General features: G+C 65.7%; 55 protein-coding genes and 1 tRNA gene (1 of these 56 cut by a window edge). 30 read left to right on the forward strand and 26 right to left on the reverse strand.

Annotated elements, in window-relative coordinates; all coding sequences use genetic code 11:
* Positions 1-342: 342 nt before the first annotated feature.
* From IEW19_RS13015 to IEW19_RS13025, 3 genes are read right to left on the reverse strand one after another with little or no spacing between them, the layout of a single operon-like run.
* Entirely contained in the window at positions 343-4,032 is a 3,690-nt protein-coding gene (locus IEW19_RS13015) for a 1,4-alpha-glucan branching enzyme (protein ID WP_188572059.1), read from the reverse strand.
* Between the two features lies 1 nt (position 4,033).
* Positions 4,034-5,827 (reverse strand): maltose alpha-D-glucosyltransferase, encoded by a 1,794-nt coding sequence (gene treS, locus IEW19_RS13020; RefSeq protein WP_188572060.1) that lies wholly within the window; start codon positions 5,825-5,827, stop codon positions 4,034-4,036.
* Positions 5,824-7,866 (reverse strand): alpha-1,4-glucan--maltose-1-phosphate maltosyltransferase, encoded by a 2,043-nt coding sequence (locus IEW19_RS13025; protein ID WP_188572137.1) that lies wholly within the window; start codon positions 7,864-7,866, stop codon positions 5,824-5,826. The genes treS and IEW19_RS13025 overlap by 4 nt, the downstream gene beginning before the upstream one ends.
* A gap of 194 nt (positions 7,867-8,060) precedes the next feature.
* On the opposite strand from IEW19_RS13025, the gene glgP reads away from it, so the two are divergent.
* Both glgP and IEW19_RS13035 read left to right on the forward strand, forming a co-directional pair.
* Positions 8,061-10,679 carry an alpha-glucan family phosphorylase gene (glgP, locus tag IEW19_RS13030; protein ID WP_188572061.1) on the forward strand — a complete coding sequence of 873 codons (2,619 nt, stop codon included), beginning with the start codon at positions 8,061-8,063 and terminating at the stop codon, positions 10,677-10,679.
* Positions 10,680-10,744: 65 nt separating this feature from the next.
* Complete coding sequence (locus tag IEW19_RS13035) at positions 10,745-12,532, forward strand: thiamine pyrophosphate-requiring protein (protein ID WP_188572062.1); 1,788 nt, start codon at positions 10,745-10,747, stop codon at positions 12,530-12,532.
* Positions 12,533-12,552: 20 nt separating this feature from the next.
* Here IEW19_RS13035 and IEW19_RS13040 read toward each other — a convergent pair whose 3' ends face one another.
* From IEW19_RS13040 to IEW19_RS13075, 8 genes are all read right to left on the reverse strand, one after another.
* Positions 12,553-12,909, reverse strand: a complete 357-nt coding sequence (locus IEW19_RS13040) for a barstar family protein (protein ID WP_188572063.1) — start codon at positions 12,907-12,909, stop codon at positions 12,553-12,555.
* A 7-nt stretch (positions 12,910-12,916) separates the two neighbouring features.
* Complete coding sequence (locus IEW19_RS13045) at positions 12,917-13,405, reverse strand: guanyl-specific ribonuclease (protein WP_188572064.1); 489 nt, start codon at positions 13,403-13,405, stop codon at positions 12,917-12,919.
* Between the two features lie 15 nt (positions 13,406-13,420).
* Positions 13,421-15,526 (reverse strand): glycogen debranching protein GlgX, encoded by a 2,106-nt coding sequence (glgX, locus tag IEW19_RS13050; protein WP_188572138.1) that lies wholly within the window; start codon positions 15,524-15,526, stop codon positions 13,421-13,423.
* A 90-nt stretch (positions 15,527-15,616) separates the two neighbouring features.
* On the reverse strand, positions 15,617-16,606 hold the full coding sequence (gene rlmB, locus IEW19_RS13055) for a 23S rRNA (guanosine(2251)-2'-O)-methyltransferase RlmB (RefSeq protein ID WP_188572065.1): 990 nt from the start codon (positions 16,604-16,606) through the stop codon (positions 15,617-15,619).
* A gap of 119 nt (positions 16,607-16,725) precedes the next feature.
* Positions 16,726-18,192 (reverse strand): cysteine--tRNA ligase, encoded by a 1,467-nt coding sequence (gene cysS / locus IEW19_RS13060; protein WP_188572066.1) that lies wholly within the window; start codon positions 18,190-18,192, stop codon positions 16,726-16,728.
* 9 nt (positions 18,193-18,201) lie between these two features.
* The gene (gene ispF, locus IEW19_RS13065; RefSeq protein WP_373283609.1) at positions 18,202-18,702 is read right to left on the reverse strand and encodes a 2-C-methyl-D-erythritol 2,4-cyclodiphosphate synthase; all 501 of its coding nucleotides are present in this window, start codon (positions 18,700-18,702) and stop codon (positions 18,202-18,204) included.
* A 14-nt stretch (positions 18,703-18,716) separates the two neighbouring features.
* Positions 18,717-19,499 (reverse strand): 2-C-methyl-D-erythritol 4-phosphate cytidylyltransferase, encoded by a 783-nt coding sequence (ispD, locus tag IEW19_RS13070; RefSeq protein ID WP_188572068.1) that lies wholly within the window; start codon positions 19,497-19,499, stop codon positions 18,717-18,719.
* A gap of 106 nt (positions 19,500-19,605) precedes the next feature.
* A complete protein-coding gene (locus tag IEW19_RS13075; RefSeq protein ID WP_011690592.1) occupies positions 19,606-20,088 on the reverse strand; it encodes a CarD family transcriptional regulator in 483 nt (160 codons plus the stop codon).
* Between the two features lie 271 nt (positions 20,089-20,359).
* Between IEW19_RS13075 and IEW19_RS13080 the strand changes: the two genes are divergently transcribed.
* Positions 20,360-20,947: a hypothetical protein gene (locus IEW19_RS13080; protein ID WP_188572139.1), complete on the forward strand. Its 588-nt coding sequence runs from the start codon at positions 20,360-20,362 to the stop codon at positions 20,945-20,947.
* Positions 20,948-21,065: 118 nt separating this feature from the next.
* Here the strand turns inward: IEW19_RS13080 and IEW19_RS13085 are convergent, their stop codons facing one another.
* Together IEW19_RS13085 and IEW19_RS13090 are read right to left on the reverse strand one after the other, a co-directional pair.
* On the reverse strand, positions 21,066-21,746 hold the full coding sequence (locus IEW19_RS13085) for a response regulator (protein WP_188572069.1): 681 nt from the start codon (positions 21,744-21,746) through the stop codon (positions 21,066-21,068).
* Positions 21,743-22,990, reverse strand: a complete 1,248-nt coding sequence (locus IEW19_RS13090) for a sensor histidine kinase (RefSeq protein WP_188572140.1) — start codon at positions 22,988-22,990, stop codon at positions 21,743-21,745. The genes IEW19_RS13085 and IEW19_RS13090 overlap by 4 nt, the downstream gene beginning before the upstream one ends.
* A gap of 205 nt (positions 22,991-23,195) precedes the next feature.
* On the opposite strand from IEW19_RS13090, the gene phoU reads away from it, so the two are divergent.
* The gene (gene phoU / locus IEW19_RS13095; RefSeq protein ID WP_188572070.1) at positions 23,196-23,858 is read left to right on the forward strand and encodes a phosphate signaling complex protein PhoU; all 663 of its coding nucleotides are present in this window, start codon (positions 23,196-23,198) and stop codon (positions 23,856-23,858) included.
* A gap of 210 nt (positions 23,859-24,068) precedes the next feature.
* Here the strand turns inward: phoU and IEW19_RS13100 are convergent, their stop codons facing one another.
* Positions 24,069-24,815 carry a phosphoglyceromutase gene (locus tag IEW19_RS13100; RefSeq protein WP_188572071.1) on the reverse strand — a complete coding sequence of 249 codons (747 nt, stop codon included), beginning with the start codon at positions 24,813-24,815 and terminating at the stop codon, positions 24,069-24,071.
* Between the two features lie 90 nt (positions 24,816-24,905).
* Here IEW19_RS13100 and IEW19_RS13105 point away from each other — a divergent pair, with 90 nt between their 5' ends.
* Positions 24,906-25,769 carry a class I SAM-dependent methyltransferase gene (locus IEW19_RS13105; RefSeq protein ID WP_188572072.1) on the forward strand — a complete coding sequence of 288 codons (864 nt, stop codon included), beginning with the start codon at positions 24,906-24,908 and terminating at the stop codon, positions 25,767-25,769.
* Here the strand turns inward: IEW19_RS13105 and IEW19_RS13110 are convergent.
* Entirely contained in the window at positions 25,754-26,107 is a 354-nt protein-coding gene (locus tag IEW19_RS13110) for a DUF2516 family protein (protein WP_188572073.1), read from the reverse strand. The two genes, IEW19_RS13105 and IEW19_RS13110, sit on opposite strands and share 16 nt — an antisense overlap.
* A gap of 9 nt (positions 26,108-26,116) precedes the next feature.
* Positions 26,117-27,307: a trans-sulfuration enzyme family protein gene (locus IEW19_RS13115; protein WP_188572074.1), complete on the reverse strand. Its 1,191-nt coding sequence runs from the start codon at positions 27,305-27,307 to the stop codon at positions 26,117-26,119.
* Positions 27,308-27,442: 135 nt separating this feature from the next.
* On the opposite strand from IEW19_RS13115, the gene tmk reads away from it, so the two are divergent.
* The 13 genes from tmk to IEW19_RS13180 all read left to right on the forward strand — a co-directional run bounded on the left by tmk (position 27,443) and on the right by IEW19_RS13180 (position 38,440).
* Entirely contained in the window at positions 27,443-28,156 is a 714-nt protein-coding gene (gene tmk, locus IEW19_RS13120; RefSeq protein ID WP_188572075.1) for a dTMP kinase, read from the forward strand.
* Positions 28,153-29,316: a DNA polymerase III subunit delta' gene (locus IEW19_RS13125; protein WP_188572076.1), complete on the forward strand. Its 1,164-nt coding sequence runs from the start codon at positions 28,153-28,155 to the stop codon at positions 29,314-29,316. The genes tmk and IEW19_RS13125 overlap by 4 nt, the downstream gene beginning before the upstream one ends.
* Entirely contained in the window at positions 29,313-30,881 is a 1,569-nt protein-coding gene (locus IEW19_RS13130; RefSeq protein ID WP_188572077.1) for an alpha/beta hydrolase, read from the forward strand. The genes IEW19_RS13125 and IEW19_RS13130 overlap by 4 nt, the downstream gene beginning before the upstream one ends.
* A gap of 103 nt (positions 30,882-30,984) precedes the next feature.
* Positions 30,985-31,057, forward strand: a tRNA-Thr gene (locus IEW19_RS13135).
* Positions 31,058-31,712: 655 nt separating this feature from the next.
* Positions 31,713-32,108: an ArsR/SmtB family transcription factor gene (locus IEW19_RS13140; protein WP_229748464.1), complete on the forward strand. Its 396-nt coding sequence runs from the start codon at positions 31,713-31,715 to the stop codon at positions 32,106-32,108.
* Between the two features lies 1 nt (position 32,109).
* The gene (locus tag IEW19_RS13145) at positions 32,110-32,613 is read left to right on the forward strand and encodes an SRPBCC family protein (RefSeq protein WP_188572078.1); all 504 of its coding nucleotides are present in this window, start codon (positions 32,110-32,112) and stop codon (positions 32,611-32,613) included.
* Between the two features lie 219 nt (positions 32,614-32,832).
* Positions 32,833-33,336 carry a hypothetical protein gene (locus IEW19_RS13150; protein ID WP_188572079.1) on the forward strand — a complete coding sequence of 168 codons (504 nt, stop codon included), beginning with the start codon at positions 32,833-32,835 and terminating at the stop codon, positions 33,334-33,336.
* A gap of 339 nt (positions 33,337-33,675) precedes the next feature.
* Positions 33,676-33,915: a CPBP family intramembrane glutamic endopeptidase gene (locus tag IEW19_RS23535; RefSeq protein WP_229748465.1), complete on the forward strand. Its 240-nt coding sequence runs from the start codon at positions 33,676-33,678 to the stop codon at positions 33,913-33,915.
* A gap of 111 nt (positions 33,916-34,026) precedes the next feature.
* Positions 34,027-34,200: a CsbD family protein gene (locus IEW19_RS13160; protein WP_188572081.1), complete on the forward strand. Its 174-nt coding sequence runs from the start codon at positions 34,027-34,029 to the stop codon at positions 34,198-34,200.
* 201 nt (positions 34,201-34,401) lie between these two features.
* Positions 34,402-34,809 carry a nuclear transport factor 2 family protein gene (locus IEW19_RS13165; RefSeq protein ID WP_188572142.1) on the forward strand — a complete coding sequence of 136 codons (408 nt, stop codon included), beginning with the start codon at positions 34,402-34,404 and terminating at the stop codon, positions 34,807-34,809.
* Positions 34,810-34,902: 93 nt separating this feature from the next.
* The gene (locus IEW19_RS13170; protein WP_188572082.1) at positions 34,903-35,400 is read left to right on the forward strand and encodes a DUF1772 domain-containing protein; all 498 of its coding nucleotides are present in this window, start codon (positions 34,903-34,905) and stop codon (positions 35,398-35,400) included.
* 938 nt (positions 35,401-36,338) lie between these two features.
* Positions 36,339-38,015 (forward strand): YncE family protein, encoded by a 1,677-nt coding sequence (locus IEW19_RS24235; RefSeq protein WP_444541731.1) that lies wholly within the window; start codon positions 36,339-36,341, stop codon positions 38,013-38,015.
* The gene (locus tag IEW19_RS13180) at positions 37,910-38,440 is read left to right on the forward strand and encodes a hypothetical protein (protein WP_188572149.1); all 531 of its coding nucleotides are present in this window, start codon (positions 37,910-37,912) and stop codon (positions 38,438-38,440) included. Before IEW19_RS24235 ends, IEW19_RS13180 begins: the two co-directional genes overlap by 106 nt.
* A 201-nt stretch (positions 38,441-38,641) precedes the next feature.
* On the opposite strand, the gene IEW19_RS13185 is transcribed toward IEW19_RS13180, so the two are convergent.
* Together IEW19_RS13185 and IEW19_RS13190 are read right to left on the reverse strand one after the other, a co-directional pair.
* The gene (locus tag IEW19_RS13185; protein WP_188572084.1) at positions 38,642-38,953 is read right to left on the reverse strand and encodes a hypothetical protein; all 312 of its coding nucleotides are present in this window, start codon (positions 38,951-38,953) and stop codon (positions 38,642-38,644) included.
* Between the two features lie 205 nt (positions 38,954-39,158).
* Positions 39,159-40,679: a CehA/McbA family metallohydrolase gene (locus IEW19_RS13190; protein WP_188572143.1), complete on the reverse strand. Its 1,521-nt coding sequence runs from the start codon at positions 40,677-40,679 to the stop codon at positions 39,159-39,161.
* A 203-nt stretch (positions 40,680-40,882) separates the two neighbouring features.
* Here IEW19_RS13190 and IEW19_RS13195 point away from each other — a divergent pair, with 203 nt between their 5' ends.
* Complete coding sequence (locus IEW19_RS13195; RefSeq protein ID WP_188572085.1) at positions 40,883-41,059, forward strand: hypothetical protein; 177 nt, start codon at positions 40,883-40,885, stop codon at positions 41,057-41,059.
* Positions 41,060-41,132: 73 nt separating this feature from the next.
* Here the strand turns inward: IEW19_RS13195 and IEW19_RS13200 are convergent, their stop codons facing one another.
* A complete protein-coding gene (locus IEW19_RS13200; RefSeq protein WP_188572086.1) occupies positions 41,133-41,279 on the reverse strand; it encodes a lmo0937 family membrane protein in 147 nt (48 codons plus the stop codon).
* Positions 41,280-41,628: 349 nt separating this feature from the next.
* Between IEW19_RS13200 and IEW19_RS13205 the strand changes: the two genes are divergently transcribed.
* The 3 genes from IEW19_RS13205 to IEW19_RS13215 all read left to right on the forward strand — a co-directional run bounded on the left by IEW19_RS13205 (position 41,629) and on the right by IEW19_RS13215 (position 44,321).
* Positions 41,629-42,108, forward strand: coding sequence for a hypothetical protein (locus tag IEW19_RS13205; RefSeq protein WP_188572087.1), 480 nt, complete (start codon positions 41,629-41,631; stop codon positions 42,106-42,108).
* A 43-nt stretch (positions 42,109-42,151) separates the two neighbouring features.
* A complete protein-coding gene (locus IEW19_RS23545; protein WP_229748467.1) occupies positions 42,152-42,409 on the forward strand; it encodes a helix-turn-helix domain-containing protein in 258 nt (85 codons plus the stop codon).
* Positions 42,410-42,689: 280 nt separating this feature from the next.
* Positions 42,690-44,321 (forward strand): purple acid phosphatase family protein, encoded by a 1,632-nt coding sequence (locus tag IEW19_RS13215; RefSeq protein WP_188572088.1) that lies wholly within the window; start codon positions 42,690-42,692, stop codon positions 44,319-44,321.
* A gap of 290 nt (positions 44,322-44,611) precedes the next feature.
* Here the strand turns inward: IEW19_RS13215 and IEW19_RS13220 are convergent, their stop codons facing one another.
* Positions 44,612-44,812 carry a hypothetical protein gene (locus tag IEW19_RS13220; protein ID WP_188572089.1) on the reverse strand — a complete coding sequence of 67 codons (201 nt, stop codon included), beginning with the start codon at positions 44,810-44,812 and terminating at the stop codon, positions 44,612-44,614.
* 483 nt (positions 44,813-45,295) lie between these two features.
* Here IEW19_RS13220 and IEW19_RS13225 point away from each other — a divergent pair, with 483 nt between their 5' ends.
* Both IEW19_RS13225 and IEW19_RS13230 read left to right on the forward strand, forming a co-directional pair.
* A complete protein-coding gene (locus IEW19_RS13225) occupies positions 45,296-46,219 on the forward strand; it encodes a polysaccharide deacetylase family protein (protein ID WP_229748468.1) in 924 nt (307 codons plus the stop codon).
* Between the two features lie 116 nt (positions 46,220-46,335).
* On the forward strand, positions 46,336-46,974 hold the full coding sequence (locus IEW19_RS13230) for a hypothetical protein (protein ID WP_188572090.1): 639 nt from the start codon (positions 46,336-46,338) through the stop codon (positions 46,972-46,974).
* Positions 46,975-47,255: 281 nt separating this feature from the next.
* On the opposite strand, the gene IEW19_RS13235 is transcribed toward IEW19_RS13230, so the two are convergent.
* Entirely contained in the window at positions 47,256-48,497 is a 1,242-nt protein-coding gene (locus tag IEW19_RS13235; protein WP_188572091.1) for an NAD(P)/FAD-dependent oxidoreductase, read from the reverse strand.
* A gap of 133 nt (positions 48,498-48,630) precedes the next feature.
* Between IEW19_RS13235 and IEW19_RS13240 the strand changes: the two genes are divergently transcribed.
* From IEW19_RS13240 to IEW19_RS13260, 6 genes are all read left to right on the forward strand, one after another.
* Complete coding sequence (locus IEW19_RS13240) at positions 48,631-49,665, forward strand: hypothetical protein (protein ID WP_188572092.1); 1,035 nt, start codon at positions 48,631-48,633, stop codon at positions 49,663-49,665.
* Between the two features lie 72 nt (positions 49,666-49,737).
* Positions 49,738-50,832, forward strand: coding sequence for a hypothetical protein (locus tag IEW19_RS13245; RefSeq protein ID WP_188572093.1), 1,095 nt, complete (start codon positions 49,738-49,740; stop codon positions 50,830-50,832).
* 200 nt (positions 50,833-51,032) lie between these two features.
* Positions 51,033-51,554, forward strand: coding sequence for a hypothetical protein (locus IEW19_RS23550; RefSeq protein ID WP_229748469.1), 522 nt, complete (start codon positions 51,033-51,035; stop codon positions 51,552-51,554).
* Positions 51,551-52,732 (forward strand): phosphodiester glycosidase family protein, encoded by a 1,182-nt coding sequence (locus IEW19_RS13250; RefSeq protein WP_229748470.1) that lies wholly within the window; start codon positions 51,551-51,553, stop codon positions 52,730-52,732. The genes IEW19_RS23550 and IEW19_RS13250 overlap by 4 nt, the downstream gene beginning before the upstream one ends.
* 162 nt (positions 52,733-52,894) lie before the next feature.
* Positions 52,895-53,230, forward strand: coding sequence for a glycerophosphodiester phosphodiesterase (locus tag IEW19_RS13255; RefSeq protein ID WP_229748471.1), 336 nt, complete (start codon positions 52,895-52,897; stop codon positions 53,228-53,230).
* 178 nt (positions 53,231-53,408) lie between these two features.
* A complete protein-coding gene (locus tag IEW19_RS13260) occupies positions 53,409-53,594 on the forward strand; it encodes a hypothetical protein (RefSeq protein ID WP_188572094.1) in 186 nt (61 codons plus the stop codon).
* Positions 53,595-53,750: 156 nt separating this feature from the next.
* Here the strand turns inward: IEW19_RS13260 and IEW19_RS13265 are convergent, their stop codons facing one another.
* The 5 genes from IEW19_RS13265 to IEW19_RS13285 all read right to left on the reverse strand — a co-directional run.
* Positions 53,751-54,596: an aldo/keto reductase gene (locus tag IEW19_RS13265; RefSeq protein WP_188572095.1), complete on the reverse strand. Its 846-nt coding sequence runs from the start codon at positions 54,594-54,596 to the stop codon at positions 53,751-53,753.
* A gap of 118 nt (positions 54,597-54,714) precedes the next feature.
* On the reverse strand, positions 54,715-55,158 hold the full coding sequence (locus tag IEW19_RS13270; protein ID WP_188572096.1) for a hypothetical protein: 444 nt from the start codon (positions 55,156-55,158) through the stop codon (positions 54,715-54,717).
* A gap of 7 nt (positions 55,159-55,165) precedes the next feature.
* Entirely contained in the window at positions 55,166-55,792 is a 627-nt protein-coding gene (locus IEW19_RS13275) for a bacterial proteasome activator family protein (protein WP_188572097.1), read from the reverse strand.
* A gap of 78 nt (positions 55,793-55,870) precedes the next feature.
* Positions 55,871-56,074, reverse strand: coding sequence for a YbdD/YjiX family protein (locus IEW19_RS13280; RefSeq protein ID WP_188572098.1), 204 nt, complete (start codon positions 56,072-56,074; stop codon positions 55,871-55,873).
* On the reverse strand, positions 56,074-56,317 hold the final stretch of the coding sequence (locus tag IEW19_RS13285; RefSeq protein ID WP_188572099.1) for a carbon starvation CstA family protein. It continues 2,054 nt past the right edge of the window; 244 of the gene's 2,298 nt are visible here — the last part of the coding sequence; the start codon falls outside the window, past its right edge; it ends in the stop codon at positions 56,074-56,076. The genes IEW19_RS13280 and IEW19_RS13285 overlap by 1 nt, the downstream gene beginning before the upstream one ends.

The following is a 56,317-nucleotide window of genomic DNA, read 5'->3' on the forward strand; positions in this document are numbered from 1 at the left end:
TCACATAACATAATCGGTATCAACAAACTTGGCACACTATTGAGTTCTCAAACAACAGACACACCCAGCACCACCCAAACCCACAAGGATCCAGGATCGCTCCGGAGCAACTTTCCAAACTTACCCGCTGACTTCCTGCGTGTCAAACCGGCGTTCGCGACCATCCTCAGCATATGCTTGGGGGATCGGTTTTCCGTCTGACTCCGTGGAGCAGCGCGGAAATAAACGGTACCACCACTCCTGTTGGTTCGCCAGTCCGCCCCCGAAGGGCACTCTGCCGGCAGCCGAAAGGCCCGGAATCACGCGGATTCCGGGCCTTTCGTGGACCAACCGCGAGCTGGCTCAGCCGGCTGATTTAGCTCCCGGCTTGAAGTAGGACGCCCCGAGCGGGGGCAGCGTGACAGTCAGCGTCGCCGGCTGTCCGTCCTGTGCTTCGTCGGTGGCCTCCAGCTCGCCGGTGTTGAGGACACCGGATCCGCCGTAGGTGGTGTGGTCAGTGTTCAGGACCTCTGTCCATGCCCCGGCCGAGGGGACTCCCAGGGTGTAGCCGACATGGGGGCCGCCGGAGAAGTTGATGGCACACACGATCGGGTTGCCGTCGGTGTCCCACCTGATGAACGACAAGACGTTGCGGTCCGCGTCTCCCCCGTTGATCCACTGGAAGCCGGCAGGAACGTTGTCCTGCGTGTAGAGGGCCGGAGTGGATGCATAAAGCTCGTTGAGGTCCTTGGTCAGCAGCTGTAGTCCCCTGTGGGCAGGGATGTCCGCGAGCCACCAGTCCAGGCCGTGCTGTTCGGACCACTCTGCTTCCTGGCCAAACTCGGTCCCCATGAAGATGAGCTGCTTGCCGGGGTGCGCCCACTGGTAGGCAAAGAAGGCGCGGAGGTTCGCCAACTGCTGCCAGCGGTCGCCCGGCATCTTGCGAAGCATGGAGCCTTTGCCATGGACAACCTCGTCGTGGCTGATTGGCAGCAGGAAGTTCTCCGTGAAGGCGTAGACCAGGGAGAACGTCACCGTTCCGTGGTGCCATCTGCGGTTGTAGGGGTCCTCGGAAATGTACTTGAGGGAGTCGTGCATCCAGCCCATGTTCCACTTGAGGCCAAAGCCCAGGCCGCCGTGGCTGGTGGGGGCGGTCACACCAGGGAACGCCGTTGATTCCTCAGCGATCATGACAGCGCCGGGGTGGGTCTTGTAAACGGTGGCGTTGACTTCCTGCAGGAACGAAATAGCTTCGAGGTTCTCCCTGCCGCCGAAGCGGTTGGGCCGCCACTGGCCGTCCTGCCGCGAGTAGTCGAGGTAGAGCATGGAAGCAACCGCGTCCACGCGCAGGCCGTCGATGTGGAACTCATCCAGCCAGTACAGGGCGTTCGCCACCAGGAAGTTCCGGACCTCGGTGCGGCCGAAATCGAAGATGAGGGTACCCCAGTCCGGGTGTTCGCCGAGGGCCGGGTCCGAGTGTTCGTAGAGGGGCTCGCCGTCGAACCGGGCGAGCGCCCATGCATCCTTCGGAAAGTGTGCCGGCACCCAGTCCAGCAGGACGCCGATGCCCGCCTGGTGGAGGGAATCCACCAGGTAGCGGAATTCGTCGGGGTGGCCGAACCGGGATGTGGGTGCAAAGTAGGACGTGACCTGGTAGCCCCAGGAACCGCCGAACGGGTGCTCGGCCACCGGCATGAATTCAACGTGCGTGAACCCGAGCCACTTGACGTAGTCCACAAGTTCCTTGGCGAGTTCCCGGTACCCAAGCCCAAGGCGCCAGGAGCCCAAGTGCACTTCGTAGACGCTCATGGCTGAGTTGTGCGGGTCGTGCTTGGCCCGCGCTTCCATCCATTCGTCGTCCTTGAAGGAGTAAGAGGGTTCCACCACCCGGGAGGCAGTCAACGGGGGCACCTCGGTGCCGAATGCCAGGGGATCTGCCTTTTCGACCCAGTAGCCGCCCCGCGTGAGGATCTCGTACTTGTAGCAGGCTCCGGCAGCGACACCCGGGATGAAGACTTCCCAGACACCGGAAGAACCCAGCGAGCGCATGGAGTTTTCGCGGCCGTCCCAGGCGTTGAAGTCCCCCTTGACGCGGACGGCCTGGGCGTTGGGAGCCCACACGGCAAAGGAGACACCGTTGACGTCCCCCAGCGATGATTTGTAGTGCTGGACGTGGGCGCCAAGCACCTGCCACAGTTTCTCGTGCCGGCCTTCGCCGATGAGGTGCAGGTCCACTTCGCCTACTGTCGGCAGGTACCGGTAGGGCTCGTCGACTGTCGCCGGCTCCTTGCCCGGGTAGGTGACCGAGAGCCGGTAGTCAGGAACGTGGCCCTGTTCCAGCGGCTCCAACACGGCAACCCACACGCCGTGGGCCTCGTGCTCCATGGGAAATTCGCCGGCATGGGTGACCACGGTGATTGCTTCGGCGAGGTGCTTCACGGTGCGGATGGTGACATGCCCGTAGTCGTCCAGGTGCGCGCCCAGGACGGAGTGGGGGGCGTGGTGTTCACCGTTCGCGATCCTGCCCAGGGTGCCTTCATCCACGTGCAGCGGCACCCCCGGGCGGTCAGTTCGTGCTGAGCCTGTCATTTCAATACCTTCCGATGCTGCACCGGCGTGGTCGCCGGCGCCGTTACCACTCAGGAGCCGCCTGGCGGCGTTTACTGGAATCGCCAGCCAGTCGGGCCTGTTACGCATTTCATAGACAACTTCGTACAGCGCCTTGTCCAGCCACAATGCCACAAACAAAGGCGAGGTCCGGTCCACCGTGCCGGGAATGACCCCTGCGTACCCCGCCAGGAAAGCGTCGGCGCAATCGTCAACCCAGCCGTCCGGAACCTGGGCACCTTCCTGCTCGCGCTGCGCTGCTCCGGCTGCATAGTCGAAGGACCGCAGCATTCCGACGACGTCGCGCAGGGGCACGTCCGGGATGTTCCGTTCGGCGATGGGCCGCAGGGGCTCGCCCTCGAAATCCAGGATGGCCCAGCGCGACTCGTCGCCGGATTGGCCGGTGACCTGCAGGATCTGGCCCAGGTGAAGGTCGCCGTGGATGCGCTGCAGGGGCCCGGCGGGAGCCTTGTCCAGGTTGGCCAGCAGGGATTCCAAGGCATCGTCATAAGGGCCGACGGCGGCACGGGCTTCTGCCCAGGCGGTCCGCACCCGCTGTGCAACAGCAGGTGCTGCGCCGTTGCCGGGTTCATGCCCGGCTGACTGCCCCAGGGCCTCCGCGAGGCGCTTGTGCACCGTAGCGGTGGCCGCGCCCAGGGCCCGTGCTTCTGCCGTGAAGTCGGTGCCCGAGCGGGCCGCGTCCACGGCCAGCCGCCAGGCATCACGCCCGCCGGCAAGGAATTCGTGCGCCACGGCAAGCTCGCCCTGGACGTACCGGGTACCGTGGCCGGAGCCGGTGTTGCCATGGCCGAGCCACTCCCCGCTGACCCAGCCCAGGGTGGCGGGAACCTCCGCGGTACCCGCCTTGGTCAGGGCGGCGCCCACTTCGATCTCCGGGTTGGTCCCGTCCGAAAGGACCCGGAAGAATTTGACCATGGCCGCGGATTCGCCGTCGTCCACGATGACTGAACTGTTGGACTGCTCTCCCGAGAGCACCTTCACCACGCCCTTGGCGGTGGGGAGGCGGTGGGGCCCCTCCACGCGGAATCCCGTTGCGGTACCGCTGGCCGCCTTCTCCTGCAGACGGATCAACTCCAGCCAAGCGCCCACGAAGTCGGGATCGTGCACGGCGTCGTAGACCCAGGGACGGGTGGGATCCATGCCCGCTGCTTCGCCCACCAGCGCACGCTCCATGCCGCCCGCCGGTGCCGGCCGGAAGCTCAGGGGGACCTGGACGACGGCGGTGCGCGAACCGCCGTCGGGCCCCTCTGTGGTGACGTTTAGGAGGAACACCGCCAGCGCGGCGCGGCCACCGGGGTCTGTAAGTCCCAGGCTGCCTGCCTGGGAGATGGCGAATTCGGGGCTTTTGACCGGGAACCATCGCTGCTGCGGCAACCATTCCTTGAGCAGCGCGGTGAGGGCGGGTGTGAGGATTGGCTGGTTCATCTCAGTTCTCTATCGACAGGATGGGCATGGCCTGGGTGTAGGGCGACGACGGGTTGGACCCCGCCGTCCGCATCCGGAGCCAGAAAAAATCGTGGCTTCCGATGGTCAGGGTGAGGCTGCCGTCGTCGCCGATGCCGGGGAAGATCTGGCCGCCAAAGACGTCGCGGAGCCCCCGCCCTGCGTATTCGGGAATCCGCAGCCTTGCAGCAACCGGGTGCTGGGACAGGTTGAAGGCACACAAAATGGTCTCCGCGTTGGCGCCGTCAGGGTTGCTGTCCGGCAGCTCACGCAGGTACGCCAGGACGGCGTCGTGGTCTGCTTCCACATGCTTGAACGCGCCAAGCCCGAACGCCGGGTGGTTCTTGCGGACGCTGAGGATCTGCCGGGTCCAGCGCAGCAGGGACCCGGAATGGGCGGCCTCCGCTTCCACGTTGGCCATGCTGTAGTTGTACACCAGCGACTGGATGGGCGGCAGGTACAGCTTGCCGGGGTCCGCGTGGGAGAAGCCGGCGTTCCGGTCCGGGTTCCACTGCATGGGGGTACGGACGGCGTCGCGGTCCTCAAGCCAGATGTTGTCGCCCATGCCGATCTCGTCCCCGTAGTACAGGAACGGGCTGCCCGGAAGCGATAGCAGGAGCGCGTTGATCAGTTCGATCTCGGCCCGCGAATTGTCGAGCAGGGGTGCAAGCCGGCGCCGGATACCAATGTTTGCGCGCATGCGCGGGTCCGGCGCGTACCAGCCGAGCATCGCCGCGCGCTCATCGGAGGTAACCATTTCCAGGGTCAGTTCATCGTGGTTGCGGAGGAACGTGCCCCACTGTGCTCCCTCGGGAATGTCCGGGGTGTCGCGCATGGTTTCGATGATGGGCGCGGCCTTCTGGTCCCGCAGCGCGTAGTACAGCCGGGGCATGATCGGGAAGTGGAACGCCATGTGGCACTCGGGTTCGTCCTCGGTGCCGAAGTACTCCACCACCTCGTTGGGCGGCTGGTTTGCTTCGGCGATGATCACGCGGCCGGGGTAGCTTTCATCCACCATGGCCCGCAGCTGGCGCAGGAACTCGTGGGTAGCCGGAAGGTTCTCGCAGTTGGTGCCCTCTTCCTCGAAGAGGTAGGGGATGGCGTCCGCCCGGAAACCGTCTATCCCCTGGTCCAGCCAGAACCGGACCACGTCGAAGAGAGCGTCGATCACCTTGGGGTTTTCGAAGTTCAGGTCCGGCTGGTGGCTGAAGAACCGGTGCCAGAAGAACTGCCGGCGGATGGGATCGAACGTCCAGTTCGATTCCTCCGTGTCAACGAAGATGATGCGTGCGTCCTGGTACTTCTCGTCCGTGTCGCTCCAGACGTAGAAGTCCCCGAAGGGACCGTCCGGGTCCTTGCGCGATTCCTGGAACCAGGGGTGCTGGTCAGAGGTATGGTTCAGCGGCAGGTCGATGATCACGCGCACGCCGCGGGCGTGGGCTTCGGCGACGAGGCGCTTGAAATCGCTGATGGTGCCGAACTCGTCCAGGACCGAATTATAGTCGGAGATGTCGTAGCCGCCGTCGCGCAGCGGTGACTGGAAGAACGGGGGCAGCCAGAGGCAGTCCACGCCCAGCCACTGGAGGTAGTCCAGCCGGTCGATGAGCCCGGAGAAATCCCCGGACCCATCACCGTTGGCATCCGCAAAGGCCCTGACGAGAACTTCATAGAACACTGCCTTGCGGTACCACAGCGGGTCATGCTGGAGGCCTGGCGCATTTAGCTCGAACGTGCTCTTGGGGGTGAAGTGGCCGGAACTTTGCGGATTGAAATTCACTGATGCATTCTCCTCACGCTCAGGATGTGGGCGGGCTCCACATGCGGATCCAGCCGCACGTAGTTGTACTCGCCCCACTCCCAGCTTTCGCCGGAGATGAGGTCGTCCACGTGGAAGCCGCCGCCCGGCGTGAGGTCTTGCGGATCAAGCTCCAGGGCTGCCAGGTCCAAGGCCACGCTGCATTCCTTGGTGACGTGCGGGTCCACGTTGACTATCACGATGATGGTGTCCTTGGACCCGTCGGGAAGCGTCTTGTGCTTGGAGTAGACCACCGTGGAAGCATCGGTGCTTTGGTGGACGGTCAGGTTCTGCAGGTCCAGCAGCGCGGGGTGGTCACGCCGGATGTGGTTCAGCCGTGTGATGTAGGGAGCGAGGCTGCGGCCGGATTCGGCTGCGGCGTCCCAGTCGCGGGCCTTGTACTCGAACTTCTCGTTGTCGATGTACTCCTCGGCCCCGGGGCGGGCAACGTGCTCGTACAGTTCGTAGCCCGCGTAGACGCCCCAGAGAGGGCTCCCCGTGGAGGCAAGCACCGCCCGGATCCGGAACGCCGCCGGCCCGCCAAACTGCAGGTATTCAGTAAGGATGTCCGGGGTGTTGACGAAGAAGTTGGGCCGGAAGAACGCCGGGGATTCGTGGCTGACTTCGTCGAAGTACTCCTCGATCTCCGTCTTGGTGTTCCGCCATGTGAAGTAGGTGTAGGACTGCTGGAAGCCTGCCCTGCCGAGTGCGTGCATCATGGCGGGCCGGGTGAAGGCTTCGGCGAGGAACACTACACCTGGTGCGGCTTTATTTACTTCCGCAATTAACCATTCCCAGAACCACACCGGTTTGGTATGCGGGTTATCCACGCGGAAAATCTTTACGCCGTGGCTGACCCACAACAGCACAATCCGCAGGATTTCCCGGGAAAGCCCTTCAGGATCATTATCGAAATTGAGCGGATATATGTCCTGGTACTTCTTTGGCGGGTTTTCCGCGTAGGCAATGCTGCCGTCCACCCGGGTGGTGAACCATTCCGGGTGGGATTGCACCCAGGGATGGTCCGGAGCCGCCTGCAGCGCGAGGTCCAGCGCAACTTCCAGTCCCAGTTCGCTGGCCCGGGCCACGAATGCGTCGAAGTCCTCGAAGGTACCGAGGTCAGGGTGGATGGCGTCATGGCCGCCCTCTTTGGCTCCGATGGCCCAGGGTGAGCCGGGATCGTTGGGACCGGCCACAAGGGTGTTGTTGGGTCCCTTCCGGTGCTGGACGCCAATGGGGTGGATGGGCGGCATGTACAGGATGTCGAAGCCCATGGCGGCAACGGCGTCGAGCCGCCTGACCGCTGTCCGGAAGTTTCCTGACGTCCAGGCGCCGGTGTTGTGGTCCTTGACGGCGCCTTCGGACCGGGGGAAGAACTCGTACCAGGCGCCCCGGCCGGCCCGGTCACGCTCCACCAGGAGGGGGAATTTCTCGGAGACGGTCACCAGCTCGCGGATGGGCTGGCGGGCCACGATGTCCGCGATCTCCTGGCTGAACCCGGCCCCGAGCCGTTCCTCGGTGCCCCGCGACTGGTCACCGAGGACGTCCGCGGCGTGCCGCAGGGCTGCCCGGTCCACCTCGTCCCGGAAGTCCTCCGCGGACGCATCGCCAAGCAGTTTGGCACCTTCCGCGAGCATGAGTTCGACGTCGATTCCGGCGTCGATCTTCACCTCCGCGTTGTGGTGCCACGTGCCGTAGCGGTCATGCCAGGCTTCGATGACAAAAGACCACTTGCCGGTTTCCGACGGCGTGAGCACGCCTTCCCAGCGGTCCGTCCCCATGCCGCGTTCCCCGCGGGGCGGCGCGAGCCGCACCCGCTGGCGCTCCGCGCCGGAGGGGTCCAGGAGTACGGCGCTGACGCCGAGCAGGTCATGCCCTTCCCGGAAGGCGGTGGCGCCCACCACGATGCCTTCGCCGGGCAGGGCCTTGGCGGGGACCTTGCCGCCGTCGACGACGGGCTGTACGGCGGTGATGGGAAAACGCCCGAACCGCAGCCCCTCGGTGATACGGCGCTGGGGCATTTTGGTGGATGCTGCTGCACTGGTTCCTGAGTTAGTCGTCACAGGCTCGACGTTAGCGAGAAATGGCGAGGATTGCTAAGCCTGCTCACTAAATTCGCCGTGCCGCGGCCTAATTTCTTCATGCCCCTGTCATTTACCCAAAAGAAACCGAAAGCTGGTTCCGGCCGCGCATGTTGTCGGTTAGTGTGACGCAGGTGAAGGCAATCCGCAGGTTTACGGTCCGTACAGTCCTCCCCGAGCCCATTCGGCCCCTGGCCCGGCTGGCCAGCAATTTGCGGTGGTCCTGGCACCGCCCCACGCGTGAACTTTTCGCCGCCTTGAACCCGCGCCTTTGGGAGGAAAGCGGACAGGACCCCGTGGGCTTCCTGGGGATGGTCAGCAGGGAAGAGTTCCAGCAGCTCGCCGCGGACCAGTCGGTGGTGGACCGGGTGCGCACCGCGGCGGAGGACCTTGACCGCTACCTCGAGGAGCCGCGCTGGTACCAGGGCCTGGGTCCGGATGCGCCGGCTTCCATCGCGTACTTCTCCCCCGAGTTCGGCATCACGGAGGTCCTCCCGCAGTATTCGGGCGGCCTGGGCATCCTGGCCGGCGACCACCTGAAGGCTGCCTCGGACCTGGGCGTCCCCCTGATCGGTGTGGGCCTGCTGTACCAGGCGGGCTACTTCAAGCAGTCCCTCTCCCGCGATGCCTGGCAGCAGGAGACCTACCCCGTCCTGGATCCCGACGGGCTGCCCCTGACCCTGCTCCGTGAGCCGTCCCCCGACGGCAACGGCAAGCCGCTGCAGGTATCGCTGCCCCTGCCCACCGGCCGGCGGCTGTTGGCACATATCTGGCGTGCCGACGTCGGACGCGTTCCCCTGCTCCTGCTGGACTCCAACGTGCCGGGCAACGACGACGCCGCCCGCAGCATCACCGACCGGCTCTACGGCGGGGGTGGCGACCACCGGCTCCAGCAGGAACTGCTGCTGGGCATGGGCGGGGTCAAAGCCCTGCGCGCCTTCCAGCAGTTGACCGGCTGCGCCGCCCCCGAGGTGTTCCACACCAATGAAGGCCATGCCGGGTTCCTTGGGGTCGAACGCATCCAGGAACTGATGTCCGGGGAGCAGGCCCTGACGTTCGACGAAGCACTGGCGGCCGGGCGTGCCTCCACGGTGTTCACGACGCACACTCCGGTGCCGGCCGGCATCGACAGGTTCGAGATCGCCCAGATCAGCCATTTCTTCCAAGCCGGCCTGGCCCCCGAGGTGCCGGTGGACAGGATCCTGGAACTGGGCCGGGAGAACTACGCCGACGGAAACCCGTCCGTCTTCAACATGGCGGTCATGGGCCTGCGCCTGGCCCAGCGCGCCAACGGCGTGGCCAAGCTCCACGGCGAAGTGTCCCGCGGAATGTTCTCCGCGCTGTGGCCGGGCTTCGACCATTCCGAGGTGCCCATCACCTCCGTGACCAACGGCGTGCACGTGCCCACCTGGGTGGACGGCCGCATTTCCAAGCTGGCCCGCGACCAGTTCGGCAGCGAGGCGGAGGCGCTGGGCAAGTGGGATTTGGCCTACAACGTCAGCGACGCCGATGTGTGGGAGCTCCGCCGGGAGATGCGTGCGGCCCTGGTGGAGGACGTCCGCGGCAGGCTCCGGGCTGCGTGGAAGAAGCGCGGCGCGGCGGACGCCGAGCTGGGCTGGACGGACAACGTCCTGGACCCTGATGTGCTGACCATCGGGTTCGCCCGCCGCGTGCCCACCTATAAACGGCTCACGCTGATGCTGCGCGAACCGGCGCGGCTCAAGGCACTGCTCCTGCACAAGGAGCACCCCATCCAGCTGGTCATCGCCGGAAAGTCCCATCCCGCCGATGACGCCGGCAAGAAGATGATCCAGGACCTGGTGCGCTTCACTGACGATCCGGAAGTGCGGCACCGCATCGCGTTCCTGCCCAACTACGACATCGCGATGGCCAGGACACTGTTCCCGGGCTGCGACGTCTGGCTGAACAACCCGCTGCGGCCTTTGGAGGCGTGCGGCACCTCCGGCATGAAGGCGGCACTGAACGGGTCGCTGAACCTGTCCGTCCTTGACGGGTGGTGGGATGAGATGTACGACGGCGAGAACGGCTGGGCGATCCCCACCGCCAACAACGACGCCTCGCCGGAAGAACGCGACGACATCGAGGCGGCAGCGCTGTACGAGCTGCTTGAAACGCAGGTGGCGCCGCGGTTCTACGGGAGCACGGTGTCCGAGGCCGCGGGTGCTGCCGGGCCTTCCACCACCAGGAGCGAGACCGTGCCGACGCATTGGGTGTCCATGATCAAGCACACCCTCTCGCACCTGGGTCCGGCCGTCTCCGCGGAGCGCATGCTCCGCGACTACGTGAACATCCTGTACCGCCCCGCCGCGGAAGCCGGGCGCAGCGCCTCTGCCAACTCGTACGCGCAGGCCCGCGCGCTGGCGTCCTGGACGGCCAGGGTGCGCGGCGCCTGGCCCCAGGTGCACGTGGAGCATGTCGATTCGGTGGGGGTGTCCGAGGATCCGCAGATCGGCGACACTCTCCAGGTCAATGCCTACGTGGCATTGAACGCCCTGACCCCCGAAGACGTTTGCGTTGAGGTGGCCTACGGCCGGGCAGAAGAGAATGACGCCCTGGCGGACATCACCATGATGGAGCTGCAGGTGAAGGAGGACCTGGGCAACGGGCGGCACCTGTTCACCGGCTCCCTGGTCATCGACCGCTCCGGGCCGTTCGGATACACGGTCCGCGTCCTGCCAAGGCATGAAGCCCTGGCCTCGAAGGCGGAGCTGGGACTGATCGTCAACGCATAGCGCTCCGGCCTGGTGGGTAAGGCCCCCTTGCAGGCAAGGCAGTATCGCGAACGCAGGAGGGCTCAATGACCGAACGTACGGTGGCCGATGTAATCGTGGAGCGCCTCACCACATGGGGTGTGGGCCGGGTCTTCGGCTACAGCGGGGACGGAATCAACGGGTTCATGGGCGCCCTGCGGCGGACCGCGGGACAGGTGGAGTTTGTCCAGGCCCGGCATGAGGAATCGGCGGCATTCATGGCCGTGGGCCATGCAAAGTACACCGGCGGCGTGGGGGTGGTGACCTCCACCCAAGGCCCCGGCGCCGTCCACCTGCTCAATGGGCTGTATGACGCAAAGCTGGACGGCGTGCCGGTGGTGGCCATCGTGGGACAGCAGAGCCGCACGGTGCTGGGTTCGGCGTACATGCAGGAAATCGACCTTGTCGCGTTGTTCAAGGACGTCGCATCCCAGTTCGTGCAAATGGTCAGCGCTGCAGAGCAGGTGCCCATGGTGCTGGACCGCGCCTTCCGGACGGCGAAGGCCACCTCATCGCCCTGTGTGGTCATCATTCCGCACGACGTGCAGTCCGCGCCCGCACCGGAACTGGAGCAGCAGCACGGCATCGTGGTCACCGCTCCGTCCTGGAGCGCAGCGGCCAAGACACCGCGCGAAGAGGACCTGGCAGCCGCAGCCGCCCTTCTCAACTCAGCGGAACGGGTCGCCCTCCTGGTGGGCCAGGGAGCCAGGCACGCTGGCCAGGAGGTGGTTGCCGTGGCGGAAAAGCTGGGAGCAGGGATCGCCACCAGCCTCCTGGGCAAGCCCTATGTGGATGAGAACCTGCCCTTCGCGGTGGGAACCATGGGCCACCTGGGCACCACGGCGAGTGCACACTTGCTGGGCAACTGTGACGCCCTCCTGATTGTGGGCTCGAATGACCCCTGGACCGAGTTCTATCCGCCGCCCGGTGCGGCCCGTGCCGTGCAGATCGACATCGACGAGAAGAAGATCGGCAACCGGTACCCCGTCGAGGCAGGGCTGGCAGGAGATGCAGCCATGGCCCTGGAGGCGTTGAACCAAAGGCTGGAGCACCGCCCGCGCAGCCCGTGGCTGACCACAGTGGAGGAGGAGGTCAGCCGCTGGCGCATCCTCGCGGCAGACCGCGCAGCCGTGCCGGCACGCCCCATCAATCCCGAACGGGTGGTCCGGGAGCTCAACGCCCGGCTGCCCGGGAACGCCCAGGTGAGTGTCGACGTCGGAAGCTGCGTCTACTGGTACGCCCGCCAACTGGTACTGCCCCCGGGCGTCCCCGCGCACCTGTCCGGGACGCTGGCCAGCATGGGCTGCTCCATCCCGTACGGGATTGCCGCCAAGCTGGCGCACCCTGACCGTCCGCTCGTGGCCCTGGCCGGCGACGGGGCCATGCAGATGGCCGGCGTGGCCGAGCTGGTCACGGTGGCCCACCGCTGGCGCCAGTGGCAGGACCCGAGGTTCGTGGTGTGCGTCTTCAACAACCGCGAGCTGACCGAGGTCACGTGGGAGCAGCGCGAGTCGGAGCCCGAGCCGCGCTTTGCCGCAAGCCAGGAGCTGCCAGATTTTCCCTTCGCCGGCTACGCGGGCCTGCTGGGGCTGAAGGGCATCCGCGTGGAGGACCCCGAGCTGATCGCAGAGGCCTGGGACCAGGCCTTCGCAGCGGACTGCCCCGTGGTGATCGAGGTGTTGACCGACCCCGACGTTCCCCTCCTTCCGCCGTTCCCGGCCGGGCACCAGAAAGCGGACAGCATGCGGAAAGGGCTCGCGGCGGAGGACGACGGCGGCAGGGCCTCGGCACTGCTGGACACCTACGTCTCGCACGAGGAGCGCCCGGAGGGCTAGGTGCGTATGCCCCGCACGGTTTAGAGCAGCACAGCGGTGACGGCAAGGTCCTTGCCCGCGTACCGCTCAGCGTCCTGGAGGATCTCGCAGATGAGGCCGAAAGACCTGTCGCTGCGGAAGGGGGCAGCGACCTGCCAAAGGACCGTGACGGGCGGGTTGCCGTTCTCCGTGATGCTGTCCGCGAAGTCGTGGAGTGAATCGTTCAGGGCGTCGAGGTTCACGCCGTAGTGTTCGGGAAAGTCCAGGACCTCGCCGAAAGTTTCCAGGACTGCCCGTTTGCTGTCTGCCGGCGGGACGATCATGCTGCGGCGCCCGGCGTCCGCCACCTGTTCCTGCAGCTCTTCCAAGGTCCAGGTGTCGCCGGAGAAGATTCTCATGGTTGTGCTAGCTGCCTTCCGCTATGTACTTGAACGTTGCGTAGTGGTCCCCGGTGTAATACTTCTCCCCGCCGTTGCCCGCCACGATGCGCCGGGCGCCCCGGTCCGCTTCGCCGGGTGTGGGGACGGTGTACTCGCGGTAGTAGCCCCGGTCCCGGACTGGCAGGACGCGCTCGAAGTTGCCGAACACTTGGTCATCCTGGCTGTATTGGAACGGGCCGCCCGCCCGGATCAGCGCCAGCACCCTCCGGCCTTCCACAGGCAGCGCGGACTCCCTGGTTTCAGGCAGGCTGGACGGGTTGGCCGCCCGGTGTGGCGCCGCCTGCCTCGCTGCACCGGACGTAGCCGTCCCGCCCGGAGTGGACAGTGCGCTGGAAGCCGTTCCCGGCGTCGTGCCTTCCTTCTGCCGGCCCAGCAGCCCGGCGCCGCCGAACGCCACGACGGCCAGCACCACGAGGGTGGTGAGGAGCAGGGGGAGGATGGAGCGGTTGCGCATTCGTGGTGCCTGGACCTAGGTGCGGTAGATGCTGATGGAGTTGGCCTCGGCAAGGTCGGTTTCCCCCGCGGCCACCTGGATGCCTTGCCGCTGCTTGTGGCGGGCTGAAGTGGTGAGTCGAAGCTCGAACAGGCTGCGGGCCTGCCTTCCGGCATCCGGGAGGGTGACCTGGACGTCCGAGGCGCTGCCGTTCACTACCACCAGGCCGGCCAGGTCGCCGCTGTCGTCACCGAGCAGGAGCTGCATGACGCGGTGCCGTGGATCGTTCCAGCGATCATGGGACATCGGCTGGCCGTGCTGGTCGAACCAGTCGAGGTAGGACTGTTCGTCCCTGACGGGGTAATCGCGGGGCTGGGCCGCCAGGAACTCCTTGCGCAGGCGGATGTAGCGCTTGGTGCTGCGCAGCATTTCATGCGCCTCCGGAGTCAGCGTCCAGTCAAGCCAGGTCATGGCGTTGTCCTGACAGTAGGCGTTGTTGTTCCCTAGCTGCGTCCGTGCCAGCTCATCCCCGGCGGTGATCATGGGAACCCCGAGCGAAACCATCAGCGACGCCATCAGGTTCCGCCGCGATTGCGCGCGCTTTGCCAGGATCAGGCCGTTCTCGGTGGGGCCCTCCACACCGTGGTTATAGCTGCGGTTGTCCCCGTGGCCGTCCCTGTTCTCTTCGCCGTTGTCCTCGTTGTGCTTGCGGTCGAAGGACACGAGGTCGCTCATGGTGAAGCCGTCGTGTGCGGTGACGAAGTTGACGGACGCCAGGCGGGAGCGGCCCGATGCCTGGAAGAGGCTGGCTGAACCGGAAAGCGCGTCTGCGAGTTTGGCCATGGTCCCGCCGTGGCCGCCGGAGTCGATGGCCGCCCGGTCTGCCAGCCAGAACGTACGGACGGCGTCACGGAAGTGGTCGTTCCAGTCCACCCACCCGCGGGGGAACTGGCCGGTCTGCCAGCCGCCGTAGCCAATGTCCCAGGGTTCGGCGATCAGCTTGGCATCGGAGAGGACGGGATCGGCGGCGACAGCGGTGAGGAAAGGGTGCTTGGGGTCGAATTCGTTGGCGGCGTTGCGGCAAAGCGTGACGGCAAGGTCGAACCGGAAACCGTCGATGTGGAATTCGTCCACCCAGTAGCGCAGCGAGTCGGTCACCAGCTGCACCACGCGCTGGTCCGCGAAGTTGAGCGAGTTGCCGCAGCCTGTGGTGTCGATGTACTTGCCGTTGCTGTCCAGCCGGTAGTACGTGTCCTCGCCCAGGCCGCGGAAGTTCAGGACCTGGCCGTCCGGTCCGCCCTCGGCGGTGTGGTTGTAGACGACGTCGAGAATGACTTCCAGTCCTGCGGCGTGCAGGGCCTTGACCATTTCCTTGAACTCATCCTGGACAGCCTGCGCGCCAGCCTTCTGGGCAGCGCGGGTGGCGTAGCCGGGGTGCGGGGCGAAGAAGGCCGCGGTGTTGTAGCCCCAGTAGTTGCTGAGACCAAGGTCCTGCAGGTGCGGCTCGTCGATGTGGAAGTGGACGGGCAGGAGTTGGATGGAGGTGACGCCCAGGCCGGTGAGGTGTTCGACGACGGCAGGGTGGGCCAGGCCGGCGTAGGTGCCCCGCAGCTCCTCCGGCACGTCGGGATGGAGCATGCTCTGCCCGCGGACGTGGGCTTCGTAGACGATGGTGTTGCGCCAGGGAAGACGCAGGCGTTCGTCGGTTCCCCAGTCGAAGTCGACGGCGGTGCGGACGCTGGCGAGGACGCCATCGCGCTGGTCCACTCCCCGGCCGTATGGGTCCAGCAGCAGGAGCTGTCCCCCGGAACCGTTCCCATTGGCTTTGGGAACGTCCACGGGCAACGGGCGGCGGTCCGACGACGGACGGAAGCCGTAGCGCGACCCATACGGCAGGTCCTCGACAATGCCGTGGTGCACGCCGCGGGTAACATTCGTCAGGGTCTGGACCCGCCACTGGCCGCCGGGAGGGCAGTAGACGATGTCAAGGCTTGAAACGGCAGGGGCGAGACAGGCAACGTTGGCCCTTCCGCCGGCGTGGTGGCGGGTACCGCCTGAATCAGCGCGCGGAACGCTGACACCGAGGGGAACGGCCGAAGAGGCGTCCATGGTGGATGCGGTGTCGAAGAGCGGCATGACCATCATTTACATAGTAGCGGTCAGCGGCACTTGACCTGCCCTTACGCCCCTGCGGCGCCGGGAACCTGCCCGTCGATGACGGGTTTGAAGGAACTATCCCGCCGCGCGCTGGCGGGAGACCTCATACAGGGAGATGCCCACGGCCATCGAGGCGTTCAGTGACTCCATGGCGGAATCGATGGGGATGGAGACGATCTGGTCGCAGTTTTCCCGGACCAGGCGGCTCAGGCCCTTTCCTTCCGAGCCCACCACGATACACACGGGTTCGGTGGCCAGGGTGAGGTCAGGAAGCGAAACGTCGCCGTCGCCGTCGAGCCCCAGCACGTAGATGCCCATGTTCTTGAACTGCTTCAGGGCGTTGTTCAGGTTGGAGGCGCGGGCTACAGGCACGCGGACCGCCGCCCCGGCGCTGGTTTTCCAGGCCGACGCGGTGACGCCTACGGAGCGGCGCTCGGGCACGATGACGCCGTGGCCGCTGAAGGCGGAGACGGAGCGGATGATGGCGCCCAGGTTGCGGGGGTCCGTGATGCCGTCCAGGGCAACGAAAAGAGGGGCGTTGCTAACGTGCCCCTTCTTCCACTTGTCCACGGTTTCCTCGGCCAGTTCATAGGCGTCCTGGTACTCGTAGGGCGGAATCTGGAGCACAAGGCCCTGGTGGACGGCGTCGTCGGTCATCCGGTCCAGTTCCGGTTTGCCGGTTTCCAGCAGCGGGATGCCGCGTTCGGCGGCGAGCTTCAGGGATTCCTTGACGCGGTCGTCCATGTCGATGCGGATGGCAACGTGCAGGGCCTTCGCGGGGATGCCCGCGCGCAGCGCTTCCACTACCGAGTTGCGTCCGGTGACAACCTCCTCGGTGGCACGGCCCTTGGGGCCGGACTTGGCGGCGCCGGCACTGCGCGCACCGGTCCCACGCTTGGCCGCGGACCGTTCGGCAAGCTGCCTGCTCTTGTGTGCCTTGTGGTACACGCGGTCCTCGGCCTTTGGCGTGGGGCCCTTCCCTTCAAGGGCCTTGCGGCCATGGCCACCGGTCCCGACGGTTGGGCCCTTCTTCGCTTTAACCGATCGGCGACCATTGTTGGCCATGATGTTCCACCCTTGATTGTGCTGACTGAGTCTGCCTATCAGTCTACTGACCCGAAAAAAATCGGGATTTCCCGGGCGGCTGCGGGCAAGTGCCAGGCCCGATCGCGCTCAGCCGCGGCCTAATCCCTTTTAAGGCTCCAGGTAGCCCCGTCAGGGCCGTCCTCCACCACGACGCCGGCCTGGTTGAGCGTGTCCCGGATGGCATCGGAAGCGACCCAGTCCTTGTCGGCACGGGCAGCGGCACGGGCTGCCAGCTGCGCTTCCACCAGTACGCGCAGCGCGTCGGCCTCACGCGTGCTCACCGCTTCGGAGCCCGCCACTGCGTTCAGTCCCAGGACTTCGGCCATGAGGACGACGGCGTGCATCGCCTGCCGTGCGGCGTCGTTGTCACCCTCGGCAAGGGCTGTGTTGCCCGCCCGGACGGTGTCGTGCAGGGCGGCCAGGGCCCGCGGGACGTTGAGGTCATCGTCCATGGCTTCGCAAAAGGCGTTGATGCTCGTCGAAGCGGAGCCGTAGTTGCCGTCCGCAATGCCCGTGTAGCCGCCGAAACGTGCGGCGGCCTTGGCCAGGAAGCCATCAATGCGTTCCACGGCTGCCGCGGCCTCCTGCAGGGAGGTGGGGCGGTAGTCCAGGACGGAGCGGTAGTGCGCCTGGCCGAGGTAGTAGCGGACCACCCGGGGCGGCGCGAGCTCCAGCATTTCCGCGGGGCTGATGGTGTTGCCGATGGACTTGGACATCTTCTCGCCCTGGTAGGTCACCATGCCGTTGTGCATCCAGAAGTTTGCGAACGGGTGTCCCGCTGCCTGCGACTGCGCCATCTCGTTTTCGTGGTGCGGGAAGCGCAGGTCCAGGCCGCCGCCGTGGATATCGAAGGCGGCGCCAAGGTACTTGGTGACCATGGCCGAGCACTCGAGGTGCCAGCCGGGCCGCCCGGCTCCCCAGGGCGAGGCCCAGCTGGCGGTGGCCGGCTCTCCTTCTTTGGAACCCTTCCACAGCGCGAAGTCGCGGGGATCCTTCTTGCCGCGCGGATCGGCGTCGGGCGCTGCCTGCATGTCATCGATGTTCTGCCGGGTCAGGGCGCCGTACTTGTCCCAGGAGCGGACATCGAAGTACACGTCCCCGGAATCGTCGAGGGCAGGGTAGGCATGCCCTCGGTCAATGAGCTGCTGGATCAGGGCATGCATCTCGGGGATATGGCCGGTGGCACGGGGTTCATAGGTGGGGCGGGAGACGCCCAGGGTGTCATAGGCCTTCAGGAACTCCCGCTCATAGCGGTAGGCCAGCGCCCACCACTCTTCGCCGGCCACCTCTCCCGGTTCCGGGCTGAAGTCCGGCGCGAAGGAAGCCTCGGATTTGGCGAGGATCTTGTCGTCGATGTCCGTCACGTTGCGGACAACCGTGACGCGCAGGCCCCGGTACTCCAACCAGCGGGTCAGTTGATCGAAGGCGATGGCGGAACGGATGTGGCCCACGTGCGGCATGCCCTGGACCGTTGCCCCGCAGTAGTAGAGGCTGACCTTGCCGTCGACGATGGGGACGAAGTTCCGGACTTCGGCGGAGGCGGTGTCATAGAAGCGCAGGGTCACCGCTACAGACTAGCTGATGGGCTCGGGGGGCTGCGGGTACACCAGGGCGGTGGCTACCGCGGAGATACCCTCGCCGCGTCCGGTGAATCCCAGGCCGTCGCTGGTGGTCGCGGTGACGCCAATGTGGGCGCCTGCCGCCTCGCTGAGGACCTTTTGCGACTCTTCCCGCCGCGGCCCGAATTTGGGCCGGTTGGCCACGAACTGCACGGCAACGTTCCCAATCTCAAAGCCGGCTGCCCGGACGATCCGTGCAGCTTCGGCGAGGAGGGTGGCGCCGGAGGCACCGGCGAATTCCGGGCGGTCAGTGCCGAAGTGGGTGCCAAGGTCGCCGATTCCGGCAGCCGAGAACAGGGCGTCTGCGGCAGCATGGGCCACGGCGTCACCATCAGAGTGCCCGGCCAGGCCGCGTTCGCCGGGCCAAAGGAGTCCGCCGAGCCAGAGCGGGCGGGTTGAGTCTTCCGGGGCGTAGGCGTGGACGTCGATTCCCACCCCGGTGCGCGGAAGGAGCATGTCCCTGTCCCGGTTCATCCTTCCACCCACCGGGCGCCGAGGGGGCCTTCAAGGAGCCCTTCGGCGAAGATCAGGTCCAGGGGTGTGGTGATCTTCAGGGACTGCGTTGACCCGCGGACGGCGTGTACGGGCGTGCCGAGCATCTCCACCAGCATGGCGTCATCGGTGACGGCCGTTGCCTGCTGCTGGTCCAGGTCCTGCGCCGCCTGGTGCGCCTGCAGCAATGTGCCGATGGTGAAACCTTGGGGCGTCTGGACGGCCCGCAGTTCCTCGCGGCGGGCAGTCCCTGTGACAACCTCGGGGGCAAACGCTGTGTCATCGCCCGTGGTGGCCGCCACGGTCTTGACAGTGTCCACCACCGGAAGCGCAGGAATGACCGCGGCCGCGCCGGCGGCAAGGGCATCGGACACGCGGTGGAAAACGGATTCGGGCGTCAACGCCCGGGCAGCGTCATGGACCAGGACCGCCTCGATGCCATCCATCAGGGCAGCGATACCAGCGCGGACGGAGTCGGCCCTGGTGGATCCGCCGTCGACAATCGTCAGGAGGGGGCCGCCGTCGGCAAGTTCCTCCCGGAAGTCGTCGCACAACTGCCTCAGGCCCTGGTCCCCGGCGGGCAATGCCACACACACCTGGCTTGCTACGCCTGACGCGACAATTCCGCGCAGGGCATGCATCAGGATGGGCTCTCCGCCCAGCGGCACGGCAGCCTTGGGCATGCCGTAGCCAAGGCGCTGCCCTGAACCTGCCGCCACCACGATGACTGCCGTGACAAGGCGCGTGGATGATTCACTCATGCGGACAAGCCTACGACGCCGCCACTTCCGGTAGGTGCCTAAGACACCGCCGGTGTGGGCCAAAAAGAAGCCCCGGCGGCACTTGCGTGCCGCCGGGGCTAAATTCTTAGGAAGCCAGGACCTCGTCGAGAACGCTTGCAGCCTTCTCCTCGTCGGTCTTTTCAGCCAGCGCCAGTTCTGAAATCAGAATTTGGCGGGCCTTGGCCAGCATTCGCTTCTCGCCTGCGGAAAGGCCCCGGTCGTGATCCCGGCGCCACAGGTCGCGAACAACCTCTGCCACCTTGATGACGTCACCGGAAGCAAGCTTCTCCAGATTTGCCTTGTACCTGCGTGACCAGTTGGTGGGTTCCTCGGTGAACTCGGCGCGGAGCACATCAAACACGTGCTCCAGGCCTTCCTTGCCCACTACGTCCCGGACCCCAACAAGGTCAACGTTCTCTGCTGGAACTTCAATGGTCAGATCACCCTGAGCCACCTTGAGCTTGAGATACATCTTCTCTTCGCCCTTGATGGTGCGCATCTTGATTTCTTCAATTTTCGCAGCACCGTGGTGAGGGTAAACTACTGTCTCGCCGACCTCAAATACCATGTGGACATTTCCCCTTTCCCGCAGACCAGTTTATCACGATTCAGGCATATGACCGGCCGGAGAAAGGGCTCCTAACCGCGAAAATACGCGGAAAAACGGCCCAATCAGACCCCTCCACCCTCTTGACGTATGCGCAGATTAGTGCATCTGGTGAGCGCTCCCACGAGGGATGTGACACCGCCGAATCCTCGTTTGACCCTGTTTGCGGATAGGCTATGGCTGAAAAAGACTTCAAATTTCTTGAGGAGTACGTGACGTGCGTTCCACTGCGATGACCCGGGCCAAGCGCGGCAAACTGGCACTGACGGCTGCTGCCCTTGGCGCCAGCCTGCTGACCGCCGGCTGCGGTTACATCACGCCCCAGCAGACCAGCCATCAGTACTCCGCCTCGGACGGCATCCGCGCAGACCTCGGTCCCCTGCAGCTGCGCAACATGCTCATTGTCTCCACCGGCGAGAACGAGCCCGGCCGCCTGATCGGCGCCGTCTACAACTCCTCCTCAAAGAATGTGAAGCTCACGGTGAACGGCGCCAAGGGCTCGCAGACCGAGGTGCCGGTGAAGGCGAACTCCTACACCCTGCTCAACGAAAAGTCGGATGAGGCCATCCTGAGCACCACGGGCGGCAAGCCCGGCTCCATGGTGGACCTCAAGATCAGCGAGAATGGCACCAACGTCAGCAACACGGTCAAGGTTCCTGTCCTGGACGCCACGTTGAAGGAGTACAAGGATTACGTACCCACCCCGAGCCCCTCGGGGAAGTCCTCCTCGTCTGCAAACCCCAGCTCATCAGCCAGCGCCGGTTCGTCAGCCGGCGCCAGCGCCACTCCGAGCGCTACGGCCACCGCCACCAGCCGCTAAGCGGGGGCTGGACGCAGCCAACCCAAAAAGGGAGGACCAACCCAAAAAGGGAGGACCAACCCAAAAAGGGAGGAGCCATGCGGCTCCTCCCTTTTTTGCGGTGTTTTCCGCTGCCGCCTTACGGCTCGAACTTGTACCCGAGGCCGCGGACCGTCACAAGGTAGCGCGGCGCAGAGGGATCCGGTTCGATCTTGCCGCGCAGGCGCTTCACGTGCACATCCAGGGTCTTGGTGTCACCGACATAGTCGGAGCCCCAGACCCTGTCGATCAGCTGGCCGCGGGTAAGGACCCTGCCCGAGTTGCGCAGCAGCATCTCCAGGAGCTCGAACTCCTTCAAGGGAAGTAGGACCTGCTCGCCGTCAACGCTCACCACGTGGCGTTCGATGTCCATGCGGACCGGGCCGGCCTGGACCGTGGCGGAGATCAGCTCCTCCGGCTCGCCCTGGCGCCGCAGTACTGCCCTGACGCGCGCCACGAGTTCGCGGGAAGAGTAGGGCTTGGTGACGTAGTCGTCGGCGCCGAGTTCCAGGCCCACCACTTTGTCGATTTCCGCGTCCTTGGCGGTCAGCATGATCACCGGGACGCTTGAGCGCTGGCGGAGCTGGCGGCACACCTCGGTGCCGGACAGCCCGGGAAGCTGCAGGTCCAGCAACACCAAGTCGGCGCCGTTGCGGTCGAATTCGGTGATGGCGTCAAGGCCGTTGTCCACCACCTCAACCTCGAACCCTTCTTTGCCCAGCAAATAGGACAAGGGATCACTGAACGACTCCTCGTCCTCAACAATCAGAATCCTGCTCAAGCGCTAGCTCCTCGTTCTGTTGCGCCGGCGGCGCGGTGTACTTGGGTGAGAGTGGGCTGCCCAGGCGTCCCCCGTGCCGGCGCCGCTGCCGGTGCTTCGGAGGCGAGGGGTTCGGCGTCGCTGTCCTGTCCTTCCATCTCGGGCAGCCGGAGGGTGAAGGTGGATCCTTGCCCGGGCTGGGACCACAGCGTCACTTCACCCCCATGGTTGGATGCCACATGTTTGACGATGCTCAGGCCCAGCCCGGTGCCGCCTGTTTGGCGTGAACGGGCCGCGTCAACCCGGTAAAAGCGTTCGAAGACGCGTTCCTGGTCCTCGGGCGTGAGCCCATCACCCTGGTCGGTCACGGAAATCGAAACCAGGCCGTCCCTGGACCGTACGCCGATCCCAACGCGGGTGTTGGCCGGTGAATAGCGGATGGCGTTGTCGATGAGGTTCCGCAGCGCCGTGACCAGGAGGTCCTGGTCCCCGAACACTTTCCCGTCGGTGCGGCCGCCCACCACGATGCTGATGTTCTTGCTTTCCGCTGGAAGCTGGGACCGGTCCACGGCCTCGGCGATGACGGCGTTGATATCCACGGGGCCGCCCTGCTGCGTCACGCTGGCACCCTGCAGGCGGGAAAGTTCGATGATGTCCTGGACCAGGGCGGCCAGGCGGGCCGATTCCTTGTGCATGCGTTTGGCGAAACGGCGGACGGCTTCTTCGTCGTCTGCCGAAGATTCCAGCGCCTCGGCCAGCAGGGAGATCGCGCCCACGGGAGTTTTCAGTTCGTGCGATACGTTGGCGACGAAGTCGTTGCGGATCTCTTCGGTCCTGGTGATCTCGGTCCGGTCATCGGCGAGGAGCAGGATGTATTCCTCACCCAGCATGGCTGCCCGGACCTGGACGATAATGGTCCCCTGCCCCAGGGGCCCGCGCGGGAGCTCGAGCTGCTTTTCCAGGATGACGCCGTCCCGCCGGACTCCTGCCGTCATGTCCAGGAGTTCCTTGTGCACCACGGTGTGCCCGCGGACCAGCCCATAAGCGTAGGCTGCGGGGTTGGCCCGGACCACGCCGTCCACGTCGTCCAGCACCACGAAGGCACGTCCGACGACGGCAAGCACCTCCGCTGCGCCGGCCGGCAGGGCAAGTTCCCCGGCATCGACGTCCAGCAGCTCGCGCTGCTTTTCACTGACCCGGTAGGCAAGCACGCCAAACGTGCCGAGCGCCAGGCCGATGAGGCCGGCAACCAGACCAATGAGCATAGGATCCACAACTCCACTTTATGCTCTTGCCTGGAGCCGCCTGCAGCCTTCCGGTCCATTCCGCGGACGGTTCAGCTAACGTTCATCTGTGTGGGCATAATCGTTTACCGCGCGATGACAGAGTTGGCGGTTAGAGTGCCCAACGGCGACATGATTCCTGCTGCCCTGGAACGGCCGGCGGGAGTTCCAAGGAAAGGACGCCTACGTGCGTAAGGTTTTTCAGGAAGAGCTCACCCAGGTCGGTGAGCAGCTGGTGGAGATTTCCCGGCTCGTCAGCGAAGCGATAGACAAGGCCACTACTTCATTCCAGATAGCGGACGTGGACCTCGCCCAGGACGTCATCGCGGCGGATGCACGCATCGACTTCCTGCAGAACAGCCTCGATGAACGGGCCATCGACATCCTGGCGCTGCAGGGTCCGGTCGCCAGCGACCTGCGCATGATCGTGGGCTCCCTCCGGATGAGCGCCTCCCTTGAGCGCATGGGCGACCTCGCCCGCCACATCGCCCAGCTGGCCCGTCTTCGGTACCCCTCCGTGGTGATTCCCGGGGGCATGACGGAGACCTTTACCCGGATGGCCGAACTCGACCAGGAGATCGCCGACAAGCTGACCGTCCTGCTGGAGAGCCGGGACCTGGAGGTGGCCAGGGACATCCTCAAGGCCAACACAGTCATTAACGACCTCCACTTGAGCGTCTTCAAGGCCATCGCGGCTCCCGAGTGGTCTGAGTCCCCCGCCACCACCGTGGACGTGGCCCTCGCCAGCCGCTACTTCGAGCGCTTCGCCGACCACGGCGTTTCCGTCGCCCAGAAGGTGACCTACCTGGTCACCGGCGCATGGCAGCCGAACGCCACGGAACACAGCTAGCCCGCCAGGAAAATTCCTGGGAATGGACGACGGCGGCTGGCCACCTTAGGTGGCCGGCCGCCGTCGTCGCTTAACCTCTGACGCAGCGCGTTCTTCGGCCGGAGTGCGTCTAAGGGTGGGCCCACTACGTCAGGGTTCCCTGGCCGAGCTTGCGAGGCTAGGGCGACGTTGGGGCGAACGACCGAGCACCCGGCGAAGAACCGCGAAGTCCTACTTCTTGCCCTGGTTGGCTACTGCAAGGATTGCTTCCTCGGCGGCCTGGGGGTCCAGGTAGGTTCCACCGGACTTGACCGGCTGGAAGTCCTCGTCAAGCTCGTACACCAGCGGGATTCCGGTGGGGATGTTCAGGCCGGCAATGGCTTCGTCACTGATGCCGTCCAGGTGCTTGACCAGCGCGCGGAGCGAGTTGCCGTGTGCGGTGACCAGGACGGTCTTGCCGGACTTGAGGTCTTCCTTGATGTCGGATTCCCAGTAGGGCAGGAGCCGCACCAGGACATCCTTCAGGCACTCGGTGCGCGGGAGGGCGTCGCCCAGGTCTGCGTAGCGGGGGTCGTGGGCCTGGGAGAACTCGGAGCTGTCATCCAGGGGCGGCGGCGGGGTGTCGTAGGAGCGGCGCCACTCCATGAACTGCCCTTCGCCGTATTCGGCCAGGGTCTGGGCCTTGTCCTTGCCCTGCAGTGCGCCGTAGTGGCGTTCGTTCAGGCGCCAGTCGCGCTTGACCGGGATCCATCCGCGGTCCGCCTTGTCCAGTGCAATGTTGGCCGTGTTGATGGCCCGCTTCAGCAAGGAGGTGTAAAGCACGTCCGGGAGGATGTTGTTCTCCACCAGCAGCTCACCGCCCCGCGCTGCTTCCGCGCGGCCCTGGTCGTTCAGGTCAACGTCCACCCAGCCGGTGAACAGGTTCTTTGCGTTCCATTCGCTGTGGCCGTGGCGCAGCAGAATCAGCTTGTAGGTCATGATTTTCATCCTAGCCGAGCAGTGTTGCCGCCCGCCCAGCGTTACAACGCCCGGCGGCAGGACAGCGTCCCGGAGGGATACAGTTGGGCGGTGGTCCAGAAGGCTGAACGGGTGAACGCCCCGCAACTCTCCGGCAGGGCATCCAGCGCCAGGCAGGGGCGGCCGGTGGGCAACGTGACCCGCGGCACCACCAACCCCAACCGGATGCGCCGGGTGGACCGCTGGCTGACGGGACCGCAGGCCTGGCGCCTGCGCTCCGCGACGGACCCACTCGTCGTTGACCTGGGCTACGGCGCAACGCCTGCCACCGCCGTCGAACTTTATGGAAGGCTCGCCGTCATCCGGCCGGACGTGCAAGTCTGCGGGATCGAGATCGAGCCGGAGCGGGTCCGGACGGCGCTTCCGCTGCAGCGGCCCGGGCTGACTTTCCACGTGGGCGGCTTCGAGCTGCCCGTTCCCGGGCGCCCTGTCCTGGTCCGTGCCTTCAACGTTCTGCGGCAGTACGAGGAGGCCGATGTTCCAGGGATCTGGCGGGTAGTGCAGGACCGGCTGCCTCGCGGAGGCCTGTTCGTCGACGGAACGTGCGACGAAATCGGGCGGCGCGTGACATGGGTGGCGCTCGACCGGGAACGCCCGCTGTCCCTCAGCATCTCGCTCCGGTTCGGCAGCTTCGAGCTGCCCTCGGACGTGGCCGAGCGGCTTCCCAAAGCCCTGATCCACCGCAACGTCCCCGGCGAACCGGTGCACGCCTTCATGCAGGCGATGGACAGGGCATGGCTGGAGAGCGCGCCGCTTGCCTCGTTCGGCAAGAGGCAGCGCTGGGTGGGCATGTGCCGCGGCCTTCGGGCCGCCGGGTGGCCGGTCCAGGACGGACCGGGCAGGTGGCGGCTGGGTGAGCTGACGGTGGACTGGGACGCAGTTTCACCGCTGCCCCGGGATCACCAGGGGCCGTAGGGGCCCATGTTGCGGCTGCCGCCGCGGCCGGCGTCCTTCACGGCGGGACGGACATCGGCCAGGTAGACGGAGGCGGCCACGACCGCAACGAGCCCGAAGAGGCCAAAGGTGCCGAAGAGCCCTCCGCCGGCGCCAAGCAGGGAAATCACGCCCACCAGTGCCGAACCGCCAGTCACGGCGAGCCAGAACGTCTTGGTCCGCTTGCCGGTGGCCTCGAAAGCGTTGGGCCGGTGCCGGGCACAGTCCACCAACGCCCAGAGTTCCAGCCCCAGGGCCACCAAGCCGAGGATGAAGAACACCGCCTGCTCCACATACGCAATGATTATTCGACCGTCCACAAGCCCAGCCTAGCCGTCCAGCGAGTCCAGCGCCTGCTTCAGGTCGGCCCAGAGGTCCTCAACGCTTTCCACCCCGACGCTGAGCCGCACCAGGTTCTCCGGGACGCTGGCGGGTTCGGCTGAATGCCGGCGCCGGCGCTCAATCAGGGACTCGACACCGCCCAGGGACGTGGCCGGCAGCCAAAGGTCCAGGGCCTGCACCAGCTTGTCCGCCGCGTCCGCGCCGCTGAGGCCGGACGAGGGCGCCACCTGGATGCAGATGATGGAACCAAACCCCTTCATTTGTGCTTTGGCGCGGGTATGGCCGGGGTCGGTGTCCAGCCCGGGGAACCGGATGGATTCAATGGCAGGGTGCTCGGCGAGACGTTCCGCCAGGACCATGGACGACTCCTGGGACCGCTCCACGCGCAGCGCGAGGGTCCTCAGGCCCCGCAGCGCGAGCCACGCCTCAAATGGACCGGCGATGGCGCCGTGGATGATGCGGTGGTGGAGCAACGCGGAGCGGATTTCCGGGTTTGACGTGACCAGCGCGCCGAGGACGACGTCGGAGTGCCCGGAAAGGTACTTCGTGACCGAGTGAAGGACGACGTCGGATCCGAGCAGGAGGGGCTGCTGCACCAGGGGTGTGGAGAAGGTGTTGTCAGTGACGACGATGGCGCCGGCGGCATGCGCGGCCTCCGCGACGGCGGTCATGTCCGCGATTCCGAGCATGGGGTTGGTGGGGCTTTCCAGCCACAACATGGCCGCGGCTTTCGCCGAGGCACCTTTCGGGGCGAGGGCTTCCTTGACCGCAGCGGTATCGGCAATGTCCACGGTCCGGAGTTCGATGAATCCCTTTTGGGCGAGTTCTGAAGCCATCACCAAAGAGCCGGAGTAGCTGTGGTTGGGCATGACCAGCACTCCGCCGGCAGGGATCAGGGACAGCGCCGAACTGACCGCAGCCAGCCCCGACGCGTACAGCAGGCCGGGCAGCGCCGCTCCTTCAAGCTGCCCGAGCGCCTCCTCGAAGGGATCCCAGGTGGGGTTGGAGTAGCGGCCGTAGCCCCGGTCGCCGTCACCGAGTGGGCCGGTGCCGAAGTAGGTGGAGGAAAGGGTAATGGGAGGGTTGACCGGCTGGTCCCGTTCCCGTGGCGGACGCCCTGCCGCCACCACCACGGTCTCGGGTGACAGGGTAGCGGCCTGATGCTCGGAAAGACTCATGGTGAAAAGCGTACTGTTCCTGCCGGATCCGCCGGAAAGCGGTGTCGTTTTGTGGACGGCTGCCGTTTACCGGACAGCTGCCTGCAATGCAGCTGCGGGTCGGGAAATGTCAGCATGCCTCGGTAGGCTTGAGAAGTGAAGAAACAGAGGGCTGGCGTATTCATCGCATTCGAAGGTGGCGATGGTGCCGGCAAGTCCACCCAGGCGGCCCGGCTTGCGGCGGCACTGGAGTCGCGGGGCTACACCGTGCTGCGTACCCGGGAACCCGGCGGCACCCCCATCGGCGAGAAACTGCGCTCACTGGTGCTGGATCACGGCAACGGCGAAATCGATGCCCACACTGAGGCCCTCATTTTTGCGGCTTCCCGCGCCGCCCACGCCACCCAAGTCATCCGCCCCGCACTTGGCCGCGGCGAGATCGTGCTCACCGACCGCTACATCGACTCCTCCGTGGCCTACCAAGGTGCCGGCCGCAGCCTCGGCCAGGACGTGGTGCGTTCCCTCAATGAGTGGGCCACCTCCGGACTCCGGCCGCACCTCACTGTCCTCCTGGACGTTGACCCCCAGCTGGGGCGCCGCCGACGGACTGTGGGGCAGGCGGCCGAAGACCGCATGGAATCAGAAGCCGACGAGTTCCATGACCGGATCCGTGCTGCTTTCCTGGACCTGGCAGCGAGCCGCCCCGCCTCCTACCTGGTTCTCCCGGCCAAACTGCCGGTTGATGAACTGGCGGCGCAGATCCTTGCCCGGGTTGGCACCCTGCTTGATGTTTCCATTGCAGCGGAAACGCAGCGTGCTGAGCCGCAACCGGCAGTGCCGGGGGCCGCCACGGACGGCGCTGGCTCATGACCGTCTGGGGTGATCTCCAAGGCCAGCCCGCCGTCGTCGAACAGCTGCGCCAGGCCGCAAGCGGCGAAGCGCTGACGCACGCGTGGCTGTTCACGGGGCCGCCGGGGTCCGGCCGCTCCAATGCTGCCAAGGCGTTCGCGGCCGCCTTGAACTGCGACCAGGACGACGTGGGGCTGCGTGGCTGCGGACAGTGCCAGGCGTGCCACACGATTCTGGGCGAAACCCATTCAGACGTGACGTTCGTGCGCACCGAAAAGGTCACCATCACTATCGACGAGGCCCGGGAACTGGTGGCTACGGCGGGAAACCGGCCATCGTCAGGGCGTTGGCGGATCATTGTGGTGGAGGACGCCGACCGCATGGCCGAACGGACCACGAACGTGCTGCTCAAGGCCATCGAAGAACCCACGCCGCGGACCGTGTGGATGCTGTGTGCGCCGTCGCCGGCCGACGTCCTGGTCACTATCCGTTCACGGTGCCGCAGCGTTGCCTTGCGTTTGCCGCCCGCCTCCGACGTTGCATCCCTGCTGGTCCGGCGAGACGGCGTCGACCCTGCCCTTGCGGAACAGGCCGCCCGTGCAGCGCAAAGCCACGTGGGAATCGCCCGCCGGCTGGCAAGGGATCCCGCGGCACGGGAACGCCGCCTGGAAACGGTTCGCTTTCCACTTGGGCTGCGTGGCGTAACAGCCGCGGTCATGATGGCGGACAAGCTGGTCAGGATCGCCACCGCTGAGGCCAACAGTTCCAACGAGGAACGCGACGCCGCTGAGAAGGCCACCCTCTTGGCGACATTGGGGGCACCGGAATCAGGAACCCTCCCCCCGGCCATGCGCAGCCAGCTGAAACAGCTCGAAGACGACCAGAAACGGCGGGCCAAGAGATCCATCACGGACTCCCTGGACCGGACCCTCACCGATCTGCTGTCCTTCTACCGGGACGTACTCATCATCCAGCTTGGGAACGCCGTGGAACTGGTTAACGTTGAGCTGAGGAGCGAGCTGGAGGAGTTCGCCGCCCGCTCCACTCCGGAAACCACGCTGGCCCAGATGGACGCCATCAACAAAGCCCGCGAACGCATTACCACCACCAACGTTGCCCCGCTGCTGACCATCGAGTCCATGGCAGCCAGCCTGATCCAGCCCTCCAAGGAGACCCGATGACTGCCCGCCCCCTGCCCGCACGCCAGAGGCCCCTGGCGGTCGCCGTCCGTGCCGCGGGCGCCATGGTCCTGGCCATGGTCCTGGCCTCGTGCAGTCTCCTCAACGGCGGTGACAAGAACCCACCGGAGGCGGCCACGGCGAAGGCCGATCCCTCGATCGTGGCGTCCGCTCCTGCCGGGCTGGAGAAGTTCTACTCCCAGGAAATCGTTTGGCAGCCCTGCGAAGGGGAATTCCAGTGCGCCAAAGTGACTGTGCCCATGGATTACGCGAATCCTGGTGGCGACACGATCGAGCTTGCCGCACTTCGGGCGCCCAGCACAGGCAAGAAAACCGGCAGCCTGCTGGTCAACCCGGGCGGCCCCGGCGCCTCCGGCTATGACTTCGTAAAAGACGCTGCCGGAACCCATTTTTCAACTGCTGTCCGCAACGCCTACGACCTTGTCGGTTTCGATCCGCGTGGCGTGAAGCGCTCCGCTCCCGTCAAGTGCATGACTGATGCCGAACGCGACGCTGCCCGGGCCAAGATCTACGCCCTCGAAACCGATGCCGGACTCGCTTCCGCGCTGGCTGACAACAAGGCCATTGCCGACCAGTGCGCGGCACAAACCGGCCCGGCCCTGGCCCACATCGACACCGTCAGCGCCGCGAAGGACCTGGACGTCCTCCGCGCCGTGGTGAATGACACCAAGCTGAACTACCTGGGGTACTCCTACGGCACTTTCCTGGGGTCCACGTACGCCTCGCTGTTCCCGGACAATGTGGGCCGTATGGTCCTCGATGGCGCCCTTGACCCGTCAATCAGCAATGAAGAGCTGACCAGCGGCCAGGCCCGAGCCTTCGAAAAAGCGCTCCACACCTACGTGGCCAGCTGCCAGAAGCAGGGCAAGTGTCCGCTGAGCGGCGGAGTCGACGCGGGAGTGCAGCAGATCCGTGACCTGATCGACGCCGTGCAGCAGACCCCCCGCACCGCCAAGGATGGACGCTTGGTCAATGGAACGATGTTCGTCAGCGGCCTGATTACCCCGCTTTACAACGACCAAAGCTGGCCGGCCCTCACCCAGGCGCTGGAGGCCGCCGTGTCCGGAGACGTGAGCCTGATGCTCCGGCTTGCCGACCTCGGGGCGGACCGTGCGTCCGACGGCTCGTACACATCCAACTCGACGTTCGCCTTCAACGCGATCAACTGCCTGGACTACCCCATGGTTTCGGACCCTGCAGGCATGCGCGCGGAGGAGAAGCGGCTGGAACAGGATTCACCCACCCTTGGCTACTTCTTTGCCTACGGCGGGACTACCTGCGCGGACTGGCCCTACAAGAACGTCCGCACGCCGGCGCCGGTGGAATACAGCGGGGACTCCCCCATCGTGGTCGTTGGCACCACAGGGGACCCCGCAACTCCCGTTGACTGGGCAGCATCACTGCGCAAGCAGCTGGGAAACGCTTCACTGCTGACCTGGCGGGGTGAAGGCCATACCGCGTATGGCCGGGCCAACAGCTGCCTTGAGGATTCGGTGGACAACTACCTGGTGAGTGGCAAGCTTCCAGCCGACAACACGGTGTGCTGACGGCCCAGCGGCTTCCGCCCACCCCATTTTGACCGGGGCGAGGGGACTCTATTACAGTTGACTCTTGCATGAAGCGCCCGGTTCTTCCGGGTTTTCGTGCGGTGCTTCCTTAGCTCAGTCGGTAGAGCGTTTCACTCGTAATGAAAAGGTCATCAGTTCGATTCTGATAGGAAGCTCGGGATAAACCCCGGACAGCCCCTTGTTTTAGGGGTTTCCGGGGTTTTTCGCTGGTTAAGCGGTAAAGCCCTCCAGTGGGTGGGGCACACTTTCTCGCTCCTTAGAACAGCACTCGTGAGTGATGAGATTCTAGTCCCGCTTCGGATCAGCCCCTTCTCATGGCCCCCTGCACATCTCGATGGGAGCAACGGCTACCGTCCGGCCACTCGGTGTCAGAGCACCTCAGTAAGGTCCAGACATGAGGCATTTCACTGACGGTGACCGAGGACGGTTCGAGATCACAACGGCAACGGGAAGTGTCTATCTGGTCCCGCTTCTCGACGAACGCAGAATCACGCGCCTGCCCGCAGCAACCGTGCCGGCAGGAGACTTCCAGTCCGTAGCCCCGTCCCAGCCGCGTCGCGACGGAGAAGATCTGGATCTGCTCATGCTCGAGATCTGCCAAATTGGATTACCGGCACGGTTCTGGATCCGGGTCAGGGAGGACGTCCCGACTCTGAGGACGACATCCCTACGCGCTTGGTGCAGTCTCGTCGACCCCTTCACCGACACCCCTGCGGTGCCTCCTCCTCGGCTCGCCGGCTCACCTTCGTCTGGCATTCCGGCAGCAAAAAGGGGGTACCGCAAAGTTTGCGTTCGTGGTAACTTACGTTCGTGGAAACTAACACTTCGTCTGTCCTTTCGGCGCTGGCTGACCCAAACCGCCGGAACATGCTGGAAAGGCTCGCCCAGGGCCCGGCCTCCGCCGGCGAACTTGCCCGAGGCCTTCCGGTCACCCGGCCGGCGGCCTCTCAGCACCTGCGCGTGCTGCGAGACGCCGCCCTGGTCACCTCACGCCGGGACGGGACCAAGCAGATCTACACGTTGGCCCCGGAAGGTGCACAGATGCTGCGCGAGTATGCAGAGATGCTGTGGCGCTCCGCGCTGGCCGGCTTCAAAGATGCTGCCGATCCCGGACCACGTGACCAGCGGTTACCGGCCGCCGAAGAGGGCGGGCAGGTCGTTTCCATGAAGAAAATGAAGCAAACACCAGAGCGCAAGGAGAGTTGAGATGGAAACACAGATCCTCGAGCCCGTGCGGGATTCGGTTGTAGTCGGGCTCGCGCCCGAGCAGGCATTCGAACTGTTCACGGCCCGCTTGGGCACATGGTGGCCCCACGGTCATCAGATCGCGGCCCGCCCGTTCGTAGAGGCCATCGTCGAACCTGTAGTCGGGGGCCGGTGGTATGAGCGGGACGCCGAGGGCGACGAATGCGACTGGGGACGTGTCCTGGCCTGGGAGCCCCCGCACCGATTGGTGCTCTCCTGGGCCTTCACCGCCCGCTTCGAGCCTGAGCCCAACCCCGACCGCGCCAGTGAGGTCGAGATCCGGTTCCGCCCCCAGGGGCAGGGCACGATCGTCGAACTCGAACACCGCCACTTCGAACGGCACGGCGACGGCGGCGAGCAGATGCGCAACTCTGTTTCCGTCCCGAACGGATGGCCGGCGGTGCTTCAGGCATTCAATCACTCCGCGGAGTCCGCACGCCCCCAGATGCGGACGGCGCCCGAATAGTCCGCTTCGCAAACTTCGGGGCGAAAGAGTCGCCTGGTATGTGCGACCAAAGAGCGCCGAGATTCCCCAATGATTAATGCCCTTCGCGGTCCGGTCATCGGCGCGGTCAGTGGGCTCTAGGCGGGTTCCTCAGGGCTCACTGACCCTTTCGCGCCTCGTGGAGGGCCCTTGGTTCTCGTGTTCGGGCCCGGCCGCTGCCAGGAGGCGTGGATTGTCGGCATGAGACAGACCTCCCACGTTCCCCGCGACGTTTTGGCTGAGCGACTCCTCGGTGTCGCTGAATTAACCCATGCGCACTGGTTCTTCGGCAACCTCTATGAGGTTCAGGTCAAGGTTCCCGACCGCGTGGCAGGAGCAGAGCCGAGCAGTGAGCTTCCGCGTTCCCCTTTCGGGGCAGGCAGCCCGGGCCGCTATTACGTGCCTCTCGCGCCGCTCAACGCACCCGCGGCCATCGGTGCGCTCATCGCCGGCTGGAACCGACCCGCAACCAGGGCCTCCCTGATCGTGGCCGCCGCCAGTTCAGCCGCGGGTGCCGCTGCTACCGCCTATGTGCTCCGGTTTCTGAACCCGAAGCTGTTCTTCAGCCCCCACCCCCTCAGCGAGAACGAACGCAGACCGTTGCTGACCAGGTGGTACCGGGTCCACGCATTCAGGCTCACGGCCAGCGCCGTGGCCCTGACCGCCATACACCAAGCCCGCACAAACAGGCTCAGGAACCGCTAACCCCGTGATTTCGGCGGTAAGAGGCGGCCTCCCCACCCTACCGACTCATGCCTACCGGACAGCAGAAATGAAAGCCTTTGGACACCTCGATCCCCGCGATGCGCTCCTCGTTAAGACATCATTGACGAAGTATCGCTGGGGACGGCCCGGATGGGCACAGGACGGCACTTGGGGGACAGGAATGGCGCGTATCCACAGCAGGACGGAACGCCGCGCGGGTGTGGGACGAACCTGGCCCGGTCTTCCGGAGCACGCCGCGGCGCAGGCGTGGTTGGTCTCGATCAAAGCTCGGCGTCTCGCACGCGTGTTTATGTTCATGGGGCTGGCGGCCCTGGTCACGTGTCCCCGCTCAAGCTCGTCGCGGTCCTGGCAGCGCTGATCGCCGGGTTCTTCGAGGAGACCCTATTCCGAGGCGTCCTGATGGACCGGCTAGCGGCCGCAGGCCGGTCACCGGCCCTCCACGTCCTCATCAGCGGGCTCGTGTTCGGAGGCCTCCACTTTTACGCCTTCGCAGGCCTCCGCCAGCCGGCGGCCACACACGTCAAGGCAACCTGGGCTTCATCGTGCCCCAGAACATGACACTGCCGTCTTCCAGGAACCCAGCGAACGACTTGCCAACCCAATGCCAAGCATGCTTACTATGGGTGCAGCCGAATGCGAACGGCTGCCGAAACCAGAGGAGGAAACACCATGGGACTGGGCGACAAGATTGACAACGCTGCCGAGAAGGCAGGCGGCAAGGCCAAGGAGACGGCCGGCGCCGCAACAGGCGATGAGAGCCTGCGGGCCGAAGGCCAGGCAGATCAGGCCAAGGGTGACTTGAAGCAGGCCGGCGAAAAGGTCAAGGACGCCTTCAAGCACTGACAGGTATTACGGGAAGGGCGCGCTCAGCGAACGGGGCGCGCCTTTTTCGTGCCTCCGGAACGAACTGGCGCGGATCCGCTACGCGATGCTCGCTGCGGTCCTGCTCCTCGAAGCCGCCGCAGCCGGGTGCCGCAAAACTGGTGGACAGGCTCCCGGGCCAGGAATACCTTTAAGCCGTCCCAGCACGACCCAACAAGGATGATGGAGAGGAGTCCGATCACGGGAACCACAGAAAATGTTGACTTGGTCCGGCGCGGGTATGAGGCCTTCGCCGGGGACATGACGAGCCTCAGCGAGATGTTCGCGGAGGACGCGGTCTGGTACGCAGCGGGAAGCGGTGTGCTGTCGGGGACCAAACAGGGCCGAGACGCCATTCTGGCGTTTTTCGGTGAGTTGGGGGCACGCACCCAGGGCCACTTCAGAGCCAGCCTCAAGGACGTCGTTGGCGGGGATAACTGCACGGTAGCGATCCAGCAGACCCAGGCAACACGCGGCGAGAAGACTATCGACGTGGGCACCGTAATCACCTTCGTCATCCGCGACGGGAAAATCGCCGAAGGGCGGGAGTACTTCGAGGACACGGCAAAATTCGACGACCTCTGGGTCTAGGCCGGTTCCGGAGTTGCCAGCCAGATCCTAAGCATGCAAGTCCGGAATGCTCCACCGCCTGAAACCGGGTGGGCGTAGATTTTGTGCATAAGAATGACCTCCGTCGTTCGTCGTGAAACTCTTGCCGACCGACTCCTGGATGTTGCGGAGTTCACCCACGCGCACTGGTTCTTTGGGAACGTCTACGAGGCCCTCGTCAAAATCCCCCATCGGGTAGCCGCATCGGAGGCAAGCCAGGAACTGCCCCGGACCCCTTTCGGGGCAGGCAGCCCGGGCCGCTATTACGTCCCGATAGCCCCGCTCAACGCCCCAGCCGCCTTGGGTGCCCTTGTAGCAGGCTGGAACCGGCCTGGCACCAGGGCCTCCCTGATCGCGGCGGCCGCCAGTTCGGCGGTGGGCGCTGCTGTTACCGCGTACGTGCTCCGGTTCCTGAACCCGAAACTGTTCTTCAGCCCGCAGCCCCTCAGTGAGGACCAGCGCCGCCCGCTGCTGGCGCAGTGGTACAGGATGCACGCCGTCAGGCTCGCTGCCAGTGCTGTTTCCTTGGCCGCCATCCATCACGCCAGGACCATCAGGCTCCGGAGCCGCTAACCCGGAAGAACAACGCAGCACAGTATCGGGCAGCCAGAATGAGGAGGCGCCACGGCTGCCCTGGCCCCGCCGGCACGACGCAGACGCAGCCCCATGGCGGAGGACTCCGCCTTGGCGGACGCCTTCTGGTCCTGACCGCTCTCGTGCATGGTAATTCTTTCCCTGGCGCACCCTCGGGCACTGGCTGAACTCCCAGGGAATCGACGAGGGGCCAGGCGCCCGCGGCTCAAGGCCGCTGGAAACGACATCTTCCTCATAAGCCCAATTGGCCCCACTGGTTTCGCCGGCGTTCACCGGCTGCTTACGCCACTGTAAGGTCTGACCATAAGGCTGGGAGCATCCGGGGGGAGCGTCCAGATTTCGGACCAATCTGATTCCTCATGCCGTCGGGGAACACCCCGGCGTCCACACGAGTGTGCATGTACCACTCGCGCCATTTCTTGGTTGAGGGAAGAGAAAAACCCATGGGTAAGAAAACTGTTAAGAACATGCGTATGCGCAAGAGCGTCGCGGTACCGGCAGCGGCATTGGCCGTCGTCATGGCCGGAGGCGCCGCCTACGCGGCCACGCAGGGCGGCTGGGGCAACGCTCTGATCGGCCGCCAGGCCGACGGGTCGGTCCTGACCGCCACCAATCAGAAGATCACCCCGGCCGGTACCGCCACTGAACAGAGCGGCCGGCCGATGACCATGGCCGTCGCCCCGGACGGCAAGACTGCCGTGAATGAGACCTGGGACGGCTCCGGCCAGTTCACGGTCACCGACCTGGTCAACCACAAGGTCCTCCAGCAGCTGAACCCCTCCCAGGGATGGGGCTCCTCCTACGGTGGCCTGCTCTACTCCCCGGACGGGAAGACCCTGTGGGCCGCCCAGCCTGGCAACCTGCAGAAATTCGCTGTCAACACCGACGGCACCCTCGCCACCCCGGTCACGGTTCCGATGCCCGGAGCGAACGGCAACGATCCTATTCCGGCCGGGCTGGCCTACTCCCCGGACGGCAAGCAGATCCTGGCGACCTTCAATGGCTCCAACACCCTCGCGGTCCTGGACGCAGAGTCCGGCGCTGTGATCCGGCAGATCCCGGTGGGCAACGCACCCCGTGACGTGGTGGTCGAGGACGGCCACGCTTTTGTGGCGAACCAGGGCGGCAGGCCGGCCCAGCCCGGGGACAAAACCAACGACTCCTACGGGACGAAAATCGTCACCAACGATGAGAACGGCTCCCCTTCCACCGGGTCAGTCTCCGAGGTCGATCTGGCCACCGGCACCGTCGTCCGCAGCTACGAGACCGGCCTTGCCCCCTCGGCGCTGTTGGTCCACGGCGACAACATCTTTGTTGCCAACTCCAACTCCGACACCGTTTCGGTCCTGGACGCCAAGACCGGCAAGGTCGGGCAGACCATCAACGTCAACCCCCTTCCGGGCGCACCGGCCAGCAGTTCCCCGAACTCGTTGACCATGCTCGATGACACCCACCTGGCCGTCAGCCTCGGTCAGGCCAACGCGGTGGCCGTGTATGAATTCAAGGACCAGCAGACACCGGCGACCTTCCAGGGCCTGATCCCCACCGGCTGGTACCCCGGCACTGTCCAGTACGACAAGGCGCTGGGACAGCTCGTCGTCGCCGCGCAGAAGGGCGAAGGCTCCCTCGGCGCCCCCGGAGCCAACGGCGGCCACACGGTGTATTCGGACCTTGGCCTGGTCAGCACCGTTCCGACCCCGACCCCGGAGCAGTTGCCGGAGATGACCAAACAGGTCTGGGCGAACAACCAGTGGACCGAAGCTCTGGCCGATTTGAAGAAGGACCCGTCCCAGGGCAAAGCCCCGGTCGCGATCCCGCGCCGTGACGGGGATTCTTCGGAGATCAAGCACGTGTTCATGATCGTGAAGGAGAACCGCACCTACGACCAGGTCCTGGGCGATGACAGCCGCGGCAACGGCGACCCGGCCCTGGCCGAGTTCGGCGGCAAGACGACGCCGAACCACCATGCACTGACTTCGGCCGCCGGTCCGCTGCTGGATAACACCTACTCCTCCGGGACCATGTCCGCCGACGGGCACCAGTGGCTGACCCAGGCCACGGTGGACGAATACCTCACCCGCTCGATCGGCAACTACGACCGCAGCTACCCCTACAACGGCGGCGACGCCATGGCCTACAGCAGCACCGGGTTCCTCTGGGACAACGCCGCGGCCCACGGCGTCAGCGCCAAGGACTGGGGTGAATACACCAACAACTGGACCGATAACGCCGGCGACGGCGATAACCACACCTGGACCCAGTGGTACCAGAACACCAAAGCCCAGGAAGCCGGGCAGCCCGCCGCCATCCCCGCTGACCAGTACCACGCCTCCACGGACGTGCCGTCCCTGTCCAAGATCCTGCACCCGCAGTTCCCCGGGTTCCAGCTCCAGGTCCCGGACCAGNAGCCATGGTTGCCGACAACGACCTCGCCGTCGGCCGCATCATTGACGGTATCTCCCACTCCAAATACGGCAAGGACTCCGCCGTGTTCGTCATGGAAGATGACAGCCAGGCCGGCGTTGACCACGTCGACGGTCACCGCCAGCCGGCCATGGTGTGGAGCCCATTCGCCAAGAAGGGCGCCGTTGTGAACAACTACTACACGCAGCTGAACATCGTCCGGACCATTGAACAGATCCTCGCGCTGCCCCCGATGACCCAGATGGACCTCGCCGCCCAGCCTATGTTCGACGCGTTCACCGACAAGGCCGACACCACCCCCTACACCGCCCAGCCCAACCAGATCCCGCTGGACACGCTGAACGGATCCCCCGCAGCAGCAGCCCCGGCCGCCGCGCAGCCCGCCGCCCAGGCCTGGGCCGACTGGTCCAAGAAGCAGGACTGGAAAGGCCCGGACCGCGCCAACCCCGCCCGACTGAACCACGCCGACTGGTACGCCGCCCACAACTTCACCCAGCCCTACCCCGGTGAAGACAAGATCCTCACCCCCGACGAAGTCAACGCAGGAACCGCCCAAGCACCCGCGAAGGCCTCCGCAACCGACACCGACGGCTAAACAAATACCCCACACCGCCCGACTCAGCCATCCTGAGTAAGGTACGCCCGGCTTCCCACCCATGGGAGGCCGGGCGTACCGTATCGGTCCATGCTTAGCACTACTGCGCAAGCCAGGTCAGTGCTTCCTGCTCGTCCTCGAAATACTGGACGGGGCAGCCGGGCCACGCGAGTCCGCGGAGGCTGTGGGCGATGATCCTGTCTACCGGGGAGCGGCCGAGAAGGCGAACGCTGCGACCGTCGACGCCTCGCTGTAGAACGCGACGGCTTCCCTGCTGACCGACTCAACGTTTGTAATCTCAAGGAGAACGGCAACGGGGCTGCCCCTGGTGTGGGCCAGCACTTGGGTACTGGTCCAGGCCCCGTCGGCTTGGTTGATTTGTGCCTGAGGCTGGAGAACCAGTCGCAGGATACCGGGCCCGACCCAGGCGATGGTGACACGCGGGGTCGACTCTTCCACCTGCTGCCCAATGTCCCCAACCCTGTGGGTGTCAGTACATTCCCCAGATGCCATGACGCCTGCATTCAGCCTTGGCAGCCCCGCGATGAAATACAGACGGCTGCGTTCCTCAAGCCCGTCTGCATCAGGCCTTCAGACATGCTATGAGAAAGGCGCGTCAAGGTCGAGTATGTGACTCCCTCGCCGACGCCGGCACCTAAAAGCCAAAGCCCCGGGCTGGCTAAGGGTCGCCGGCCCGGGGCTGGTATCAGCCTGGCTGCTAGCTTTTGCCGAGGAAGATAGGGTTGGTGAGGGCTGCCATCGGGCCGAGCAGCAGGGTGGTGCCCATGTTGTTGCCGTTGCTAGGCGTGCCGTCCGCCATCGGGTGGCGGACTTCGACGCGCACATAGGCGGCGAGTTGGGCTGTTGTGATCCACTTATGGCTACCCTGCCCGGAGGCCGGGAGGGTGACCTGCTGGGTCTGGCCTTCGTCGGTGATGATGCGAAGGACGCCGTTCGGAACGCCGGCGACTTCCACGCTGACTGTGACCGGCGCGTCAGGGGCGACGTCCAGATGCTCCCCGACGCCGGCTTTGCGGCCTCCCGCAGAGGCGGTGACGTCGAGTGAGATGCTGGCGGATTCGGCGATCCAGCTGCGCCCGCTGCGGATGCCCTCCAGCACAGCGTCGTGGGACAGCGCTGCAGCGTTGACGACGTTGTGGGGCAAGCCTATGACCTGGGGTGCACTGTGCGCATCGCTGTTGCCCATCGCCGGCACCCACCGCCCGCCGGCCCGCACGGAATGGGCGAGCATGGAATCCCAGGTGTTGATCGCGTATTCATCGTCAGCGGTCCACGGCCCGGTCCAGACCTCGACGGCGTCGGCGTCGTCGTACCCGAATTTCCAGCGGCACGCGACATACGGGCAGTAGGGGTGCGCCGGCACGACAAGCCCACCGGAGGCGTGAATGTGCTGCGCCTCTTGTTCGAAGCCTTTCTCACGGGCCCGGTAGCGCCAGTCGATCCAGTCTCCCGGCTCAATGCCCAGGGCCAGGTAGTGGCCATTGCGGGTAGTGACCTCCTCCCCGGTGAGGATGAGCAGGTCATCCCCGGCCAGCGGCCCCCACACACCGTGGGATGCCGGGGTGTTGTGGTCCGTGCTGATCATGAAGTCAAGCTTCGCCGCTCGGGCGCCGGCAGCAACCTCGGCCGGGGTCCGCTTGCCGTCGGAGTAGATGGTGTGCAGGTGGGCGTCGCCCCGGTACCAGCCGGCCCCCTTGCCCTTCACCTGCTTCGGCGGGTACTGCGGCTCGAACGGCTTGCCGTCGGGACCGTACTCGAGGGTCACGTTGACGGTGTAGTCCATACCCTGCTCGGCCACCTGGTAGGGGCCCAGCGCGATGTTCCAGGTGCCTTTGCCGACGGGACCGGGGAGGTAGCCGGGTGTGGCCTCGGCGGCGCTGATGAAGAACTCGGTCCGGAAACCACCGGACCAGCCACGGAAGCCCTTGCCGGCAAGGTCGGTGCCCTTTTCATCGAAGACACCGATGTCGCAGGAGTTGGAGAGCAGCCCGGGAGTGACGCTGGGCTTGCTGTAACTGTAGGAGACGCTGATCTTATTGACACCGGCAGGCACCTGGACCGGCAGGTATACGAAGTCAGCTGCCCCGGGGTCCAGATGCCCGGTGATCGTCTGGGTCTTGCTGGTGCCCGTATCCGCGGCCGCGAAGGACATCGGCGCCAACGTCACGGCAGCACCGGCCAGCGCGGCGGCCAGGAAACCCCGGCGGGAAGGGGACATGGAAACACTTTCGGCCTCGTGGGCCTTGCATGGTGAAGTCACCGATCGAGTCTCACCATGCGGACTTAACCGCAAGCGACGCGGCGATGAACGTAACCCCAACGGCGATCATCAATTTGAGAGCGTCCTGGCATGTGCAGATAAGGCCTGCAACCCTCCGTTGCCTACTCGGAGATGCGCACGCAGTCCTAAGCATGCTTACTATGGATGCAGCCGAATGCGAACGGCTGCCGGGTTGCGTCGGCGCCAGTACCATCCTCTGCGACACCGTGCTGGAGGCGGGCCGCTCCGTGTCCATCTTCGCCCCGTTCGCCGAGCCGGCACCCAAGCCGCGCCGGCGCCGGTTCACCCTCCCGGACGACGAGGACCCATTCGCCTGAGTCCTCGGAGGTCACGGCCAAAAAAGTAAAGCCCGCGTCACTCGACGCGGGCTTTACTTTTGAGGCGGACTGGTCAGACGCGCGACCGGCCTTGGACGAAGTGGATGATCAGGACGATCACCGCCACGACCAGAAGGATGTGAATGAGACCGCCGCCGATATTGGCCAGCAGCCCGAGCAGCCAGAGAACGGCGATAATGATGGCTATCCAAAGCAACATTGGTATCTCCTCGTTCGTCCGCGGTTGGAAGTGCTGACCCGCCCGCTCTTCGTATGATGCGCTCATGCTACGGCACGAACAGGCTCCTCAACAGGACAAACGCTGAATCGTGCGGGTGCCCGGTGTGTCTGAGCGCACCCGGGCAGGGGAAAAGTCGTTTCCGCACACATACGGCCCATGACTGAACTGCGATACATCGAGACCGAAGAGCAGTGGGATGCCCTGCCGATCGGCACGCTCGCCGGGTCGGCTACATCGAGCACGATGACAACGGCGCCGGGATCGACGAGGGGAAGAAGAAGATCACCTCCGCGTCGAGGGTGACTTCCGTGCCAATGTCGGGGACTACATGCTGGCCGGCGGCAAATACTGGGCCGAGATCCGGGGCTGGGAACAGGGCGCCTACGCCGTGGACACCGCCGCCATCCGTGATGCGGCCACTCCGCCATCGCAAAGTGATGCATCCGCCGAAGCAGCGGTCGACGAGGCAATCGCGGACTACAACCGCGCCTTGGACGACATGAACCGCATGTCCAGGAAAGACATCCTCTCCCCCGACCTCCAAGGTCCAGGCCGTTCTCCGGCAAAACGCATCATTGAAGCCCTGTCCGCCCTGGGCTGGGCTCCCGCGATGGAGTACCCGGAAGGCGTGCAGGTGTGGACGATCTCGGGCATCCCGGACGGCGGCCGCTCCGACGGAACCCAGGCGTACTTTTCCCTGCCGTCCCGTAAGGACGAGCACCGCTTCGACTTCCAGGACCGCGGCGACATCTGGCTCGGGAAGCCCACCGTCACGGTCAACTTCGAGGTCCCGCGCACACGGCTCTGATCGCTCGTTGCGTCAATTCCCCACGAATGTAGGGTTTTAGTGCATGGACGCTGTGCGAGACCTCACCGTGGCCGAGGCGGTTGACGCCCTGGGCATCACCAGGGCGTCCGTTCGCGATTTGCTTCGCTCAGGCCGGCTGTCGAGCACCGGCAGGGCGGAGCGGGTCCTGCTGATCGACCGCAATTCCGTCGAACGCCTCGCGGCTTCCGGCACCCGGCGCGGACGCCTGGACTGCCAAGACAGCCTGGGCCGCGCTGCAGGCCGACATCACGACACTCAAGGACGCCGCCCCCACGGATAGGATCGCGGACGCCTTCAAGATCAAGACCACCGCCTCTCCGGTTACGGCGCCCAGGTCCAGGAGATGGTCCAGACACTCGTACAGAAGGCTGCAGCGCCGGCCGCATAACCGGAAGCATCCTCTACGGCTCGGGCCGGGCAACCCTCAGCGGTTGCCCGGCCTTTGTCGTGTCTGGGGCAGCACCAGGCCACCTGTCAGTTAATGCATCGTTCAGGCCCCATCGGTCCAGTGCTTCACCAGGCTTCACCGACTCTTCCCGGCCACGGGTCAGACTGGCTCCATGACTGACGACAAAGAAATCTTTCGTTCCGGGTTCTCACGCCGCGGCTTTTTCGGCACCGCGGCAGTAGCGGGCGTCACAGCCGCCTGGGCATCGGCCACTCCGGCCTCGGCCGACGACAAAGCAAAGCTGCCCTCCTCGGCGGGTGATCCACTGACCACCCCGGTAGTGAACGGGCTGCACCTACAGTTCGGCGCCGATGCCTCCAGCGAAGTCGTCGTCTCATGGCACGCCCTGCAGCCGGTCAAGAACGCACGGTCAATGCTCGGCGAAGCCGACGGAAGCTACGGCCGGACCGAGGAGGCCGTGGAAACCAGCTACGTTGACGCTAAGTCCGGGCAAAAGGTCTACGCCTACCACGCCAAACTGACCGGGCTCGCCCCGTCCCACGACTACATCTACGCGGCGATCCACGACGGCGCGCAGGCGGAGTTCGGTTCTTTCCGGACCGGTCCGCGCGGACGCGGAAAGATCACCTTCACCAGCTTCGGCGACCAAGGCACCCCCACCCTTGGGAAGAAGGCCACCAATGCCAGTGGTGGACAGCAATGGGTCAACGACAACCTTGGCTCCCCCGCGGCCGGCGACATGCCGGCCGGAGTCGAACGCGTCCAGCCACTCTTCCACCTTTTCAACGGGGACCTCTGCTACGCCAACCTCTCCGAGAACCGCGTCCGGACCTGGACGGACTTCTGGGACAACAACTCGCGCAGCGCCCGCCACCGACCCTGGATGCCCGCAGCCGGGAACCACGAAAATGAGCTCGGCAACGGGCCCATCGGATACGCCGCCTACCAGACCTACTTCTCCGTTCCGCCGCAGCCCGGGCAAACAGATGTCACCCGCGGTCTCTGGTACTCATTTACGGCAGGTTCGGTACGGATCATTAGCCTGGCCAACGACGACGTCTGCTACCAGGACGGCGGCAACAGCTACGTCCGGGGCTACTCACAGGGCGCACAGAAGGCCTGGCTGGAGAAAGAACTCAGCGCCGCCCGATCGGATCAGAACATCGACTGGGTAGTAGTCTGCATGCACCAGGTAGTCATCAGCACCGCCGGATCCTTTAACGGCGCCGACCTCGGCATCCGGCAGGAATGGGTGCCCCTCTTCGACAAATACGGGGTCGACCTCGTCGTTTGCGGGCACGAACACCACTACGAACGCTCCCACCCGATCCGCGGCCAGCAGAAGAACGCAACACTGACCCCCATCCTCGCGGATACCCGCAAGGACGTCATCGACACCACCAAAGGCACCGTCCACCTGGTCCTGGGTGGCGGCGGAACATCCGTAACCTCGAACCAATTGTTCACCAACCCTCCCGTATGCCGGGTCATCACCGCCGTGGGCCAACCTGACCCCACGACGCACAAGCGTCCACCGGTCTATGTCCAGGAAGACGCCCCGTGGTCATCCCAGCGCGACGCCGCGAACTCGTACGGTTTCGCATCCTTCAGCGTTGACCCCGGCACCGAACCCGGAGGAACAACAAAGATCGAGGTGACCTACTACAACGTCACCGGCCCGCAGGGCCAGCTTGCTTCCTTCGAAACCTTTACACTCCAGCGGCCCCGGTCGGATTCACCAAAGAAGGCCGGCGCCGAGGAAAAGGACAAGGTCCACAGCTAAGTCCTCAGCTGGGCCACGAATAGAACATCCGCGCTTAGGTCGGGCAACCTTCACCGGTTGCCCGGCCTTCGTCGTCTCTGGTGAGACGTCCAGCGCTTGAATTTCACCCAGCTGCCACGGCAACATTTTTGCCCGGCCCATCACGCCGCCGCGCCTTTCTGCGTGAGCAGCCACGCCTCTACAGCGGAAGCTCGGGATAAACCCCGGACAGCCCCTTGTATTAGGGGTTTCCGGGGTTTTTCGCTGGTTAAGGGCCCGGGCAAGATCTCGACGGCGGGAAACCCCGGAACCTACTTCACTATGGACCGGATGAAGTCCTGGTCCTCCCGCGATATGGCTGCTTCACCATGCTGCCCCGTGGCAAGGTTCTCTCCGGATTCCTTGGAGATTACTGCCGCGATTGTTCGTGGGAGTATCTGGCATCCCGGGTTGTCGACGAGCCACTGCTTGATGGCCGGGTCAAGGCTGCTCCAACGGTCTTTGAGGTTCATTGCAGACTACTGCCTCCTTGCTCTGACGGCAGAGCCCAGGCTCTGCAGCAGGCGCTTTGCCCGCCCAACCCACAAGTAAACCGCGGCATGGCAAAGGGTCACAGGGACTAAAGTCTCGATTTCGAGCCGAAATTTGAAGGACGTCTCATCGGCAGACGCCCTCCGCGTGCCGGAAAGTTGTTCCGCGCGCCACGCAGGGTGCAGTGCCACGCAAGCCATTGGTCCATTGGCTGCTGCGATCCACGCCGCCGTCCGGGCATCCACGTCGGATAAAGAGTGCTGCGTGCCTTGCCAAGCCCTTTTGTTACGCCCGCCACCCGGGGTGTACGCCGAAGGTTCAGGGAACGGCAAGGCAGCCAAGGTATCATCCCCACATGACCCCCCGCTTCCAGGCTGCTGTTCCGCGCCCCACGGCCCGCACCCTTGCCTGTCCGGAGCGAAGCCGGACCCATGCCGGAGTCCAGTCGCGGACAAGGAAGTAGCGTGGAACCCAACGCGCCCCGGCATTTGAGCCAGGACGGCAAAGGCCCGGGCCGCAGGACGGTCCTCCTGGCAGCGGTGCTGACGCTGTCGGCCGCCGTGCCCGACCTGCAGCCGCATTCGAAGCACGTGCCCGAAGCGCAGGAAACTGCACCGGAATCCGGCGGTGATCCGGGGGACGATGCATCCGCGGTCATCAGCGTGGGCTCCCATGACGCATCCACACCTCCCGTGCCGCCGCGGACGCAGATCGTGGATACTTTCGGGAAGCGCCAGGCGCGGTACTGGGGAGTTGAGGCTCCCGGCGTCCTGACGCGGCTACCGCCCGGATCACCGGGCATCGCTCTCACCTTCGACTTCTGCGGCGGTCCCGGCGGCAGCGGCTACGACCAGGCGCTGCTCGACGCGCTGCGCCAGCGCCACGTCCCGGCCACGCTATTCCTGAATTCGCGTTGGATCACCGCCAACCCCACCACCGCACGGCAACTGGCAGCGGACCCGCTCTTCGAGCTTGCCAACCACGGGACTTCCCACAAGCCGCTGTCCACCACCGGCAGCACGGCCTACGGCATCCCCGGCACAAGGAACGCGGGGGAAGTCTACGACGAGATCATGCCGAACGATGGCGACATGGCCGGCATCAGCGGCAAGCGTCCCAGGTACTTCCGCCCCGGCACCGCGTACATGGACGACGTCGCCGCGGACATTCTGAGTGCGCTGGGGGTGAGGCCTGCGGGCTTCAGCATCAATGGCGACGGCGGCGCAACCTACCCCACCGCCGTCGTCGCCAAAGAGGTGGGAAAGGCCCGCCCGGGCGACGTGGTCATATGCCACGGCAACCATCCCGGCGGCGGAACGGCCGAAGGCGTGCGGCAGGCTGTGGACAAGCTGCTGGCAGCAGGAATCTCCTTCAGCCACCTGCCCTGAGGGCCACGCAGCTCCGCTGGCGGGCTGCGTGCTGATCCGATACGTTGACAGTGAAGCCCTGCCCCGCAGCGTTGGAAGGACCCCGGTCCGGCCGCTGCCAAACGTTAGGAACCCCCATGCCGGAACAGCACAACACGCCCGCCACCGGATGGATCCCTGCCTGGGCAGACCTTCAGGAACGCTCCATCGACCCCATCAACGCGGGTTTCGTCGTGGAGGGCGGCCTGGGACAAGCGGGTGGGGGCAGGGAGTACGTCTCGGCCTGGCCAGGCAGGGACGCGCAGGAGCTTGCGGCCAGGGCCGCAGACGAGCCTGGGGTGCGGCTCACGCTGCTATGCGCTGACGCCGCCACAGATGCTCCAGCCCCGGACGGGCTCGCCCCGGTGTCCGAGAGGGTGCTGCTCATGGCCCCGACGGCCGAACTGAACACGGGGGCGGAACTGCCTGAAAACTCGCAGGTGGCCCTGGCACCCATGGAGACGTACGACGCCGTCGAAATCACTGTCTTTGACCATCCCGTGGCCAAGGGACGGATCCAGGTGCGGGACGACTTCGCGGCCGTGGCCATCACGGAACTCCCGGAAGGACCTGACAAGGAGGCGTTCGAACGGGGCCTTTTCGCTGCCATGGCCGAGGAGGCGTTCCTCCATGGCGCGGAGTACCTGCACATGGTGGTTGAGCCGGATGCTGCTGCCCCCTACGAGGCATCCGGCTGGGCCGTCGCGGGCCGTCTCCTGGGCTTCGAAAAGAACTGACGACGGCGGTTCAGCCCACCCCACGGCGGGCGGCTGGGCAGCTGTCGATTCCAGCGGAACCGCAGGGTTCTCTATTCCGGCGCGGAACAACCACTTCTAGGATCGAATCATGGTTGCACCTCGGAGAGCCGTGCTCCGTGACTGGCGTGGTGACGCTTTGCGGGTCTGGTGCGACGCCTTCCGGGTCCACCGGCAGGGCCAGGAGGCGATCCGCGCCCGGCAGCCAGAGCGGCTGGCGACCCGGGCTGGTTCACCGCGCAGATCCGGGAATTCGATGAAGGCTAGTCCGGCCTGCCTACCACCACCTGGGACGGGCTGTGGGTGACATAGCCGTTTGCCCAGGAAAACAGCGCCCTGACTTTCTGCTGGAATCCGGGCAGCAGGGCAAGGTGGACTGCCAGCCAGGACACGAAGGCCAGGGGGCCCTGCAGTTGCAGGCGCTGGGGCCCCAACTCCGCGACGGCTGCGCCACGGCCCACCATGGCCATGTACCCCTTGTCGCGGTAGCGGAAGGGCTCCCGCACACCGCCGGTAAGGTCCGCATAGATGTTGCGGGCAGCCCATTTACCGGACTGCTGGGCCACCGACCCAAGCTGCGGCAGCTTGTTCCCCCCGGCATCTGTGATGTTGGCGGAATCCCCCAGAACGTAGACGCCGTCCAGGTCGGGTGCTGTCAGGTCGGGTTGCACGTCCACCCTGCCGCCCTTGCCCTGCTTCAGGCCGGACTCGGTGATGATCCGCCCGGCCTGCAGGCCCCCGGCCCACACCACGATCCGGGCAGGGATGACGGTCCCGTCCTTCAGGGTCACTCCGTCGGGGCGGACTTCCCCCACGGGCTGGCCCATGTGCAGCTGCACGCCCAGTTTTGTCAGGCGGTCCCGCGCATACTTCTGCGACTTCTCCGAAAAAGCTGCAAGCACGTTCGGCACCATGTCCACCAGGTGAACGTGGCAGCGGGCGGCCAGTCCGGGCGAGAAGTACTTTGGCACGAGGTACTTGACGTTTTCGGCCAGCGCGCCGGCGGTTTCCACGCCGGTGGGGCCGCCGCCCACCACAATGACGTCAGCCCCCACTGCAGGCTCGCGGTCGGCCTCGTCCATGACAGCGGTGATGGCCGAACTCAGACGGGTTGCATCCGCCACGGAGTACAGGGGGTAGGCGTGCTCATCGGCGCCGGGGGTGTTGAAGAAGTTCGGCACGGCACCGGTGGCGATGACCAGGAACTGCGCCCGGTAGCTGGAGCCGTCGGTGGTCGTGACGGTGCGGTTGGTCGCATCTATGGCGGTCACCTCCGCCGTCAGGACCCGGACATTGTTGATCCTGCGAAACTCCGACCGGAGCGGCCGGGTCACCGTGGAGACGCCAATCTGGGAGGCAGCCACTTGGTAGAGGAGCGGCTGGAACTGTTGGTAGTTGTTGGCATCGAGCAGCAGCACCCGGACGCCTTTGCGGCCCAACTCCTCAGCCGCCGCTTTTCCGGCAAATCCGCCGCCAACCACGATGACCTGATATGAATCGTCCATTCGAGCAACATACCCCTCCCGGCGGGTGAGCAACAGGGTGCCTTTGCCACTGCCGCTGCGGCGGCCGTTTTGCCGCGGCTCGGGGCGGGGCAAACCTGCCGAACGGAGGTTCGCGGGCACCTAAGATGGCGGCATGGAAGACGAAGCCCTGGCGGACATTGCCGACCGGCTGTATGCCGGGTCGCTGGACGACTTCGTTGCGGCCCGTGCCGCAGCGGCCAAGGAACTTGCACGCCAGGACAAGGATCTGGCGGCAGCGGTCCGCGGCCTGCCGAAGCCTTCCGTAGCCGCGTGGGCCATCAACATGCTTGCCCGCCATCGGCAGGACGTGCTGGCGGGGCTGGGTGAGCTTGGGTCCCGGATGCGGGCAGCCCAGGACTCGCTGGACGCCCCTGCCCTCCGGGAGCTGGGCCGGGAGCGGCGCATCATGCTGGCGGACGCCGTCGACACTGCCAAGTCTGTTGCCCGGGAGCAGGGCCGCTCAATCAGCGACGCAATGGCTTCCGACGTCGAGGAGTCCCTCAGGGCACTGACAGCGGACGAGGGTGCGGCCAGCGCCGTTGGCAGCGGGCGGCTGTTGAAAGTCGTGTCCGCCGACGGCGTCAACGACGTCGACCTGGACGGGGTGGTGGCCCTCCCGGGGCTGCTCCCGGCGACGCCATCCGTCCGCCCCCTCACCGCTCCTCCGCACGACCTGAAGCCAGGAGCGTCCAAGACGCCGGGGCCGAGGTCAATTGGGCCTAAGTCAACAACGCCGGGGGCGGCAACGGCCAGGACGCGAACGACGGCGGAGGACAGCTCCGAGCCAAAGCCCACCAAGCCCCGGCTTGAGGCAGTGCGGCAGGGTCCGCGGCTTGCCTCGCCGCCGGCACTGGAGCGGGCTAGGGCCGCCCTGGCAGAGGCCCGGGCGGCGGAAGAGGAGGCCTTGCGGCTGGCAGGTGAACTGCAGGAACAAGAAGAACGGATGCGCGCGGAAATCGCGGAACTCCAGCAGCAGGCGGTTGAGCTGCGGACCCGGCTTAGTGCCACCGAAGAAAGCCTGGACCGGTCCCGCAAGCGGCTTGCCGCAACCTCCGCGGAAGCGAAACAAGCCGTACGGGCGCCAGGCAAAGCCGGCCGCACGGCCATGCTGGCGCAGGAACGCGTACTCCGGCTGGGCAACAACTGAGGGACGCCGGCGCACCAGCCCAGGCGGAAATTGCCTCTCGCCCTTGGCGCCGGCGGGACCTACTGTGGAGCTATGGACGCCGCAGCAGCACATGCCTTTGCGATTCCTCCGGTATCAGTTCACCGGCCCACCACGGCCGTTGAAGACATCATCACCCTGGCGGCCGGCGTCTGGCTCCTCACTGGAACCTATGTTGACGGCTGGGCCCACAACAACCTCCGCGACCTCGAAACATTCTTCACTCCGTGGCATGCCATCCTCTACTCGGGCTTCGCTGCCTGCGCTGTTTGGATTGCCGCCCTGACTTGGCGACGGCACGTCCCCGGCACCCGGTGGATGGAAGCGGTCCCCGCCGGCCACGGGACAGCGGCGGCAGGAGTCGTGCTCTTCCTGGCCTCCGGGATTGGCGACTTCGCCTGGCATTCGGTGTTCGGCATTGAGCAAAACATCAGTGCGCTGTTCAGCCCGTCCCATCTGGGGCTCGCCACCGGCGGCTTCCTCATCCTGGGCGCGCCGTTTTCCGCCGCCTGGCACGCGCCACAACGGCCGTGGCCACAACTGATGCCGGCATTCGTGAGCGCCATGCTCGCCGGCATGGTTGCAGCGTTCATCCTGCAGGAGTTCGCGGTCTTCTCACGCCACGGACTCATCCAGACGTTCACAACCGCTGCCGGGACACAGCCCGCGGTGACGGTCCCGACGTCGTCGAGCATCATGGTCTCCCTGGCAACGTTCCTCGTCTCCACGTTCGCGCTCTTCGTTCCAGTCCTTTTGCTGTCGCTGCGGTGGCGCCTGCACGCCGTGGTGCCCGCAGTCATGGTGCTGGTCCCCTCCGTAGCCCTGCAGATCATGGTTGCGCTGCGGGACGCGTGGCTCCTGCCGGTTGCCGTCGCCGGTTCCGTCCTCGTGGGGGCCGTGTGGGCGGTGGTGCGGCCTGCCCCTGGCCGTCCCGCGCGGCTCATGACCGCCGCAGGACTCTCCCCGGTCGTATTCTGGGCCCCGTATTTCGCTGGCGTGGCGCTCCACGACGGCTCGCTCAGCTTCTCCCCGGAGGTCTGGAGCGGAACCCTCGTTTGGACCGGGCTGGGGATGCTTGCGCTGGCCGCGCTGACCCTGAAGGCTGTGCGGGCAGGGACAACTGCCACAGCGGAGGATTCAGCCCGCTGATTCGCCTGAAGAGATACCACGATGTGCCCAGCGAACGGGCGCACTCTTCTTCGTGTCCGGCGACCTGCCCCGTGATGTGGAGCAACTGCATCGGGTACTTACTTCCGAAAGATGCAGTTCACCAGGCCGCCACGACAGGTCAACTACTGATTAGTAACTTGAGAGCTCCTGTTGAGACCCCAACCTTAAGAGGCCCCACAATGAGCTCTAAAACTAACGGGTGCGTCCTCACGACGGCCGCGGCCCGGCACCGCCGCGCGGCTGTCGCCGCGCTGGCAGTGTCACTCCCCTTCGCATTCCTTGCCCCGGCCGGCGCCTCCACCGCGGCGCCCACCGCCCCGGCACCGGACCAGCAGGCTGCCGCACCATCACAGTCCGCCCATCTCGACCTCGGGGCGCAGGACTTGCCCGAGACGCGCACCGTGACCACCCTGGCCCCCGGCCTGACCCGGACCGCCATCACCCGCGGCGAGCCCAACCAGGACTTCTTCTGGACTGCTGAAGTGGCCGTCCCGTCCACCTCACCGGACCCCGATGCCCCTGCGTCGGCCCTCTCCACCCAGGCACAGGCCCAGATGGTTGCCGACAAGCTCAACACCGCCGGCGTCACTGCCCGGGTGGAGCACGTACAGTCACCCAGCTGGCCGACGCCGGCGGCGACCTCGGCTACCGGGTCCGCGCCGGACAGTTCACCGCAAAGGCCGATGGAGCCGCCACCGTGAACCAGATCAAGGCGGCCGGCTACAAATCCTCCGTCATCTACACCGGCTGGGACGGCGACGCCGGCTCCAGCGAGGATGACCGCGGGCCTTGGAACCTGCAGGTACTGACCATCGACCCGAAGGAATTCCGCGGCGACCTCACGTCGTCGTTCGGCCCGAACCTCGAAGACCGCGAGACCACCAGCTCACTCGCCGCTGCTGCCGGTGCCCTGGCCGCGACAAACGGCGGTTACTTTGTCATGGACCCCAAGGCAGGAGCGCCCGGCGATCCCGCAGGCGCAGCAGTCCACGACGGCAAGGTCCTCAGCGAACCCGTCGGCGACCGCCCCGCCCTGGTCATCGACAAGAACAGCACCTCCATCCAGCGCCTGCACTGGCACGGCTCCGTGACCGGCACTGGGCAGGCTAAAGAACTTCCCCTGGACGGGATCAACCGCGTGCCCGGGCTCATCCGTAACTGCGGCGGCACCGACGACACCCCCACCAACCTTCCGCTGCACGACTTCACCTGCACGGACGCGGACGAGATCGTCGCCTTCACCCCCGAATTTGGTCCCACAACGCCTTCAGGGCCCGGACTCGAAGTCCTCCTTGACGCCCATGGCACCGTTACCTCGGTCAACCACACCCGCGGCGCCGCTGTCCCAGCAGGCGGACAAACCCTGCAGGCCATCGGTGCAGACGCGGACAAACTCGCCGCCCTGGCCGTCCCGGGTGCCAAACTGAAAGTCGACACCGACCTGCTCAACGAGGGCGGTAAGGCCTTGAAGACCGGCGCCACCACGGATGTCGTCAACGGCGGCCCGACCCTGGTCCAAAACGGCCAGCTCAACGTCACCGCCCGCCGCGACGGCATCGTCCGCACCAATGACAGCAACAGCTTCTTCTATGGCTGGGTTCACAAGCGCAACCCCCGCACCATCGCCGGCACCGACGCCCAGGGCCGCACCCTGCTCGTCACCGCAGACGGCCGCCAGACCACCAGCCTTGGCCTGAGCATCAAAGAATCAGCCGACGTCGCCCGTTCCCTGGGAATGGTCAACGCCATCAACCTCGACGACGGCGGCGGCTCCACCACCATGGTCCAAGGCAGCAAGGTGGTGAACTCACCCTCCGACGCCACCGGCGAACGCCCGGTGGGCGACGCCCTCCTCGTACTGCCCGGCCGCAAGCAGTAACCCCGCGCAGGCCGGACGCACACCCATTTCAACAATCCTGGAGAACCCATGAAGTCTTCCCCAGTTCCCCGGCCAGCAGGCCTCTCCCGGCGCGAAGATGCCGACCCTCGCCGAAGTGTTTGATCTCGCCAACCGTTACCCGGCCAGCCTGGCAACCGCACCGTGGCACTGACCAACAAAGACTTCCTGCAGGCCGGCCAGCCGGGCAAATCGCCCTGGCTCGGCGGCATCGACTCGGACGACTTCGGCGGGGACCTGGTGGACGCCGGCTGCGTCCCCTACGTGACCGCAGACATGGTGACCCGCGCCCACGCCAAGGGCATGCAGGTCATCCCCTGGACGGTCGATGACAAGCCGTCCATGCGCAAGCCCATGGACGACGGGGTCGACGGCGTCATCACCGACTACCCGGACAAGCTGCGGAAAGTCCTGGCGGAACGGTCCCTCAAGCTGCCCAAGCAGTACACCCTGGAACCCGGCATGTCAGCAGCGAGCTGATCACGGAAGAGGCGCGCCCTTTGCCGGGGCTCGCCTTGCTCGTGCCCGGAATCCTGGACCGTCGCCCTGGCCGAAGGCCAACGATTGTGTGGGGGTATCCCTGAGTCCAGGTGCCGCTGGGAAGCAACACGCGGTGCCCATTCCCAGGAATGTCAGACCCCGGTTGCAGACTGGATTTATGGAAAACCAAGCTGTACAGGAATTTCACGTAACGTACTTCGACGCCGACTGTGGCCGGGCCCGCTCTGAGGTCTTTGACACGCTGGAAGAGGCCGAGCGTTTCGCAAGCAGGCACTGCCACGGTGAGGACAGTTGGGCCGTTGTGGATGCCGTGACCGTGGAGCGCGTCCGGGCCGCTGCCTAGGCGGTACTCAGCTCACTGCAACAGGCCGCAATAACGTGTCAGCGGGCGGTTAAGAGCATCGGCCCGCGCTGCCTGGCAAGGTGCAGGCGGCGCGGGCGGACGTTGCTTTGGCGGTTGGTGGCCACCCAAGGGTTGGGCAGGTACCGCCGCCGCGGGTTAGGCGAAGTCGGAGACCGCGGGATCAGCCCCGATGCGGCCTTCGCCGCTCGCGGTCCGGTCCAGGTTGTTGATGGCTTCCACGTCCTCGGCGTCCAGGGACACCTCGAGTGCTGCGAAGTTCTCCTTGATGCGGGACTCGGTCACGGACTTGGGGATGACCACGTTGCCGATCGCGAGGTGCCAGGCGATAACCACCTGGGCAGGGGTGGCCTGGTGCTTGGCAGCGATGGACGCGACGGCAGGATCCTGCAGCAGGTCCCCGCCCTGGCCCAGCGGAGACCATGCCTGGGTCAGGATGCCCTTGGCGGCTCCGAACTCACGCAGTTCACGCTGGCTGAAGTAGGGGTGCAGCTCGATCTGGTGGATGGCCGGAACCACACCCGTTTCGTCGATGAGGCGCTGCAGGCCCTCGGCGGTGAAGTTGGAGACGCCGATGGACTTGACCCTGCCGCGCTTCTGAAGCTCGATCAGCGCCTTCCAGGTGTCAACGTACTTGTCCTGTTTGGGCTGCATCCAGTGGATCAGGTAGAGGTCCAGCGTTTCGAGGCCAAGCCGGTCCATGGATTCCTCGAAGGCGGCGAGGGTCGACTCGTACCCCTGGTCCGCGTTCCACAGCTTGGTGGTGATGAAGATCTGTTCCGGGGTCAGGCCCGAGCTGGCGATGGCGCGGCCAACGCCGGCCTCGTTGCCGTAGATCTTTGCCGTGTCGATGTGGCGGAAGCCTGCTTCGAATGCCTGGCGGACAACCTTTTCAGCCACGTCGTCCTCAACCTGCCACACACCGTAGCCAAGCTGGGGAATCGTGTTTCCGTCGTTGAAAGTCAAGGTAGGTGAAAGAGTCATGCTTTCCATCCTGCCAAACCTTCACCCCGACAGGGCACGTTTCCGGCCGCTGTCAGCCAGCCGCTTAACCGCGATATTCACCCGCCGGATCGGGAATATTTCCGTGGTGCTGCCCCGGCTATTCGCCGCGAAGCTGCCTCTCGGCGTCGTCCACCTGCTGGAAGACGGCCTCAGCGCGGCGCCGCACCGACGCCGCACCTACCGGCACCGGCCCCACTGCGAGCCGAAGCATCGCTGCCGCCTCGGCGGTAGTTGCCAGCGAATTTCCCGCTTTGGAAAGTGACCTGTGCACGTCCGCCAGGGCGGCCGGGATGTCCAGTCCGTCACTGGGCGCACGCCGCTGCGCCTCCATGCAGACCGCCCGGACACGCTGCAGAAGGGCAGTCAATTCGTTGGCAATGTCCACCAGCTCGCCGTACAGCTGGTCCTCTTCTACGCCTTCCAGCACCTGGTGGTAGCGGTCCAGTCCCCGGTGGAAGCGGTCGTGCGCGCGGCGCCACAACCCCTTGCCCAGTTCCACGTCATCCTTGCGCCCCTGCCTGGCGTCGCTGAAGAAGCCCAAGCGGAACCTACAGGTACTGGCCCGGGCCGTGGTCCGGGTCCTCGCGCTGGCTGGGCCGTGCCGCGCCCCCGGGCCGTGCTCCGGCCGGCGCGCGCTGCGGCTCGCCGTTTTCACCAATCACGACGCCGGGCGCAATCATGGTGCCGGGCGGAAGCTGCCGCAGCTGCAGCTGTGCCGCGGCGTGTTCCCGGGCTGCGTTCTGGGCCGCGATGGCCGTCTGGATCCCATGGAACAGCCCCTCAAGCCAGCCCACCAGCTGGGCCTGGGCTATCCTGAGCTCGGCATCGGAGGGTGTGGCCTCGTCGGAGAAGGGCAGGCTGATCCTGTCCAGCTCCGCTACGAGCTCAGGGGCCAGCCCGTCCTCAAGCTCCTTGATGGAGCGCGCGTGGATGGCGGCGAGCCTGCCCCTCGCGGCGTCGTCGAGCGGTGCCGACTTAACCTCCTCCAGGAGCTGCCGGATCATGGTGCCGATCCGCATCACCTTGGCAGGCTCGTCCACCAGATCCTGCAGGTTGCTGCCCCGCGGCCTGCCATCCCCGTCCGCCGGGCCCTGGACCGGAGCCTGGGTGTCGTCAACGGGAGTGCCTTCTACCGGGAGGTCCTCAGCTGCCTGAGTGTCTTTGGGATCGCTCATGCGTTCATACTCTCACGGCGCATCTGCCCGGGGCCCACTGGTGAAGCCATGTGGCAGGCTTGTCCGCTGCAGGCTCAATCAGCAGCACCTGCCCTGCGGATTGCTGTCCTGGCGGTCCGTCCGGTCCCGCCAGAACTCGCGCTCGCTGAGGGGTACTTCCTGGTGCCCGGCCGCCCGGTGGTGTTCCAGGTACTTGGCATAAGCGTCGGCGCCCATGACGGCGCCGAGGTAGCGGGCAAACCCGCGGAACCCGTTGGCCACCAGGGCAATACCGGCGCTCATTAGTGGCCGGCCCGTTCCAGGCGCGCGTCCGCGGGGACCTTCCCCCACTCGGTGGCCAGTTCACGTTCGGCGGTGGTCGGCACCAGCCCGGCGGGGGCGAAGACGCGCGACGGAAGAGCAGGGTCCTCATTATCGGTGGTGGCTGTCCCCGCCGACCGGTCACGGAACGCTTTGACCGTGGCCAGCACCGCCGTCACAATCACGATGATGCTGAGCACCACGAAGATCACTGACAGCCAGCCC

It is taken from the genome of Arthrobacter liuii, assembly GCF_014639275.1.
GTDB lineage: Bacteria > Actinomycetota > Actinomycetes > Actinomycetales > Micrococcaceae > Arthrobacter > Arthrobacter liuii.

Bases quoted from the DNA above. Each gene is read 5' to 3' on its own strand.
- ispF (WP_373283609.1), bottom strand. From the start codon at position 18,702: ATGCTCCTTCCGCGCACCGGGGTGGGAATCGACGTCCACGCCTACGCC.
- IEW19_RS13185 (WP_188572084.1), bottom strand. From the start codon at position 38,953: ATGGCATCTGGGGAATGTACTGACACCCACAGGGTTGGGGACATTGGG.
- IEW19_RS13080 (WP_188572139.1), top strand. From the start codon at position 20,360: ATGACCCGGGCCAAGCGCGGCAAACTGGCACTGACGGCTGCTGCCCTT.
- IEW19_RS13170 (WP_188572082.1), top strand. From the start codon at position 34,903: ATGACCTCCGTCGTTCGTCGTGAAACTCTTGCCGACCGACTCCTGGAT.
- IEW19_RS13260 (WP_188572094.1), top strand. From the start codon at position 53,409: ATGGAAAACCAAGCTGTACAGGAATTTCACGTAACGTACTTCGACGCC.
- IEW19_RS13205 (WP_188572087.1), top strand. From the start codon at position 41,629: ATGCTGGCCGGCGGCAAATACTGGGCCGAGATCCGGGGCTGGGAACAG.
- IEW19_RS13025 (WP_188572137.1), bottom strand. From the start codon at position 7,866: ATGCCCCAGCGCCGTATCACCGAGGGGCTGCGGTTCGGGCGTTTTCCC.
- IEW19_RS13280 (WP_188572098.1), bottom strand. From the start codon at position 56,074: ATGAGCGCCGGTATTGCCCTGGTGGCCAACGGGTTCCGCGGGTTTGCC.
- IEW19_RS13275 (WP_188572097.1), bottom strand. From the start codon at position 55,792: ATGAGCGATCCCAAAGACACTCAGGCAGCTGAGGACCTCCCGGTAGAA.
- IEW19_RS13125 (WP_188572076.1), top strand. From the start codon at position 28,153: ATGACCGTCTGGGGTGATCTCCAAGGCCAGCCCGCCGTCGTCGAACAG.
- IEW19_RS13145 (WP_188572078.1), top strand. From the start codon at position 32,110: ATGGAAACACAGATCCTCGAGCCCGTGCGGGATTCGGTTGTAGTCGGG.
- IEW19_RS13265 (WP_188572095.1), bottom strand. From the start codon at position 54,596: ATGACTCTTTCACCTACCTTGACTTTCAACGACGGAAACACGATTCCC.
- IEW19_RS13115 (WP_188572074.1), bottom strand. From the start codon at position 27,307: ATGAGTCTTTCCGAGCATCAGGCCGCTACCCTGTCACCCGAGACCGTG.
- IEW19_RS13015 (WP_188572059.1), bottom strand. From the start codon at position 4,032: ATGAACCAGCCAATCCTCACACCCGCCCTCACCGCGCTGCTCAAGGAA.
- IEW19_RS23550 (WP_229748469.1), top strand. From the start codon at position 51,033: ATGAGCTCTAAAACTAACGGGTGCGTCCTCACGACGGCCGCGGCCCGG.
- IEW19_RS13220 (WP_188572089.1), bottom strand. From the start codon at position 44,812: ATGAACCTCAAAGACCGTTGGAGCAGCCTTGACCCGGCCATCAAGCAG.
- IEW19_RS13090 (WP_188572140.1), bottom strand. From the start codon at position 22,990: ATGCTCATTGGTCTGGTTGCCGGCCTCATCGGCCTGGCGCTCGGCACG.
- IEW19_RS13040 (WP_188572063.1), bottom strand. From the start codon at position 12,909: ATGAGAATCTTCTCCGGCGACACCTGGACCTTGGAAGAGCTGCAGGAA.
- rlmB (WP_188572065.1), bottom strand. From the start codon at position 16,606: ATGGCCAACAATGGTCGCCGATCGGTTAAAGCGAAGAAGGGCCCAACC.
- IEW19_RS13240 (WP_188572092.1), top strand. From the start codon at position 48,631: ATGGAAGACGAAGCCCTGGCGGACATTGCCGACCGGCTGTATGCCGGG.
- IEW19_RS13190 (WP_188572143.1), bottom strand. From the start codon at position 40,679: ATGTCCCCTTCCCGCCGGGGTTTCCTGGCCGCCGCGCTGGCCGGTGCT.
- IEW19_RS13195 (WP_188572085.1), top strand. From the start codon at position 40,883: ATGGATGCAGCCGAATGCGAACGGCTGCCGGGTTGCGTCGGCGCCAGT.
- IEW19_RS23545 (WP_229748467.1), top strand. From the start codon at position 42,152: ATGGACGCTGTGCGAGACCTCACCGTGGCCGAGGCGGTTGACGCCCTG.
- IEW19_RS13230 (WP_188572090.1), top strand. From the start codon at position 46,336: ATGCCGGAACAGCACAACACGCCCGCCACCGGATGGATCCCTGCCTGG.
- IEW19_RS13100 (WP_188572071.1), bottom strand. From the start codon at position 24,815: ATGACCTACAAGCTGATTCTGCTGCGCCACGGCCACAGCGAATGGAAC.
- IEW19_RS13035 (WP_188572062.1), top strand. From the start codon at position 10,745: ATGACCGAACGTACGGTGGCCGATGTAATCGTGGAGCGCCTCACCACA.
- IEW19_RS13235 (WP_188572091.1), bottom strand. From the start codon at position 48,497: ATGGACGATTCATATCAGGTCATCGTGGTTGGCGGCGGATTTGCCGGA.
- IEW19_RS13215 (WP_188572088.1), top strand. From the start codon at position 42,690: ATGACTGACGACAAAGAAATCTTTCGTTCCGGGTTCTCACGCCGCGGC.
- IEW19_RS13045 (WP_188572064.1), bottom strand. From the start codon at position 13,405: ATGCGCAACCGCTCCATCCTCCCCCTGCTCCTCACCACCCTCGTGGTG.
- IEW19_RS13075 (WP_011690592.1), bottom strand. From the start codon at position 20,088: ATGGTATTTGAGGTCGGCGAGACAGTAGTTTACCCTCACCACGGTGCT.
- IEW19_RS13200 (WP_188572086.1), bottom strand. From the start codon at position 41,279: ATGTTGCTTTGGATAGCCATCATTATCGCCGTTCTCTGGCTGCTCGGG.
- IEW19_RS13160 (WP_188572081.1), top strand. From the start codon at position 34,027: ATGGGACTGGGCGACAAGATTGACAACGCTGCCGAGAAGGCAGGCGGC.
- ispD (WP_188572068.1), bottom strand. From the start codon at position 19,499: ATGAGTGAATCATCCACGCGCCTTGTCACGGCAGTCATCGTGGTGGCG.
- IEW19_RS13165 (WP_188572142.1), top strand. From the start codon at position 34,402: ATGGAGAGGAGTCCGATCACGGGAACCACAGAAAATGTTGACTTGGTC.
- IEW19_RS13130 (WP_188572077.1), top strand. From the start codon at position 29,313: ATGACTGCCCGCCCCCTGCCCGCACGCCAGAGGCCCCTGGCGGTCGCC.
- IEW19_RS13150 (WP_188572079.1), top strand. From the start codon at position 32,833: ATGAGACAGACCTCCCACGTTCCCCGCGACGTTTTGGCTGAGCGACTC.
- glgX (WP_188572138.1), bottom strand. From the start codon at position 15,526: ATGGTCATGCCGCTCTTCGACACCGCATCCACCATGGACGCCTCTTCG.
- IEW19_RS13245 (WP_188572093.1), top strand. From the start codon at position 49,738: ATGGACGCCGCAGCAGCACATGCCTTTGCGATTCCTCCGGTATCAGTT.